This window comes from Streptomyces sp. NPDC058371 (assembly GCF_042723265.1).
GTDB lineage: Bacteria > Actinomycetota > Actinomycetes > Streptomycetales > Streptomycetaceae > Streptomyces.
The window spans coordinates 12,982-54,093 of record NZ_JBHXJC010000026.1; the positions used below are offsets into that span (position 1 = coordinate 12,982).

The window sequence follows — 41,112 nt, forward strand, 5'->3', positions numbered from 1 at the left end:
GCAGGGAAGGGAAAATCCGCCCTCGGGGAGGAAGAAGAAGAAAGCCGGGAGGCGAGAGAGATCTTGTTGTCGTCTCCCCAGGGGAGCCCCCCCCCCCCCGGCACCTCACTCGACGAACTCGAAGAACCGCCCGGCGCGGCGGCTCAGACCCTCAGGACGGAAGCCACTTCCGCCACGTCGACTCGTGGGACCGCACCCACTTCTTCGCCGCCTCCTGGGCCGACAGCTTGTCGTTGGCGATCATCAGGGAGACCTCGTTCTGGTCCTCGGTCGTCCACTTGAAGTTCTTCAGGAACCGGGCCGCCTTGCCGCCGCTCTTCGCGAAGTCCGTGTTGAGGTACTTCTGGAGCGGGGTGTGCGGATAGGCGCAGGAGACCTTCTCGGCGTCGGCGTCGCAGCCCTCCTTGTAGGCGGGGAGCTTCACCTCCGTCATGGGGACCTTCTCGAAGAGCCACTGGGGCGAGTACCAGTACGTGAGGAAGGGCTTCTTCTCCTTGGCGAACTGCTTGATCTGGGTGATCTGCGCGGCCTCCGAACCGGCGAACACCACCTGGTAGTTCAGCTTCAGGTTGTCGACGAGCGCCTTGTCGTTGGTGACGTAGGAGGGGGAGCCGTCGAGCAGCTGGCCCTTGCCGCCGCTCTCCGCCGTCCGCAGCTGGTCCGCGTACTTGTCGAGGTTGCGCCAGTCGGTGACGTCGGGGTGCTGCTTGGCGAAGTACGTCGGGACGTACCAGCCGATGTGGCCGGTGACGCCCAGCTCCCCGCCGGGGGTGATCGTCTTCTTGTCGTCGACGTACCGCTTCTCCTGCTCGGGGTGGCCCCAGTCCTCCAGGATCGCGTCGACGCGGCCCTGGCTGAGCGCGTCCCACGCGGGGACCTCGTCCACCTGGACGGTGTCCACGCGGTAGCCCAGTTCGTGCTCCAACAGGTACTGCGCCACGGCCTCGTTGGACTGTGCGCCGACCCAGGACTGGACGGACAGGGTCACGGTCCTGGCGCCCTGCGCGTTGGCGAAGGGCGAGGCCTGCTTGGTCATGTCGGCGGCACCGCAGCCGGTCGCCAGCACGAGTACCGCCAGGGCGGCCGTCATCCGGGCGCTCGTCACCGTACGGGACATGTCACGCTCCCTTCTTCGTGCGGCGTTCTGTCGGCTGGGTGACCCGGTCGAGCATCAGGCCGAGGCAGACGATCGCCGCGCCGGCGACCAGACCGGTGGCGAGGTCGCCCTGGGCGAGACCGAACACGACGTCGTAACCGAGCGCGCCACCGCCGACGAGACCGCCGATGATGACGACGGCGAGAACCAGGACGACGCCCTGGTTGACGGCGAGGAGCAGCGCCGGGCGGGCCAACGGGAGCTGGACCTGGCGCAGTTGCTGTCGGCCGGTGGCGCCGAGCGAGCGGGCCGCCTCCAGCGCGGCCGGGTCGACCGCGCGCAGGCCCTGGGTGGTGATGCGCACGACGGCGGGCAGCGCGTAGACGACGGCGGCGGCCACGGCGGGCGCGCGTCCGATGCCGAACAGCGCCACCACGGGGATCAGATACACGAACTGCGGCATCGTCTGGCAGACGTCGAGGACCGGGCGCAGCATGCGCTCGACGCGTTCGCTGCGGGCCGCCGCGACACCGGCCGCGAAGCCGAGGACGAGGGTCACGGCGACCGCCGCGAGCACCTGCGACAGGGTGTCGAGGGACGGCTTCCAGACACCGAGGACGCCGATCGCGGTCATCGCGAGGACGGCGGTGAGCGCCGTGCGCCAGGTGCCGATCAGCCAGGCCAGGGCCGCGACGATGAGCAGCACCGACCACCAGGGCAGGCCCTGCAGACCGTCCCGTACCGGGTTGAGGACCCAGGTGGTGAAGTGGCCGGCCCAGTCGGCGGTGCCACCGATGTACGGGACGCCGGAGTAGAGGTGGCCGGTCATCCAGTCGACGGCGTGGTTCACGGGCTCGGCGATGCCCACGACCCAGCCGCCGGGCCAGTCGAGGCGGCCGGCGAGCCGGGCGGCGACCGCCACGGCGACGACCGCGACGGCGGTGTACGCCCAGTGCGTGCCCTTCGGCTCCGCGTTCGCCCCGAGCCGCTCGCCCGCGGCTCCCGTCACCCGGTCGAGGACGATCGCGAGCAGCACGATCGGGACGCCCGCGGCGAGCGCGGCGCCCACGTCGACGGAGGCCAGGGCCTGGTAGACGCGGTCGCCGAGACCGCCCGCGCCGATCACGGACGCGATGACCGCCATGGACAGCGCCATCATGATCGTCTGGTTGAGGCCGAGCAGGAGTTCCTTGCGGGCCAGCGGGAGGCGAGCGGTCAGCAGCCGCTGGCGGGCCGTGGCGCCGAGCGAGGCGACGGCCTCCATCACTCCGGTGTCGGCGTCGCGCAGACCGAGCGCGGTGAGCCGGGCCATCGGCGGGGCCGCGTACACGACGGTGGCGAGCACGGCCGCGGGGACGCCGATGCCGAACACCAGGACGACGGGCAGGAGATAGGCGAACGCCGGCAGCACCTGCATGGTGTCGAGGACGGGACGCAGCGCCCGGTAGGTGCGGTCGGACAGGCCCGCCGCGAGACCGAGCAGGACGCCGAGTACGACGGACACCAGGACGGCGACCACCATGAGCGCCAGCGTCTGCATGGTCGGCACCCACATGCCGAGCAGCCCGCAGGCGAGGAACGCGGCGGCCGTGCCGAGGGCGAGCCGGAGCCCCGCGGTCCGCCAGGCGACGGCGGCGGCCACCGCGGTCACGCCGGCCCAGCCGGCCGCGAGCAGCACCAGATAGACGGCGCGCACGGAGAGGACTACGGCGTTGCTGACGTAGCCGAAGAAGTAGAGGAACAGCGGGTGGCTGTCGCGGTTGTCGATGATCCAGTCGCTGGTCCTGCCGAGCGGTTCGGTGAGGTCGACGGTCAGTGCGTGCGGCCAGCTGCCGCTCGCCCAGCGGGCGTCGAGCAGCGGGACGAGAACGGCGGCGACGACGGCGAGCAGCATGAGCTTGCCCACGGGACGGTAGGCGCCCAGGCCTCTGGCCCGGCCCACGATCCCGCTGGGGGAGACTGGCGCGGTGGCGGTAGCCATCAGGCCGCCCCCTCGCCGTCGGCGGACGTGTCCGTCCCTGCCACCACTCCGAGCAGCGCGTCGGAGTCGACGACTCCCAGGCAGCGCCCGGAGTCCACCACCCGCGCCGCGCAACCCGCGCGTGCCACCGCCTCGATGGCCTCCGAAACCGTCGCGTCGGGCTTGACCGCCGGGCCGCGGCCGGCCTCCTCCGGGGACGCCGCGCGCATCGCCCGGCGGACGGTCATGACCTGCTCGCGGGGCACGTCGCGGACGAACTCCCGCACGTAGTCGTCGGCCGGCGAGCCGACGATCTCCTCGGGCGTGCCCAGCTGGACGATCCGGCCGTCGCGCATCAGGGCGATGCGGTCGCCCAGCCGCAGGGCCTCGTTCAGGTCGTGGGTGATGAAGACCATCGTGCGGCCCTCCTCGCGGTGCAGCCGGATGACCTCCTCCTGCATGTCGCGCCGGATGAGCGGGTCGAGCGCGCTGAACGGCTCGTCGAACAGCAGGACTTTGGGGTCGACGGCGAGCGCCCGGGCGAGGCCGACGCGCTGCTGCTGACCGCCGGACAGCTGTCCGGGCCTGCGCTGCTCCAGGCCTTCGAGGCCGACCTTGACGACGACTTCGGCGGCCCGCTTCCGGCGTTCGGCGCGCGGGACGCCCTGGATCTCCAGGCCGTAGGCGACGTTGTCGAGGACGGAGCGGTGCGGCAGCAGACCGAAGTGCTGGAAGACCATCGCGGCCCGGTGGCGGCGCAGTTCGCGCAGCCGGCCACGATCCATCGCCAGGACGTCCTCGCCGTCGATCGCGAGGCTGCCGGAGGTCGGCTCGATGAGCCGCGTGAGGCAGCGGACGAGGGTGGACTTGCCGGAGCCGGACAGGCCCATGACGACGAAGACCTCGCCCTTGTGCACGTCGAAGCCGACGTCGCGGACGGCGGCCGTGCAGCCGGTGCGGGAGCGCAGCTCGGCCGGGGTGAGCGCGGCGAGTTCGGGGTCGGCGGGCACGCGGTCGGCCTTCGGGCCGAAGACCTTCCACAGGTTGCGCACGGAGAAGACGGGGGACGCGCTCACGGGCGTGCCGGGGGTCTCGGGCGTCTTCGGGCTCTCCAGGGTCGTACTCATCGGCCCTCACCTCCCAGCAGGTCGGCACACTTCTCGCCGACCATGAGCACCCCGATCATCGGGTTCACGGCGGGCATCGTCGGGAAGACGGAGGCGTCGGCGATCCGGATGCCGTCGAGGCCGCGGATGCGCAACTCGGGGTCGACGACGGCGAGTTCGTCCGTCGGGTCGCCCATCCGGCAGGTGCCGGCGGGGTGGTAGACGGTGTGCGCCACCTGACGCGCGTACGCGCTGAGCTCCTCGTCGTCCGTGACCTCGGGACCGGGGCACACCTCGCGCTTGAGCCAGCCGGCCAGTGGTTCGGCGCGGGCTATCTCGCGGGCGATCTTGATGCCGTCGACGAGCGTACGGCCGTCGTAGTCGTCCTCGTCGGTGAAGTAGCGGAAGTCGAGGGCGGGCTTGACGGCCGGGTCGGCGCTCTCCAGGTACAGCCGGCCGCGGCTCTTCGGCTTGGGGATGTTCGGGGTCATCGAGACGCCGTGCGCCGGGCGTTCGTAGCCGAGGCGCTCCGGGTTGTCGGTGAACGGGATCTGGTAGAAGTGGAACATCAGGTCGGGGCCCTGGTGTTCGGGGTCGCGGCGCACGAACAGGCCCGCGTCGGAGTCCATCGCGGAGTTCTCGGGGATGGGGCCGTTCGTCTCCCACACGATGACCGACTCGGGGTGGTCGAGCAGGTTCTCGCCGACGCCGGGCAGGTCGTGCGCGACCGGGATGCCGAGCCGCTCCAGGTCCTCCTTCGGCCCGATGCCGGAGTGCAGCAGCAGCCGCGGCGAGTCCACGGCACCGGCGCACAGCAGCACTTCGTTCCGGGCGTGTACGAGGGTCTCCGCGCCGTCCTTGCCGCGGACGTGGACGCCCGTGGCGCGGGTGCCGTCGAGTTCGAGCCGGTGGGCCCAGGTCTCCAGCAGGATCGTCAGGTTGGGCCGCTCGTCCATCACGGGGTGGAGATAGGCGACGGAGGCGCTGGAGCGCTTGTTGTTCTCCGGGTGGTACGCCAGGTCGAAGAAGCCGACGCCCTCGGTGAAGGGCTTCTTGTTGAAGCCCTCCACGCGCGGCACGTCGAGCGCGGTCTGTGCGGCGTCGACGAAGTCACGGGCGATGGCGTTCCGGTCCTTCTCGTCGACCGGGACGATGTTGTTGAGGAGCCGCGCGAAGTACGCCTCCATCGGGACCGCGCCCCAGCCGTGGGCGCCCGCCGCCTCCCACTCGTCCCAGTCGGACGGCAGCGGCTTGAACGCGATCAGGGTGTTGTGGGAGGAGCAGCCGCCGAGCACCCGGGCGCGGCTGTGCCGGATGTGCGAGTTGCCGCGCGGCTGCTCGGTGGTCGGGTAGTCGTAGTCCAGCTCGCCGCCGAGCAGGCCCATCCAACGGCGCAGGGTGAGGACGTCCTCGCGGTCGACGTCGCTGGGACCGCCCTCGATGACGGCGACGGTGACGTCCGGGTTCTCGGTCAGACGGGACGCGATGACTGACCCCGCGGTGCCGCCTCCGACGACGACGTAGTCGTACGTGTGATCGTGCTCGGGCATGAAGGGGTGCTCCTCTGGGCGGGCAAGGTGCTGCGCGTGATCGGTCGGGGGGTGCGCGGCGGGGCGGACGGTGGGGCGTGCCGGGGGCGGACGGTGGGGGCGGCCCGGCGGGCTCATGGGCCGGTGAGCCGAGGGGGCCAGGGGCTCATGGCCTGCGGCTCACGGGACCTGAGGCCGGGGGCTGACGGTGTCAGCCCGCGAACCAGCGCACCGGCTTCGGCGCGAGGTTCTGGTACACGTGCTTCGTCTCCCGGTACTCGGCGAGGCCCGCGGGACCGAGTTCGCGCCCCACACCGCTCTTGCCGAAGCCGCCCCACTCCGCCTGCGGGAGGTAGGGGTGGAAGTCGTTGATCCAGACGGTGCCGTGGCGCAGCCGTCCGGCGACCCGTCGGGCGCGCCCCGCGTCGGCGGTCCAGACGGCGCCGGCGAGCCCGTACTCGGTGTCGTTGGCGAGCGCGATCGCCTCGTCCTCGGTGCGGAAGGTCTCGACGGTGAGGACGGGGCCGAAGACCTCCTCGCGGACGACCTTCATCGTGCGGTGGCACCCGTCGAGGACGGTCGGCTCGTAGAAGTAGCCGGTGGCGGGCCGGACTTCGGACGGCTCGGGCCGCTTGCCGCCGGCGCGCAGCAGCGCGCCCTCCGCGAGGGCCGAGGCGACGTACGCCTCGGTCTTCTCCCGCTGCTGCTCGGAGACGAGGGGGCCGCACTCGACGCCGTCCTCGGTGCCGCGCCCGAGCCTGATCCGCTCGGCCCTGCGGGCGAGTTCGGCGACGAAGCGTTCGCGGACGGACTCCTCGACGATGAGGCGCGAGCCGGCCGAGCAGACCTGACCGCTGTGGATGAACGCGGCGTTGAGCGCCTGGTCGACGGCGGTGTCGAACCCCTCCTCCGTCGTGCAGGCGTCGGCGAAGACGACGTTCGGGTTCTTGCCGCCGAGTTCCAGGGCGACCTTCTTGACGCTCACGGCGGCGGCCTGCGCGACCTTCGTCCCGCTGACGAGGCCGCCGGTGAAGGAGATGAGGTCGACGTCGGGGTGCTCGGCCAGCCGGGCGCCGACGGTGTGGCCGGGGCCGGTGACGATGTTGGCGACCCCGTCGGGCAGACCGGCCTCGGCGAGCAGGCCGATCAGGGCGACGGTGGTCAGCGGGGTCACCTCGCTCGGCTTGATGACGAAGGTGTTGCCCGCGGCGAGAGCGGGGGCGACCTTCCAACTGGCCTGGAGGAGCGGGTAGTTCCAGGGGGTGATCATGGCGCAGACGCCGACGGGCTCGTGCACGACGACGCTGTGGATGTCGTCGGACCCGGCGTCGACGACCCGTCCGCCGCCCTCTCCCACGACGAGATCGGCGAAGTACCGGAACGCGTCGGCGACACAGTCGATGTCGACGCGCCCCTCCTCGACGGTCTTGCCCGCGTCGCGGCTCTCCAGCAGGCCGAGCTCTTCGCGGTCGCGTACGAGGAGTTCGGCGACGCGGCGCAGGAGCGCGGCGCGGTCGGCGACGGAGGTGCGGGGCCAGGGGCCTTCGTCGAAGGCGCGGCGGGCGGCCTCGACGGCGGCGTCCGCGTCCTTCTCGTCACCCTCCGCGACCACGGCGAACGGCTTGGCATCCGCAGGGTCGACGATCTCGCGCGTGCCACGGGAGGCGGCCTCCTGCCACCGCCCGCCCACGTGAATGGTCTGCTGCGCCTGTCGTTCGGTCTCTCGCGCCATGCTCGGCATTGCCTTCCGTTCCTGGTTCCTGCCCCGGCGTCACCCTGGGTCACCCTTGGGCCGTGAGCACCTGCCCTTCTGACCTCGTTGCATGCGCAACCAGTGACCGAAAGTGCCCGGCGTCACGAAAAAACAGGGGGAATTGCGGACAGAACAGCGTCCTCACCCATGGACGCCCCGGCATTCCTTTGACTAAAGTCAAAGGAATATGGAGCCGACTCGGGAGCCAGTGGCAGTGGACGACGTACGGGCGCTGCGGCGGTTCAACCGCTACTTCACCCGGCGGATCGGGGTGCTCGACGATCACTACCTCGGGCAGGACCGGCCGCTCGGTGAGGCGCGCCTGCTGTTCGAGGTCGGCGACGGGACATCGCTGCGGGAGCTGCGGAGCCGGCTGGGGCTGGACGCCGGGTATCTGAGCCGGATGGTCAAGGCGCTGGAGGCGCAGGGGCTGGTGCGGGTGCGGGTGCATCCCGGCGACAGCAGGCTGCGGGTCGCGGAGCTCACCCCCACCGGCCGCGCCGAGGTGACGGAGCAGAACCGGCGGGCCAACGGGCTCGCCGAGGGCCTGCTCAGCGGCCTCAGCCCCGCACAGCGCGGCGAACTCACGGCCGCCGTCACCGTCACCGAGCGGCTGCTGCGCCTCGCCGCGATCACCGTCGAGGTCGTCGACGGCGCCTCCCGCGACGCCCGGACCACGCTCGCCGCGTACGCGGCCGACATCGACGAACGGTTTCCGGAGGGCTTCGACCCCGCAGCCCTCGTGAGCCCGGGTGAGGTGTCGGGCAGGACGGGCGCCTTCCTCGTCGCGTACGAGGAGGGGCGTGCCGTGGGGTGCGGGGCGCTGCGGCGGCTCGCACCGCGCGTGGGCGAGATCCGCCATGTGTGGGTGCACCCCGGCGCGCGGCGGCTCGGCCTGGCCCGGCAGATCCTCGACGGGCTGGAGCGAGCGGCCGTCGAACGCGGCTACGGCACCGTCCGCCTCGACACCCACGCGGTGCTCACGGAGGCGCAGGCCATGTACCGGGCGTGCGGGTACACGGAGATTCCGTGCTACGACGAGAACGTGTACGCGGCCCACTGGTTCGAGAAGCGGGTCGCGCCGAGCCCCGGGTGACGACCTCGCCGGACAGCGGGAGCGGAGGAGCCGCCGCTCAACTGCTCGGGCAGGCCGTGCCCGTGGGGCAGAAGGAGCCCAGGGCCATCTGGAAGGGGGTCGTCACGTCCGTACCTTCGACACCGCTCGAACGGATCGCGTACGGCGTGCCGTCGGGGGCCGTGAACCGGTGGTCGACGACCTGCGTGGGTCCGTCCTGCTCGTCGTCGTAGCGATAGGTGAGTTCGGCCCAGTCGGCGCCGGTCCGCCGGTCGATGACCTCGTAACCCGCGAGCTTGGCGAGGAAGCCGAAGGACGGATCGTTCTCGGCCTGGTCCAGCGAGTCGGCCGGGGTGATCTCGATGATCTCGAACAGTTCGAGCTCCGCGCTGCCGCCCGGCGCGGAGTAGTGGACGACCGACGGTTTGCCGCTGCGCCGGTCCACCGAGCGCACCCAGCCGTCGGGCACGTCCACGGTGTAGCCGAGGGCATCCACCGCCCGGCTGTAGCCGGGGGACGGCGACGCGTACGCCGAGGCCGGGGGCGACTGCGGGTCGGCGAGAGTGCCCTCGCCCTCGGAGGCGTCGGCGCTCCCGGAAGCCGCGGAACCCTCGGCCGAGGGCGCGCCCGCCGTGGCCGTGACGGTGACCGAGGACCGCGCCCCGCCGGCGGCCCCGTTGCCCGAGGAGTCGTCCCGGGTCAGCGCCCAGACCCCGCCTCCGACCCCGCCGGCCAGGAGCGCCACGGCGACGACCACCATGAGCGGCCGGCGCGAGCCACCGGACCGGGTCGGCGGACTGCCACCCCGTCCCCCGGGCCAGGACGGCTGACCGTCACCCGGTCCCCCCGGCCAGGACGGCTGCCCCTCACCCGGGACCGGGGCCACCCGTGGCTGCTGTGTCCCAGGCGGGGGCGGTTGCGGTGGCCGCGGTCCCTGATGCAGCAGTCCTTCCGGCCGGAGCACCGCCGACTGCGTCTCCGCCGTCGACCATCTCTGCCGCTCGGGATCCGCCGGTACGCCACTCCCGCCGGCTGTTCCCCCGCCGGCGGCACCGGCCGCCGCACTCCCACCTGCGGTCCCCCGACCCACGGCATCCGGCGCCGCGCCTCCCCCGACCCGAACACCCGGCGCCGTACCCCCATCGACCCGAACACCCGGCGCCGTACCCCCGTCGGCCCGAGCGTCCGGCGGCCCGTCTCCCCCGGGCCCACCCGGCCCCTCGGGCGTGCCCGTCCCGTCGTCGTCGACCCAGCGCTGACGGTCCGCGTCCCACCGTTGTCGCATGTCGTCCCCTCCCCTCTGTTGCCCTGAGCCGGTCGTCCCGTCAGCCGGTGAGCTGTGCGATCACCTGCACCACGGCCGCCGTCGACGCCAGCCCGGCCACCGCCGCGGCGGCGGTCTCCAGCCGCTGCCGCAACCGGCCGAGCCGCGCCGGATCGGCCTGACCGGTCCGTTCGATCTCCCCTTGTACGACGGCGAGTTCACCGTCGAGGCCGCTCGCCGCGGCGGTCTCCGTGAGCAGTCGCAGATGCTCACGCAGGGTGCGTACGGCGTCGAGGAGTGCCTCGGTCGTCTCGTCGGCTCCGGCCGGGCGAGGCGCCTCGCGGTACTCGGCCCTGCCGTGGTCGCCGAAGCTCACCGCGCTCCCCGTGATCCGGCCGACCCGCGTACCACCGCCGCCCCCCGTTCCGTCCCCGCCCGGCCCCCGGCCCGTCCCGTCGTCTCCGCCGCTCATCCCGACTCCCCCTCGCCGTACGACGCGCCGCCGCTGCCTGTCGTGACGGCGCTTCTGCTGATCCGGCCCACCGTGGTACCGCCGCTCATCTGCCCGATGAACTGGCCGCCCGCCGCCACGTTGACGATGTGCTGCTCGAAGCTCCCCGTCTCGCAGCCGCTGCGCCGCAGCGCCTCGCGCACCCCGCTCGCGATGCGGTCCTCGACGGTCTTGATGTAGCGGCTGACGTCCATCTCCTGGAACAGCGACAGCTGGTCGGTACTGCCCAGCTCCCGCACGGACACCAACGGCGCGTCCGGCGGGGCCTGTTCGGGATGGGCGAGCCAGGTGCGCAGGCACTGCGCGACGGTGCGCACCGCGGAGAGCCCGGCCACGACGTTCGTCGCCGGCCCGGACAGCAGCGTCCGCAGCACCTCGCCCGCGTCGCCCTCCCCGCGGCCCGCGATGATGTCCACCCGCCGGTACTCCTCGATGATCGGCCCCAGCACGTGCGGCACCACCTCGAGGACCAGCATCCCGCCCTGCGTGTGCACCCGGACCAGCACCGACACGACCACCTGCTCGTCCCAGGCGCCGACTCTGACGCGCAGGAAGTGCCGACGCGCCTCGCCGCCCTCGTCGACCGACTCGTCGATGTGCAGCCGGGCCGACGACGGCTCGTACACGCCCTCGTTGCGCCCCACGCCCGACGGCAGATAGACGAACTCCTCGATCTCCAGGTCCTTGAGCCGGTCCCGGCTGGTGAGCGCGGCCGACTCGCGCAGTGCCTCCAGCTTCGGTCTGACGAGGTCGATGATCCGCCGGTTGGTCAACTGCACCGGGGTGCCCGGTCCGTCCGGCAGGCCGTTGCCCGACCCGTCGGGCGCGTCCCCGTTCAGGCCCGCCCGGGGCTTCTTGGCGGGCCTGATCTCCATCGCGAACGACCAGGGTTCGTACGGCTTTCCGGCTCCGACGAACGGCCGGTGTGCGTCGTAGAGCGCGACGTCGGCATGCTGCTCCCAGGTGATCGCCTCGGCCACGCGGAGCTGGCGTTCGCCGCCCGCCGGTTCCGGCGCCGGCGTCCGGGCGAAGACGTCCCGGGCGAGTTCCCGGCGCATCACCTCGGCGACTTGGGCGCGGTGCACTCCCGTGGTGAAGGTGATCGCCAGCGGGAACAGCAGCGCGAAGGGGTCGTCCAGGATCCGGGCGAGGGCGTACATCCAGTAGCCGAGCTCCAGGGCGCGGGCCACGAACGTGAACCCCCAGGCGGTCGCCTGCCGCGGCAGCCGAAGACGGGTCGTCTCCGTGCGGCTCACGGCGTACATGGTCGTGCCCCAGCCGGACGCCGCCCGCGCGCACCACAGAAGGGCGCAAACGATCGCGTAGAAGAGGACCGGGGAGGCGCTGAACAGCACCCCGAGATCGAGGAACCCGAGCACCAGCGCCCCGCCGGGCTCCGTCCACCCGTCCGCGAGGGCGACCTCCACGACGAAGAAGGCGATCCAGATCCCGCACAGGACGAACGCCGTCGCGGCCTCCTGACGCCTGGCCCGCATCGCATGGCCGAGCACGGAGACGACGTCGACCCCCAGGGACGGCGGCGCCGGACGCTCCTCGTGCCCGATGAGTTCGTCGATCACACCGGCCCGGAACACCGTGTCCAAGTGGGCCCCCGCGCACAGCAGCCGTGTCGCCTCACTGTGCGCGTACCGCCGATTCGATCCCGTCAAAGGGACCACCCCCGCCGTTTTCCCCGGGCTGACCACCCGTCACGACCATAGCGAGGTCTATGCCTCTGGCACTCCTTTTGTACCGACAAAGCGCATACGTTCGATACGTACTTTCCTTACGCACGCAAACAGGCCCCGCCCCGGAACGCGTTCCGGGGCGGGGCCTGTCGTGCGAGTGAGCCGGCTCAGATGAGGCCGAGACCGCGGACCGCCTCGCGCTCCTCCTCGAGCTCCTTGACGGAGGCGTCGATACGGGCGCGGGAGAACTCGTTGATGTCCAGGCCCTGGACGATCTCGTACTGCCCGTCCTTGGTGGTGACCGGGAAGGAGGAGATGAGGCCCTCGGGAACGCCGTAGGAACCGTCCGACGGGATGCCCATGGAGGTCCAGTCGCCGTCCGCGGTGCCGTTGACCCACGTGTACACGTGGTCGATGGCGGCGTTGGCGGCGGAGGCGGCCGACGACGCGCCGCGCGCCTCGATGATCGCGGCACCGCGCTTGGCGACGGTCGGGATGAACTCCTCGGCCAGCCACTTCTCGTCGTTCACGGTCTCGGCGGCGTTCTTGCCGGCGACCGTGGCGTGGAAGATGTCGGGGTACTGGGTGGCGGAGTGGTTGCCCCAGATGGTGAGGCGCTTGATGTCCGCGACCGTCGAACCCGTCTTCTTCGCGAGCTGGGTCAGCGCGCGGTTGTGGTCGAGGCGGGTCATCGCGGTGAAGCGCTCGGCCGGTACGTCCGGGGCGGCGGCCTGGGCGATCAGCGCGTTGGTGTTCGCCGGGTTGCCGACGACGAGGATCTTGACGTCGTCAGCGGCGTTGTCGTTGATCGCCTTGCCCTGCGGCTTGAAGATGCCACCGTTGGCGGACAGCAGGTCGCCGCGCTCCATGCCCTTGGTGCGGGGGCGGGCGCCGACGAGCAGACCGACGTTGGTGCCGTCGAAGGCGACGTTCGGGTCGTCCGTGATGTCGATGCCCTGGAGCAGCGGGAAGGCGGAGTCGTCGAGCTCCATCGCCGTGCCCTCGGCGGCCTTGAGCGCCGGGGTGATCTCCAGGAGACGCAGCTTGACCGGCACGTCCGCGCCGAGCAGCTGGCCGGAGGCGATGCGGAAGAGCAGTGCGTAACCGATCTGGCCGGCCGCGCCGGTGACGGTGACGTTCACGGGAGTGCGGGTCATGGCGTTCTCCGTATGACAGCTGGCGGTGGGGCGTCCCTGCCCCGGGTGCAGGATCCCCGCCGCCGACCGGGTGACCGGCGCCGACCGCCGCACTGATCGATCAGAGGTAGCGATGATCGATCTCTCGGCGTCAAGAGAGATCCGCCGTCAGGCTATCGCGCATCCGGGACCCCCGACGGCCGGGTCCCGTGTGGCCCGCCCCACAGCGGCCGTTCAGGCCACAAGAAGACGCGGCCGCCGGTCCGGGAGAGGGGGACACGGCGGCCGCGGTGGGTACCGGGGAGGCCCGAGAGGTGGTGTCTGGCTCCCGAACGCGTCCGGATCCCGTGGGGGTACCGTTCCGCCTGCCCCGTACCGGGACGAGCATTCCTCCATACGGGACTTTCCTTGCGCGTGCCGCCGCGACCCGGGGAGTCCGCCCTTCTGACGCCGGGATTCCGGCCCTCCGAGCCCGGGGGATCCGCCCTTCTGACGCCAGGGATCCGCGATCCACCCATCGGGCGCCGGGAGTTCCGGCCCTCCGATCCTGAGGAGCCCGCCTTCCCGGCCTCGGGGGCCGGCCGTACGACCTCGGGCTCCCACCTCCCCGCCCCGGGGGCCCGCCCGTACGACCTCGGGGATCCCGGCCCTCCGGCACCGTAGAGCCGGTCCCGGGGCCCGCGGCGGTGGGGACAAAGCCGCGCCCGCCGCGGGCCGGGCGTCCGCGCTATGCCGTGCAGCCCCGCTGTCCCGACTTCAGCGTCGCGCAGGCCTTCGCGTCGCCGGCGTCCTTCACGGCCACCATCGGGGTGTACGCGTCGGTGTCCGTGTCGACCGAGCCGGTCTGCTTGGCCGACGTGCCCGAGGACACCTCGACCCGGTCGCCCGCCGCCGCCCGGGTGATCCGGGCCCAGGCCGCACCGCAGGTCTTGCTGTAGCGGACCTCGACGAGTGTCGTGCCGACGGTGACGCTGGTGGTGGTCTTGGCCAGCTCACCGCCGCAGCCCATGTTCTCCGGGTCCTTGCCGGTGCAGTCCTGGCCGCTGCACTTCACTCCGGCCGGCAGGTCGGGCTCGGTACTCGCGGAGGCCGCGGGGGACTTGGGCTTCCCCGCGTCCTTCTTGTCACCGCCGCCGTCGGTGAGGAACACGGCGGCGGCGATCACGACGAGCGCGCCGACCACGCCGGCGAGGAACATCGTGAGCCGCCGCTTGCGGCGCGCCCCGTCAGGCGAACCGCCGTTCTGCGGCCGGGCGTCCTGCGGCGGACCCCCGCCAGGACCGGACGGCCGGGACGTGTCGGCAGGACCGAAGGAACCGGCGGACCCGGGGCCCCCGGCGAGACCCGCGGAGCCGGCGGCGCCCGAGGGCCCGGACGGGTCGGACGGCGTGGCGGTGACCCCCCAGCCACCGCGCGCGGACCCGCCGGAGCCCGGACTCCCGTACCCGACACCGCCGCGCGCGCCGCCGCCGTACGACGAGTCCTCCGCGTCCCGGGCCGTCGGCTGCGGCGGTACCGTCGGCACCACCCCCGCGGGCCCGGCGATCCCGGGGGTCGCCGTCGCGCTTCTGCCCTTGCGGGCCTGCTTGCCGCCCGAGCCGTTGGCCGGCGGCGCCCCGAACTCGCCCAGCGCGGCGCGCGCCTGGGAGATCCGTATCGCCTCCATGGTCATGTCGTGGCGCATCTCCGAGCGGCTCCAGGCACGCTCGGCGAGCTCCCACATGGTCGTCAGATGCATGGGATTGGTGCCCGTGACCTCGGCCAGCGCGACGATGGCGCCCTTGGGCGCGAGCAGCCGGCCGTTGAGGTAACGCTCCCAGGACGTCTTGCTGTAGCCCGTGCGGTCCGCCACCGCGGCGATGCTCAGTCCGCCGCGGTCGACGAGCCGGCGCAATTGGCTGGCGAACTCCCTGACCTGCGGATCGAGTTCGTCCGGCAAGGCCCTCCAACGAGGCATTGCTTCCCCCCTCTTCCCCCCGTACGTGCCTGACTTTCCGCGCACTTCCCCCCGTGCGTGGCGCCCTCTGCCGAGTCCCCGTTCTGGCTACCCACAGGGATGCGCCCGGTCGGGATCTCAGTTCCCGGGATGGGGGCGCACGGGAGCATTGGGGCCGAGGCGTGCACCGTCGCACGCCCTTCGGGCCGCGGTCCAGTGTCCCACCGGGACGCTGTATACGACCGGTTGAACGTCTGGAGACCGCGCAGGACGTCCCGGACCGCCCCGATTGGACACGTTAGCCACGGTGTGCAGGACCTTCGTGGCACATTCTCGAACTTGTCAATACATCGACACAACGGGAACACATGCGCGACCACTTGAGTCACGCGAGCGACCGGATCCCTCAGGGGCCACGACCGTGCCCGAGCACGCGTGCGAGTGCACCTGCGGGTGCCGCCGGGAACTCCTGCGGTCCGGTTCCCGTTGCGGGGCGCGGACACGGTGGCGGAACGGTCACTTCCGTGCCACAGCGAACTGCCGGCTGTTGAACAGGCTGTTCACCGTGCAGGAGTGTTGACCGCAGGCGGTCAACCGCCGGCGGCGCTCGTCCTCCCACGGGGGAGAGGACGGGCGCCGCTCCTTGTCCGGCCCCGGAAGCGGGCCGTCCGCCGCCCCCGCCCCAGGCGTCACATCCCGGCTCCCGTCCCGCGCCCGTCCCGTCCCGCGGTGTCCCGCGGCGCGGGGCAGGACTCCGCACGTCCACGACCGGGACGTCCCGGTTCGTCCCGCCTCCATCCATCCAGGGAGCCGGACCCGGTGGTGGCGGCGACTTCATGGCTGTTGGCACGAACAAGCCACGGGCCGCACCGGGGGATCAGTCGGATCAGCGGGGCACACGGCCCAGGGGAGGAAAGAAGACCATGCGCAAGCACATCCGCAAGGCAGCAGTCGCGACGGTTCTGGCGGCGGGGGCCGCTCTCGGGGGATTCGCGGCGACGGGCACCGCCCAGGCGTCCGAGGACAGCGGTTTCGTCGACGGCACCGGCGGCACCCACAACGACTGGAGCGACGAGGGCACGCTCCAGCGCGGCGACGAGAGCAACGCGGTCGCCCTGTGGCAGACCGTCCTGGTGGCCGACGGCGCCAAGTGGAAGACGTCCGGGGGCGCCCTGCGTGCCTTCACCGAGGACGACATCGACGGCGACTTCAACGGCCGTACGGCCTCGGCGACCAGGTTCTGGCAGCAGCAGAACGACGTCCGGGTGACCGGCAAGGCCGACCGCCGGTCCTTCTCGGTGGCGGACAACAACCTGGGCACCGTGGGCCGGCGGGGCACGGTCACCTACGACGGCAGCTTCGACGACGCGCGCTTCCGGCGCCTGACGGTCGGGGGCGTCGGCCCGCAGGTCTACTTCGTCTCCTTCGACGGCTCGGTGGTGGCGGCGAGTTACTGATCCACCGTCACGGCGCCGTCGTGCACCCGGTGTCCTCGCGGTCGAGGATCTCCAGGGACACGGCGGTGACCGCGAGCAGGGCCGCCAGGAGTACGGCGGACAGCAACCGCCAGCGACGCAGTCTCGTCGCCGGCGGGGCCGCGGGGGCGGCGGGCACGGGGAACTCCTCGTCCCGCCGCTCCCGCGGTGCCGTTGTGGTGTCCGGCCCGGGCACCGCGGTCGCCGGCGGCCCGCTCACCCCCGACGACGGCCGGAGTTCCGGCGTCGCGAGGGGAGCGCGACCGGCCCGCAGCACCGCCTCGCGCAGACCCAGCAGCCGCACCGGCTCGGCCCCGGCGGCCTCGGCCAGCGACCGCAGCGCCGAACGCGGCGGTATCTGGCGGCCGTTGAGGCACCGCTGCCAGGAAGACTTCGAGTAGTGGGTCCGCTCCGCGAGGGCGGCCAGGCTGAGCCCGCTGCGTTCCTTGAGAAGGCGGCAGTGCTCGGCCAGTGCGCGAGCCTCCCGCTCCAGCTCCGCAGGCAGCTCGGCCCACTCTCCCCGACCCCGTTCCGTCACGTTGCTCCCCCTTTGCCGTGCCCGACCATCGTCGGTGCAACGGCGGGGCTCGTGCCACGAACCAGGGATGTTCGATTCCGTAGGCATGCTCAACGACGCGGGCGGCTACAGCACAACCCGCAGACCGCGTACGCACAGTGACGCCGGGCCCGGACGGATCGCGTAGGCCACGCCATCTCTGTCCGCCCGGCGTCACCAGACCCGTCACCAGCCAGAGGGGCGGCCGGGTCGGCACCCGGACGTGCGGGAAGCAGCGCGCGGGCGTGATGTGTGGGCGACCCCCGCAACGGCGATGGCCCGCACTCCCGGGCGAAGTGCGGGCCACCGTCCGTGCGGTGAAGCGTGCGGCGGTCAGCGCACCGTGAAGTGCAGGGTGTCGTCCAGGAACGGGATCTCCAGCACCGGCTTGGGCTGCGCCATCAGCGCGAGCAGCACGATGGCCACGCCCAGCACGCCGTACGTGACCATGTCCGTGAAGCGGGAGCGGACCGCGAGCATGCCCACGTCGGGCAGCGTCCAGCGCAGGGCGGCGCCGGCCAGCAGCGCGACCCCGATCAGGATCGTGCCGAAGCGGAAGACGTCCAGCGCCGTCAGCAGCAGCCCGAGTCCGACGGCGGACAGCACGACGAGGATCGGCCACTGACGGGCGGGCGCCGGCGCACCCCGGGGCGCCGCGCGACCGCCGCCCTCGGGCCGTGCGGTGTCCCGGGTGAAGAGCGGGAAGCGGCGCGTGGTGCGGCGCGGCCGGCCCGCCGCGTCGGGCGCGCTGACGGCGTCCCGTACGGTCGGCTCCGCATTCGTGCCCTCTGCTACGCCTGCACTCGTGCCGTCCGCGACGCCCGTGCCGGTGCCTTCTGCCACGCCTGTGCCCTCCGCGACGCCCGTGTCCGTGCCCTCCGCGACGCCCGTGTCCGTGCTCTCCGGGAGGCCCGTGTCCGTGCTCTCCGCGGACTTCGCGCGGGTGCCCTCCGCGGACTCCGCGGGCGCGGTCTCGTCGGCGACGTCCTGGCCCGCGTCCCGCGCGTCCGGCGTCCCGGTGCCCTTGGACCTGCCGTCAGCCGACACTGCGCTCCGCCGCCTCGACCACGTTGACGAGCAGCTGGGCACGGGTCATCGGGCCGACGCCGCCGGGGTTCGGGGAGATCCACCCGGCGACCTCGGCGACGCCCGGGTGGACATCGCCCACGATCTTGCCCTCGGCGCTGCGCGAGACGCCGACGTCGAGCACGGCCGCGCCCGGCTTCACGTCCTCGGGCCGGATCAGATGCGCGGAGCCCGCCGCGGCGACGATGATGTCGGCGCGCTTGAGATGCGACGACAGATCACGGGTGCCGGTGTGGCACTGGGTCACCGTCGCGTTCTCGGAGCGCCGGGTGAGCAGCAGCGGCATCGAGCGCCCGATGGTCACCCCGCGGCCGACGACCACCACTTCGGCGCCCTTGATCTCGACGCCGTACCGGCGGAGCAGGGTGAGCACGCCGTTCGGCGTGCAGGGCAGCGGCGCCGGCTCGTTCAGCACCAGGCGCCCGAGGTTCATCGGGTGCAGTCCGTCCGCGTCCTTGTCCGGGTCCATCAGTTCCAGGATGCGGTTCTCGTCGATGCCCTTGGGGAGCGGGAGCTGGACGATGTATCCCGTGCAGGCGGGGTCCTCGTTCAGCTCGGTGACCACCGCCTCGATCTCCTCCTGCGTCGCCGTCGCGGGCAGTTCGCGCTGGATGGAGGCGATGCCGACCTGGGCGCAGTCGCGGTGCTTGCCCGCGACGTACTTCTGGCTGCCGGGGTCCTCGCCGACCAGGACGGTCCCCAGGCCGGGCGTGACACCCTTCTCCTTCAGGGCCGCCACGCGGGCGGTCAGATCGGACTTGATCGCGGCTGCGGTGGCCTTGCCATCGAGAATCTGGGCGGTCATGGTCCCATCCTCGCGGATGACCCGGTCCCGGTTCCAATCCGGGCGCCTCCCGGTGATCCGCCCGTGACCCGGCGGTCCCGCTCCCCCCGCACGACGCCCATGATCAGCGATGTTGCACTTGCACAACACATGCCAACAGCCGCTGGACAAACAAGCCGAGCCTTTAGAACGATGACGGCACAGTGCCGCGGGCAGTACCGGGGGGACGAACCGCATTCTGTAGAACATTCCTCCGAACCGTGCCGCGTCGTCCCCGCGCTCGCAACAAACGGAGGAAAGACCGCCATGAGTTTTGGCGACCCGAACAATCCCTACGGTCAGCCGCCGCAGCAGCAGCCTGCCCCGGGCTACGGCTACCCGCAGCAGACCCCGCCCCAGCAGGGGTACGGCTACCCCGCCGCCCCGCCGGTCCAGCAGTCGTACGGTGACTACCCGGGCGGTTATCCCGGTGGCGCTCCCGCCGAGATGCCCGGCATCACCCGTGCCGCGCGGATCATGCTGGCGGTCCTGGCCGTGGTGCACGTGATCCTCGCGGGCTTCTACGGCTATGCGCTGTCCCAGTGGGACCAGACCATGGCCGACGCCGGCATATCCAACGACTCGGAGACCCAGCAGTTCGCCGACCTGGGCAAGGGCGTCATCGTCTTCATGCTGGGCCTCGCCGCCGTCTTCGCCGTCCTCGGGCTCGTGCTGCTGCTGCAGTACGCCAAGGGCGGCAACGGCATCCGGGTCTGCTCGATCGTCTACGGCTCGTTCGCGATCGTCACCGGCATCTTTACGATCGCGGCGTACGGCCTCGGCCTCATCGTCCTCGCCGTCGCGATCCTGCTGATCGTGTTCGCCGCCAAGCGCCCGACCGCCGAATGGTTCCGGCGCCCGCGCTACTGACCAGACGGGCGTCCGCGCCGGCCGAATGGTTCCGGCGCCTTCGCCACTGACCAGACGGGCGTCCGCGCCGAGGGAACCGGCGGGCCTCCGCGCTGCTGAACGGCGGGCGTCCCGCGCGCCCGTAACGCCAAGGGCCGTGTCTCACCCTGAACAAGGGGGGACACGGCCCTGGCGCGTTCTACAGGTGCCGACTGTCAGTCGGGTCCGACCGTCAGCGGGTCCAACGGTCAGCGGGTCCGACCGTCAGTGGAAGAAGTGACGCGTCCCCGTGAAGTACATCGTGACGCCCGCCTTCTTCGCGGCCTCGACGACCAGCTCGTCGCGGACCGAACCGCCGGGCTGGACCACGGCCTTGACGCCGGCCGCGGTGAGGATCTCCAGGCCGTCGGGGAACGGGAAGAACGCGTCCGAGGCGGCGTACGAGCCGGCGGCCCGCTCGGCGCCGGCCCGCTCCACCGCCAGCTTCGCGGAGTCGACGCGGTTGACCTGGCCCATGCCGACACCGACCGAGGCGCCGTCCTTGGCGAGCAGGATCGCGTTGGACTTCACCGCGCGGCACGCCTTCCAGGCGAAGGCCAGCTCGGCGAGCTCGTCCCCGCTCAGGGCGTCGCCGGTCGCGAGAGTCCAGTTGGCCGGGTTGTCACCGTCGGCCTGCAGCCGGTCGGTGATCTGGAGCAGCGCGCCGCCGTCGATCGGCTTCACGTCGACCGGGTGGCCGGGGCCGCCGGGTACGCGGAGCACCCGGATGTTCTTCTTCTTGGCGAGAGCCTCCAGCGCGCCGTCCTCGTAGTCGGGCGCGACGATGACCTCGGTGAAGATCTCGGCGACCTGCTCGGCCATCTCCTTGGAGACCGGGCGGTTGACCGCGATCACTCCACCGAAGGCCGACAGCGGGTCACAGGCGTGGGCCTTGCGGTGCGCCTCGGCGACGTCCGCGCCGACGGCGATACCGCACGGGTTGGCGTGCTTGATGATCGCGACGCACGGCTCGTCGTGGTCGTACGCGGCACGGCGCGCGGCGTCCGTGTCCGTGAAGTTGTTGAACGACATCTCCTTGCCGTGCAGCTGCTCGGCCTCCGCCAGGCCGCCCGTGCCCGCGGTGTAGAGCGCGGCGGGCTGGTGCGGGTTCTCGCCGTAGCGCAGGGTGTGCGCGCGCTCCAGGCTGGTGGCGAGGAACTCGGGGAACGGCGAGTCGTCGGCCGGGGCGTAGGCGGAGGCGAACCAGGAGGAGACCGCGATGTCGTACTCGGCCGTGTGCCGGAAGGCCTCCGCGGCGAGCCGCTTGCGGGTGGTGAGGTCGAAGCCGCCGCCCTTGACCGCGGCGAGGACGTCGCCGTACCGGGCGGGGCTGGTGACCACGGCCACCGACGGATGGTTCTTGGCCGCCGCGCGGACCATGGAGGGGCCACCGATGTCGATCTGCTCGACGCACTCGTCGGGCGTCGCGCCCGAGGCGACGGTCTCGCGGAACGGGTAGAGGTTCACGACGACGAGGTCGAACGGCTCGACGCCCAGTTCCTCCAGCTGCCGCCGGTGGTCGGGCAGCCGCAGGTCGGCGAGGATGCCCGCGTGGACCTTGGGGTGCAGGGTCTTGACCCGGCCGTCCAGGCACTCGGGGAAGCCGGTGAGCTCCTCGACCTTGGTGACCGGGACGCCCGCGGCGGCGATCTTCGCGGCGGTCGAGCCGGTGGACACCAGCTCGACACCGGCCTCGTGCAGGCCTCGCGCGAGCTCTTCCAGCCCGGTCTTGTCATAGACGCTGACGAGCGCGCGGCGGATGGCTCGCTTGCCGTCCTGCTCCTGCGAACCGTTCGTACCGTTCGTACCTTCGGCGGTCACGGGATAACTACCTTTCGTCCCTCGATGCGATAGCCGTTGCGGGCGAGCCGCCCTACGACCTCGACGAGCAGCCTTCGTTCGACTTCCTTGATGCGCTCATGGAGAGCGGCGCCACTGTCCTCATGGTCCTCGTCCCGGACCTCGACCACGCCCTGAGCGATGATCGGGCCGGTGTCGACACCGTCGTCGACGAAGTGGACCGTGCATCCGGTGACCTTCGCGCCGTACGCGAGCGCGTCGCGCACGCCGTGGGCTCCCGGGAAACTGGGCAGCAGAGCGGGGTGCGTGTTGACGAACCGCCCGCCGAACCGGGCGAGGAATTCCTTCCCCACGATCTTCATGAACCCGGCCGACACGACGAGGTCGGGGTCATGGGCGGCGACGGCCTCGGCGAGCGCCTGGTCCCACTCCTCGCGGGTGCCGTAGTCCTTGACCCGCCGGACGAAGGTCGCCACTCCCGCGTGCTCGGCACGCTCGAGCCCGGCGATGCCGTCCCGGTCCGCGCCCACGGCCACGATCTCGGCGCCGTAGGCCTCGGTGCCCTGCGTGGCGATGGCATCCAGCAGTGCCTGCAGATTCGTGCCTGATCCGGAGACCAGCACGACGAGGCGCTTGGCCTTGGCCACGACGGGGCCCTTTCTCGGGGAAGCGTTTGTACGGTCATACGAATGCTTCGCGCCCCGGGATACGGGGAAGTCTACGAAGCGGCCGACCGCCAGCAACGATACCGGCACTCCGGACAGCCCCCACGGGACGGGGGCGCGGCCGGAAGGTAGCGTCAGGGCAGGACCCGCCCGGGGCCACCGCCCCACCGCGGGGAACGCCTTGCACACGCGGGACGTTGACCAGGCACAAGCACGAAAGCTCGGGGCGCGGGCCCTGGAACCCGACGTCCGGGGCATGATCTTTGATGTGAACACCGGGGTCGGTCCTGGGCGACTGGGGTGCGAGTCCCGGGTGCCGGGTGACTGGGGCGCGAGTCCCGGGTGCCGGGTGACTGGGGCGCGAGTCCCGGGTGCCGGGTGACTGGGGCGCGAGTCCCGGGTGCCGGGTGACTGGGCTGATCCCGGAGGCTGGGCGGCTGGGGTGCGAGTCCCGGGTGCTGGGTGACTGGGCTGATCCCGGAGGCTGGGCAGCTGGGGTACGAGCCCGGGTGCCGGGTGACCGGGGCGCGGGTCCTGGAGCGCGGCGGCTGGGGCGTGAGTCCGGGTGCCGGGCGGCCGGGGCGCGAGCCCTGGAGCGCGGAGTTCGGGGCGCGAGCTTCGGATTGATTGGCCGGGGTGCGAGTCCCGGAGCGAGGAATCGGGGCGTGGGTCACGGGCAACAGTTCGGTGACACGCGCCCGCCAGAACCACCAAGGGGAAGACGCACACCTGATGCCGGACCGCAGTCTCCGACTCCCTCCGCTGCTGCTGCGCGAGCGGCGCTCTTCGCCTACCCCGCCGCAGGAGAGCGGGGGCGCACCCGGCGCCGGGCACGGCTCCGCCGGCGGGCGTGACTCGTCGGACGGACACGACGGCTCGGGCGAACGTGACTCCTCGGGTGGGCACGGCTCCGGCGGCTCGGGCTCGGGCGGACACGGCCCGGGTGGGCGCGGCCCGGACGGACACGGCTCGGACGGACACGGCGGCGCCGGTGGACACGGCTCGGGTGGGCGCGACGGCTCCGGTGGACACGACGGCTCGGACGGCGGCGGCCCCAGCGGGCACGACGGCTCCGGTGGAAGTGGCTCCTCTGGTGGGCTGAATCCGGAGGGCCCCTCGGACGACAACCCGTTCGCGGCGCCCCCGGAAGGGACGCCGGACCGGCCGTGGCAGCCGCGCCGGCCCGCCAACGGCGGCGACGGAGAGGGCACGGAGCAGGGCTCGGAACAGGGCGAGCCCGGCGGCCGCTCCCCCTGGGGCAGCCAGTGGAGCGACCGCCAGCCCGGCCCCTCACAGGGCGGCGGATTCGGCGACCGCCCCGGCGCCCCCGGAGGACAGGGCGGCCCGGAGGGAGGCCCGGGCGGCGGACCCGGCGCGGGGATGCGCTGGGACCCGACGGACCCGGCGCAGCGCCGCGCGCGCTTCGCGCTGCTGTCCGGAATGTGGGCGTTCTTCTTCGCCCTCTTCAGCTGGCCCTACGTGGCCCTGCTGCTGGGCTCACTGGCTCTGTACTGGGGCATCAGCGCCGTACGCGCCAAGCCCCGCACCCCGGACCCGAACAGCCCGGCCCCCGATCCGAACGTCCGGCCGCAGACCACCGCCGCCGTGAGCGGCCTGGTCACCGCGTCCCTGGCGATCATCATGGTGGCCGCGACCTTCACCGCCCAGCTCGTCTACAGCGACTACTACACGTGCACGAACGACGCCCTCACCAACGCGTCCAAGCAGTCCTGCAACGACCTTCTCCCCAAGGAACTACGGGGCATTCTGGGCACCCGCTGACGCACCCCAGCGGCTGCCAACGCCACCGCTGACCGCCGCAGCCGTCACGGTTCCGGCTGCTCCGGCGGTTCCTGCGGAGACCCCGGCTTCTTCGGCTCCGTCGGAGTGGACGCCTCCTTGAGGGCCGCCCAGCGGGCCTGACGGGACTCGTCGTCGTGCCAGCCCACGGCGTCCGACGGCAGGAAGTCGTACAGCTGTTCAAGACCGGCGTCGGCGACCGACGTGGCGGGCGCCGCAGCCGGCACCGGAGCGGGCGTCGAAGCAACCGCCGGCCCGGGCGCGGGAGTCGGCACAGGCGGCGGCACACCCCGGTCCCGACGGGACAACTTCGCCCACGAGAACCAGGAAGCGACGGAACCCGCCGACGCCGGACCCATCCGGAACCGGAACCGGCGCCCACCCGAGACCGACGCGGCGGACGCCTCGTCCGGTCCGGCCGACCTGCCCGTCCCCGACTCCGGCACCTCCGCCCCCCGTACCGGAGTCTCCCGCTCCGCAGGCTCCGGCTCCGGGGCCCCTCGTAGCCACCACGCCCGCAGCCCCACCGCCACCGGCACCGCCAGCACGGCGACCCACCCCGCGGCCGCGCCGCCCGTCTCCCACCACACCGGCCCGAACCGGGCCAGCGCCGCACTGCCCAGCGGGCCGCCCGCCAGCCCGGCGAGCAGCCCGAACGCGAGCCCGCACAGCCCGGCGGCAAGGACCACCGAGCCGGCCGTCCGCCGCCAGGACCAGGCCGTCGCCCGCTCCCTCGTCGCCGCCCGCGCGACACACCACGCCACCGTCGCCCCGCCGGCCACCGGCACCACTCCCACCAGCCAGCTCAGCGGCGTACCGCCGGCCCCCGGCACGGCCGCCAGGAGCGGAAACGCCGGCAGCAGCGGAGGCGGAGCGGCAGCGGACAGCGGGGCCGCGACCTGGCCCGCGCCCAGCACGAAGCCGGGTCCGAGCCCGTACGCCGCCGCCCACACCGCCGCGTTCGGCACCAGCGCCAGACACAGCAGCAGCACCGCGAAGCGGCCCGACCACACCTCCGTGAGCTGCACGAAGGAGCCCCGCGCCGCTCCCCCGTGCCACACCAGCGAGGCCGCGACGAGCAGCGAGCCCGCCCCCACGAGCGCCGCCGCGCCGGCCCCGGCCGCCCGTACCGCGGCCAGGACCCGGCGCCTGGCCTCCGGCGCCAGGACGGAATCGGTGACGAAGCGGCGTACACCCCCGGGAAGTGCGGCGAGACCACGGCGCCCCCACGGCGGCATGGGCCCGTGCGGGCATCCGTACGCCGCCCACACCCCCGCACCCGCCGCGCCCCCGGCCAGCACGGGCAGACAGAGGGCGGTCCACACCCACGAAGGGCGCAACTCCCCGCCGGACGCGTACAGCGCGGCCGCCGTGCCGACGGCGAGGTATCCCCCGACGGCCCCCGTCCACGCCGTACGCGGCATGATCACGCCGTCGACGGCGTCCCGCGCCGCCCGGTACAGCAGCCACACGGGCAGCGCGACCAGGAGCAACGGGGTGAGTCCCACGGGCGCGGGGACACCGGACAAGGTCTCGGTGCGGACGAGTTCGACGCCGTGCGCGAGGAGCCAGAGGGACGCCGCCATGTGCAGCGCTCCCTCGGGGCCGCTGTCGGGGTACGGCGAGCTGACCCACAGCACCATCACGAGCACGGCGAAGGAGGCGAGCCCGAGCCCCGCCGCGACGGCGCCACCCAGGAGGGCGGCGCCCAGTCCGGGGGATCGGCCGTGCATCCGGGTGAGCAGGGGCGGCAACGACGGGCGGCGGTCGGTCAGATGGGTCACGCCCGCCATGCTCCCAACGACACGCGCTTTCTCGTCGTAACAGGCAAACCCCCGATGTGTCGCTCAATATACGCTTATGTACTTTTTCGTACGAAGGGGCGTCCTGTGACGCAGAGCCCTGCCACCCCGCTGCCGTCCCCCAAGGAACGTCGGCGCCTGCGCGAGGCGAAGTCGCTGAGCCAGGCCGACGTCGCCGCCAAGGTGGGCGTCAGCCGCGAGACCGTGCGCTCATGGGAGAGCGGTCGCACGACACCGCGCGGCCGCAAACGGGAGGCGTACGCGAGACTGCTGGCGACACCGAAGCCCAGACCGGCGGCCCCGCCGGCGCCGACACCCGCTTCCGGTACCACGCCTGATGCCGCGTCACCGCACGGCGCAGACGCGGGCGCAGACGCCCGTACCGGCGCCGGCGCCAAGGCCGCGCTGGAGCCCGCCCAGGGTCCGACAACCGAGGCCGCCGCGGGCCCGACGCCCGATCCGGACTCTGACGCGACGCCCGGACCCGACTCTGATGCGACGCCCGGACCGGACTCTGACGTTGCGTCCGGGCCGGCGCCCGTGGCCGTGCCCGAACGCGTGCCCGAACATGCCTACGCCGGTGCCGAGATGGCCGTATCCCGCGAGCATCCCGCGCCCGCAGCGGACGGCGAGGCACCCGCAGCCCCGCCCCCGGACGCCACGGGAACCCCGGCACCCCCGGTGCGGACCACCGCGGTGGAGCCGCCGAGGATCCCGGGCGAGCCCAAACTCGTCCTCCTGCCCCGCCCCCTGACGCCCACTCAGGCCTTCGACGCGCTCTACGCGTTCTGCTCCCCCTCCCTCGTACGGCAGACGTTTCTGCTCACCGGGCGGCGCGAGCTGGCGCGCGAGGCCGTGGAGCGGGCCTTCCAACTCGCATGGCAGCGCTGGCCCGAGGTGGCCGTCGACCGGGACCCGGCGGGATGGGTGCGGGCCGCCGCGTACGAGTGCGCGCTCTCCCCCTGGCACCGGCTGCGCCCCCGTCACCGGCACCCGGAGGCACCCCCCGCCGACGCGACGGACCGCGCGCTGCTCACCGAACTCCTGAGACTGCCGCCCGCCCACCGGCGCACCCTGCTGCTGTACGACGGTGTCGGGCTCGGTCTGCCCGAGACCGCGGCCGAGACGGAGGCGAGCACGCCCGCCACCGCGAACCGGCTGCTGCGTGCCCGCGAAGCCGTCGCCGCCCGCATCCCGGAACTGGCGGATCCGGGGAAACTGCACCGCCGTCTCGCCGCACTGGCGGGCGCGGAGCGGCTGCGCGCGGCCCGGCCGACGACCGTGCGCACCGGCGGCGAGCGGCGTGCCCGGCAGTGGACCCGGGCGGCCATCGCCTTCACCACGCTGCTCGTCGGTGCCACCTCGATGGCGCTGAGAACGGCGCCGGACCACTACGAACCGCCCCTGGCCCCGCCCGCGGCCGTCCGGGGCGTACCGGCGAAGGCCGCGCCGGGCACGCTCTCCCAGGAGGAACTCGACCTGCGCACCAAGCTCCGCTCGGAGACGGCGAACGGGCCGGGCAGGCTGGTCCCCCAGACCAGATGAGGCCGGCCCGGCAGCCCGCGGCCCGCAGGCCGGACGAGGCCGGTCCGGCAGACCGGACGAGGTCGGTCCGGCAGATCGGACGAGGTCGGTCCGGCAGATCGGACGAGGTCGGTCCGGCAGATCGGGTGACGCAGCGGTGGCGGCTGAAGCGCCGATCCGGGAAACGCGAGTGGGCCCGTACCCCTGTCCGGGGGTACGGGCCCACTCGACGCTAGCTGAAAGCTCAGCCCGCGAGGATCTCGCGCGCCAGCTTCGCCGTCTCGGTCGGCGTCTTGCCGACCTTGACGCCGGCGGCCTCGAGGGCCTCCTTCTTCGCGGCGGCCGTGCCGGAGGAGCCGGAGACGATGGCGCCGGCGTGGCCCATGGTCTTGCCCTCGGGCGCGGTGAAGCCCGCGACGTAACCGACGACCGGCTTCGTCACGTTCTTCGCGATGAAGTCCGCGGCACGCTCCTCGGCGTCGCCGCCGATCTCACCGATCATCACGATCAGGTCGGTGTCGGGGTCGGCCTCAAAGGCCGCCAGAGCGTCGATGTGGGTGGTGCCGATGACGGGGTCGCCACCGATGCCCACCGCCGACGAGAAGCCGATGTCACGGAGCTCGTACATCATCTGGTACGTCAGCGTGCCGGACTTCGAGACCAGGCCGATGCGGCCCGGCTTCGTGATGTCGCCCGGGATGATGCCGGCGTTCGACTGGCCCGGGGTGATGAGACCGGGGCAGTTCGGGCCGATGATGCGTGTCTTGTTGCCCTTCGACTTCGCGTACGCCCAGAAGGCGGCGGAGTCGTGGACGGCGATGCCCTCGGTGATGACGACCGCGAGGGGGATCTCCGCGTCGATCGCCTCGACGACGGCGGCCTTGGCGAACGCCGGCGGCACGAAGAGGACGGAGACGTTGGCACCCGTCTTCTCGATCGCCTCGGCGACCGTGCCGAAGACCGGGATCTCGGTGCCGTCGATGTCGACGGACGTGCCCGCCTTGCGCGGGTTGACACCGCCGACGACGTTCGTGCCGTCGGCCAGCATGAGCTTGGTGTGCTTCATGCCCGTGGCACCGGTCATGCCCTGGACGATGACCTTGCTGTCCTTGTTGAGGAAGATAGCCATGGCGGTTGTTTCCCTCGTCCCTTACTTCGCAGCCGCGAGCTCGGCGGCCTTGTCGGCCGCGCCGTCCATGGTGTCCACGCGCTGCACGAGCGGGTGGTTGGCGTCCGACAGGATCTTGCGACCCAGCTCGGCGTTGTTGCCGTCGAGGCGCACGACCAGGGGCTTGGTGACTTCCTCGCCCTTGTCCTTGAGCAGCTGGAGCGCCTGGACGATGCCGTTGGCGACCTCGTCACAGGCGGTGATGCCACCGAAGACGTTGACGAACACGGACTTGACGTCCGGGTCGCCGAGGATGATCTCCAGGCCGTTCGCCATGACCGCGGCGGAGGCGCCGCCGCCGATGTCGAGGAAGTTGGCCGGCTTCACGCCGCCGTGGTTCTCACCGGCGTACGCGACGACGTCGAGGGTGCTCATGACGAGACCCGCGCCGTTGCCGATGATGCCGACCTCACCGTCGAGCTTGACGTAGTTGAGGTTCTTCTCCTTGGCGGCGGCCTCGAGCGGGTTGGCCGCCGCGTGGTCGACGAGCGCCTCGTGCTCCGGCTGGCGGAAGTCGGCGTTCTCGTCCAGCGACACCTTGCCGTCGAGGGCGATGACCTTGCCGGAGGCGACCTTGGCGAGCGGGTTGACCTCGACGAGGAGAGCGTCCTCCTTGATGAAGGTGTCCCACAGCGTCACCAGGATCTCGGCGACCTGCTCCGCGACCTCGGCCGGGAACTTCGCCTGGGCGACGATCTCGCGGGCCTTCTCGATCGACACGCCTTCGTTGGCGTCGACCGGGACCTTCGCGAGGGCCTCGGGGTTCTCCTCCGCGACGACCTCGATCTCCACGCCGCCCTGGACGGACGCCATGGCGAGGAAGGTGCGGTTGGTGCGGTCGAGGAGGTACGAGACGTAGTACTCCTCGACGATCTCGGGCGCGGTCTCGGCGATCATCACCTTGTGGACCGTGTGGCCCTTGATGTCCATACCGAGGATGTCCGTCGCCCGGGCGACGGCCTCGTCCGGGGTGGCGGCGAGCTTGACGCCGCCGGCCTTGCCTCGGCCACCGACCTTCACCTGTGCCTTGATGACGGACTTGCCGCCAAGACGCTCGGTCGCCTCGCGGGCTGCCTCAGGCGTGTCGATGACTTCACCGGCCAGCACCGGTACACCGTGCTTGGCGAAGAGGTCCCTCGCCTGGTACTCGAACAGGTCCACGCGCGTCCGTCCCTATCAGTGATCTCGCCGCTCTGCGGTCTGCTGTCTGCATGGGCGTGCCGCGAAGGGCAACGTGACGTCCGCTGTCACAAGGGTGGCGCACACGGTGTCCGAGCGCGCGGCATGTCCGTCTCGCAGGTTATCGCCGCAGGCCGTGGGTCCCTAAATCGGAGGTCACACCTGAGCGGTGATACCTGTCACAGGAGCGAACCCGGACGCGGCACACGCCGCCTCCGGCTCGCCCCCACCATGGCCCACGACCTGCACGGACGTCCCCCGTCTGGGCACTGGAGCGGGGTCTCACCGGGTCGGGGTTTGCCCGGTGAGACCCCTGAGCGAGCCTTCAACGGCTTTGAAGGCTCCGGCCCCTCAATGGCTTTGAAGGGCCCGGGCCGGGCGGTCCCCACCCCAATGGGGGCCGCCCGGCCCTGCCCGCGGGCTCACGGCAGGACGGACCGATGGCATTCGGCCGTCCGTGGCCGCGCGATCCCCACGGAGTCGATGGGATCCCCCGCGGGACGGCCTGCGGCCGTCTTGGGGGATCGGTGTACAGGGCGCTCGTGTACGGGGGTCCGTGTACGGGGGCGTCCGTGTACGGGGGTGTCTGCGGACGGAGGCGTCTGTGGACGGGGGTGCCCGTGCGGCGCCCGGGGTACGGGGCGGGGGCACCCGGGTACGCGGGGGCGCCCGGAGTACGGGGCAGGCGTACGGGGTGTCCGCCTGTCGTTTCCTGTGTCCGGTTCCTGACCGGTGTCCGGGCGGCGGGCAGACGTGCTCCGCCTCCGCGCACGTCGTCGCGGAGGGGCTGGGCCCGACCTAACCGGGGAACTCCCGAATGTCCCGGTGTCTGTCCCGGGTCTCACCCACGGCGACGACCACGGGAACGCCGGGCACGAGCCGCAACGGCGCCCGGTGGATCAAGGTGACGGCATGCGGGTCGCCGTGCCTGGACGTACCGCTGTCGACCGCCGACTGGCTGCGCAGGACACCGCCCGGATCGCGGGGCGCCTGATGCGGGGGCGCCTTCACGGTCCGCACTCCGTGGGCGTACGGGGTCCGTACGCCCAGGGCGGCACCGTGCGCACCGCGGGCGGGCGCTGCGGTCCCGCCGAAGCTCGGCCCGCGCACCACGATCGCCTCTGCGCTCACGCCCCCACCCGCGTCCCGCCCGTCCGCGCCCGACCGCACCACGTCGCCGCCCGGCTGCTGCGGGGAGATGGGGGCCGGTTGCGGCGAGGTGGGGGCCGGGGCCGGCAGAGTCTGGCCCGTGGCCGGGGGGTCAGGCGCACCCGGTACCTCGGGCAGGTCAGGGAGGCCCGGGGGATCGGGAAGCGAGGGCAGCGACGGCAGGGAGGGCAAGGGGGGCAGGGCGGGCGGGGAGGGCAGCGACGGCAGCGACGGCAGGGCGGGCGGGGAGGGATGCTCCGGCCCTGCCGGGAAGCCAGAACGGCCGTCGGTCAGCCCCTCAGCGGCCGTCCCCACGACCGCCCCGACGAGATCACCGACTGGCCCAACCACTTCGGCGACCGGACTCAGGTGCCGACCAGCACCGGGACCCATCTGCCGGTCGCTGTCCGAGCGCAGCGGCTGATCACCGGCCGGACGTACAGGCCGGTCGGCGACCGGGCGCACAGGCCGGTCGGTGTCCGGGCGAACGGGCCGGTCGGTGTCCGGACGTACAGGCCGGTCGGTGTCCGGACGTACGGCTTCAGGGCCCGGAGGGGCTGAAGGGGCCGGAAGGACTGAAGGGGCTGAGCGGGCTGCAGGCGTCCTGGTCTTCTCCTGGGGTGCCGTCACAACCCGCGCGGCGCGCCGGGCCGAGTTCCTGACGGTGCGCTCGGCCCGGTTTCTGACGTCATGCCCCGCCGAGTTCCTGACGGCGTGCTCGGCCGAGCCCTTGACGGCCCGGATGACATCCGCCGGCGCCGACGGCCTCACGTCCGCCGCACGGGCCTGCTCTCCGCAGAGGAGGCACAGGGCGAACAACCCGCCCACCAACAACCCCAGTTGCAGCCCGCGCCACCCCGCCGCCGTGCGCATCACGCGCAGAGCGGCACCGGCGAAGGGCAGTGCGACCGGCGGGACCAAGACGGCGAGAGCCTCCCATGCGGCGGAACGAGACGGAATTCCGGCGGCGCGGGGAGCAACGCGGCCCACTGCACACCACTGGAATTCGAAGGGGCTCTCGATCCTCGCACGGGACTCCTGAGGTTGTGCAAGTCTCCCGTTACCAGTGGTAATTCATGGCCGGTTCCTGTCCGGCTCCACTTCCGGCCGCACTTCTGACTCCACTTCCGGTTTCATGTGCGGCTTCTCGGCTCTCCTCACGCTCGGCATCCGGCAGGTCGCCGCTGTCCCCAGCGACAGATCACGTGTGGTCCGGTATCGGCAATGGCCGCTTCTCGATCGCCGCTGCCATCACGTCGGGGAACAGATCGGGCGTGCAGGCGAACGCCGGTGCGTCGAGTGCCGCGAGCGCCGCCGCGTGCTCGCGGTCGTACGCGGGCGTCCCTTCGTCGGACAGCGCGAGCAACGTCACGAACTGCACCCCCGACGCCTTCATCGCCGCCACCCGCTTCAGCATCTCGTTCCGTATGCCCCCCTCGTACAGGTCGCTGATGAGCACGACGACGGTCTCCGCGGGCCGGGTGATCTGCGACTGGCAGTACGCGAGCGCCCTGTTGATGTCCGTACCGCCGCCGAGCTGTGTGCCGAAGAGGACGTCGACCGGGTCGTCGAGCTGGTCGGTGAGGTCGACGACGGCCGTGTCGAATACGACGAGCCGGGTCGTGATGGACCGCATCGACGCGAGTACGGCGCCGAACACGGAGGCATAGACGACGGACGCCGCCATCGACCCCGACTGATCGATGCAGAGGATGACCTCCTTCTTCACGGACTGGGATGCGCGCCCGTAGCCGATCAGCCGCTCGGGCACGATCGTGCGGTACTCCGGCAGGTAGTGCTTGAGGTTCGCCGCGATAGTGCGGTTCCAGTCGATATCGTGATGCCGGGGGCGGTTGATACGCGCGCTGCGGTCCAGGGCACCGGTGAGTGTGGCCCGCGTGCGGGTGGCGAGCCGCTTCTCCAGGTCCTCGACGACCTTGCGTACGACGGCCCGTGCCGTTTCCTTCGTCGTCTCGGGCATGGCCTTGTTGAGGGAGAGCAGGGTGCCAACGAGGTGGACGTCGGCCTCCACCGCCTCCAGCATCTCCGGCTCCAGGAGCAGCGTGGACAGCCCGAGCCGGTCGATGGCGTCCCGCTGCATGACCTGTACGACGGAGGAGGGGAAGTACGTCCGGATGTCCCCGAGCCACCGCGCGACGGACGGCGCCGACGCCCCCAGCCCGGCCGAACGGTCCCGCCCCGACCGCGCCTTGTCCCCCTTCCCGTACAGCGCGGCGAGCGCGCCGTCCATCCCGACGTCCTGCCCGGCGAGTACGCATCCGGTGCCGTCCGCCGCGTCTCCCCCGAGCACGAGCCGCCACCGCCTGAGCCGCTCGTCCGCCCCGGACGCGTCCTCCCGCCGGCCTCCGGGCCCGGCTTCCGTCCCAGGACCGACATCGATCCCGGCACCGGCAAGGGCACGGGCGCCGGCACCGGCACCGGCGCCGAGACCCGCACTCGCACTCGCACCCGCACCCGCACCGGCTCGGGATGCGGTCCCGCCCCCGGTGTCGTGGCGGTCGTCCAGCGACGCGCCGTTCGTCGTAGCCGCCTCCGCTGCCGCTTCCGTTGACGCTGCCCCTGCCCCTGCCATCAGGCCACCCCCACCTGGTTGTTGCCTGCGCCATCACGGACGACGTCGGTATCGCCGCCCCCGGCCGTGTCGTCGCTGCCCCCGAAACCGCCGTCGAACTCGGTGAGTCCGAGCAGCAGTCCCAGCACCGGCACCACGGAGTCCGCGCGCTCGATGTCGAGTTCAGCCGCGAACCCGGGGGCGCCGGAGGTGCTCACGGAGACACGCGCTCCGGCCCCAGGACCCCGCCGCACCAGCTCACCCAACGTCCTGCGCACCCCCGTCTCGTACGCCGAGAACGTGCGTCGCAGCAGGGGCAGCACATCGGTGAACGCCTCCGCCGGCACCCCGGTCAGCCATGCGTCCACCAGCCCGAGCAACCGCTCGTCGTGCACGAGCAGCATCCCGCCGCCGGAGCCACCCCCGACGAACCCCTCGATCCATGCGGCCGCGTCCCCCGGCGCCGTCCCCGGCGACAGCACGAGCCCCATGAGCCGGGCTGCCTCGTCATGAGCCAACTCCCCGTTGTCCAACAGCAGTCGTACGGCGCGCCCGCGGATGACCCCCGGCACCGTGTCGCGCAGGGACAGCACCCGGAGCACGGAATGCCAACGGTCCCGGACGGCTCCCCCGCCTCTCGCCTGCCCCGGCTCGGAACCCGCGTCCGCCCGGGCCTCCCCCAACAGACCCACCGCGCCCTGCACGGCGTCCACATGGCCTCGCATCTCCTCGGCGGCCTCGGCGTCCAGCGCCGCGCAGGCCGGCGGGAGTCCGACGAAGATGCGCTCGGCGAGACCCGCCGCGACCTCGGTGAGGGCGTGGGTGTCCGTGCCGCGCACATCGCCGTAACGCAGGGAGCGGACGAGGGCGGGGAGCGCTTGGGCGAGGTGACCGACGTCCGCGTCGAGGGCGGCTCGGTCCGCGAGGACGCGCATCACCACGGGCAGTGCGTCCGGCAGTTCGGCGAGCAGGCAGCGCTCGGCGAGCGCCGTGACGTCGGCCAGGGAACGCGCGGTGACCGCGTCCGTCTCGGCCTTCGCGGTAGCCGCGGACAGTACGGTCGTGCCCCACACGCCGGCCTCGGCGACCCGCACGGCCAGCTCCGGCTCCCAGCGCAGCCGCCAGGTCTCCCGGAACGTACCCGTACTGCCTCGCGACGCGCTGGGCTCTCCCCAGTCGACGCCGAGGAGCCGCAACCGGTGCAGCAGCCGACTGCGCCCGGCGTCGATCTCCCTGCGCAGGTCGAGCTCCAACTCCCGCTCCACCGGCTCCGGTTTGCACCGCAGTCGGCGCTGGAGGCGTGCGAGGTCCCGCTGCAACGGCACCGCGGGCGCGGAATCCGGCACCTCGCCCAGCACGTCCCCGACGACGAGCCGGTCGTGCACCAGCGCGAGCGGCACGTCCGAGCCCTCGCACATCACGGCGCGCACCGCATCGGTGGTCTCGGACAGTCCCGGCAGCGGGCGGCCCCGCATCGCGGCAAGCGTGTCCGCCAGCCGCACCGCCTCGATGACGTGCGCGGACGACACGAGCCTGTCCTCGTCACGCAGCAGTCCGGCCACCTTCGTCATCCAGCGCTCGATCGGCCGGTCCCGGACGCTGAACAGATGGCCGTACCAGCCGGGCGAGTCGATGCCCGCGCCGTAACCGCTCGCCCGGGACAGCCGGCGATGCGTCCACGGCACCCAGGTCATGTCGGCCTTGACCTTGGGCAGCCCCTTCAGCAGCGCCCGGTCTGCGGCGACCGGACGCCTCTCGCGCAGCGCGGGCACATGCCAGGCCCCGCACACCACGGCCACGTCGTCCCCGAACTCACGCTGGGCGTCCCGCACCTGGAGTCGCATGTGCGCCTCACGCACCAGGTCCCGGTCGTGCCCGCCGGTCCCGTACGTCTCCCGCAGCGCCGCCATGGCCTCGCCGAGCGCCGCGAAGGGTGCGAAGACGTCGGCGCCCGCTCCGCCCCGGTGCTCGACCACGTCCTCCCACCACCGCTCGGGATCGTCGTAGCCGGCGGTTTCCGCGAGGACGGCGAGAGGGTCGATTCGCACGGCCTCGTCGATGGCGGCAGTGCCCGACTCCCCGGACGGCCCGTCTTGATCCGCTTCCCCCGCCGGGTCCGTCTCCCGTTCCCCGACCCGGCCCGGCTCCCCTTCCCCGGCCTGGTCCGTCTCCCCTTCCCCTGCCTGGTCGTCCTGTGCCGCCCCGTCCGGCTCCCTGCTCGGGTCCATCGCCGAACCGGGGGTCGAGTCGGGCGTCGGGTCGGGCGTCAGGCCGGACATCGGGTCGGGCGTCGGTTCGTTGGGGGTGCCCTGGTTCAGGTCCCCCGGGTGAGGTGGGGCGCTTCCGTCCTGCGTCGCCTCCTCCCTCCCCCACGCCAGCGTGTGCGTGGCCGGAAGATCGATGAAGCGCGCCGGCACCTCGTGTTCCACGGCCCAGCGAATCGCCACCCACTCCGGCGAGAACTCGGCGAGCGGCCAGAACGCCGACCGCCCGGGCTCGTCCACAGCGTGGGCCAACAGCGCGACAGGCGGCCGCATGTCCGAGTCGGCGGCGAGCGGAATGAGCGCATCCGCCTCGGGGGGACCCTCGATCAGCACCACCCGGGGCCGCGCCTGCTCCAGAGCGGCCCGCACCGCCCTCGCCGACCCCGGCCCGTGATGCCGTACCCCCAACAGCAACGGCCCGTCCCCCCGCACCCCGGCCCCTGCGTCCCGCACGCCGGGACCCGCCCCCCGCTCGGGCTCCGCCGCCTCCTGAGACTCGTTCGCCGGGCCGCTCATGCGCTCACCTCCCGGCAGGCTCGGTAGAAGTCCTTCCAGCCGTCCCGCTCGCGGACGACCGCCTCCAGGTACTCCTGCCAGATGACCCGGTCGGCGGCCGGATCGCGGACCACGGCACCGAGGATGCCGGCGGCGACATCACCCGCGCGCAGGACGCCGTCGCCGAAGTGGGTGGCCAGCGCCAGGCCGTTGGTGACGACGGAGATCGCCTCGGCGGTGGACAGCGTGCCGCTGGGTGACTTGAGCTTCGTCCGTCCGTCGGCGGTGATCCCGTCGCGCAGCTCACGGAAGACCGTGACGACGCGGCGGATCTCGTCGATGCCGTCGGGCGCGGTGGGCAGGTCGAGGGAGCGGCCGATCTGGTCGACTCGGCGCGAGACGATGTCGACCTCCGCGTCGGCGCTCTCCGGCAGCGGCAGGACCACCGTGTTGAATCGGCGGCGCAGCGCGCTGGACAGCTCGTTGACCCCCCGGTCGCGGTTGTTCGCCGTCGCGATCAGGTTGAAGCCGCGGACGGCCTGCACCTCCTGCCCCAACTCCGGTATCGGCAGGGTCTTTTCCGACAGGATCGTGATCAGCGTGTCCTGTACGTCGGCCGGGATGCGGGTCAGCTCTTCGACTCGGGCGGTCATTCCCTCGGCCATGGCCCGCATGACGGGGCTCGGCACGAGCGCGTCCCGGCTGGGTCCGTGGGCCAGCAGCTCCGCGTAGTTCCAGCCGTAGCGGATCGCCTCCTCCGGCGTGCCCGCCGTGCCCTGCACGAGCAGCGTCGAGTCGCCGCTGACGGCCGCGGCCAGATGCTCGGACACCCAGGTCTTCGCCGTGCCGGGCACGCCGAGCAGGAGCAGGGCGCGGTCGGTGGCGAGCGTGGTGACGGCGACCTCGACGAGGCGGCGCGGACCCACGTACTTGGGTGTGATCACCGTGCCGTCCGGCAGGGTGCCGCCCAGCAGATACGTCGCGACGGCCCAGGGCGACAGCCGCCAGCGGGCCGGCCGGGGCCGGTCGTCCTGCGCGGCCAGCGCGGCGAGTTCGGCGGCGAAGGCCAGCTCGGCATGCGGCCGCAGCACCCCGCCGGTCTCCTCGCCGGACTTCTCCGCGGCAGGCCCTGCAGCCTGCCCCGCGGACGGATTGACGGACGTCGGTTCTACGGACACGGTCATGGCTCGGTCCCCCTCCAGCTCGGCCGGTTCGATCTGGCTCCACCGTGCACCACGCCACTGACAATGCGTTCTGACCTGCGGAAATGCCCTCGCGACGGTCGATTGTCAGTGGCGGGATCTACCTTCGATGACATGACTCAGCAGGGGGTGCGCTGGACGGCGGATCAGGTGCTGGCACTGGCGCCTGACGCCGCGTCACGCACAGCGGGCAGCAGGCTCGGCGCGGCGGGACCGTGGTCGGAAGCGGGTAGTTCGGGCGAGGGGGCGGTATGGGGACTGTGCAAGGGCAGTGGCAGCAAGCCGTATCGGACGGTCATCGACATCGCGGACTCCGGCGGGCCCGCGTACAAGTGCAGTTGTCCCAGCCGGAAGTTCCCGTGCAAGCACGCGCTCGGGCTGCTGCTGCTCTGGGCGGGCGAGGGCGGGGCGGTGTCGCGGGGGCCGGCGCCGGACTGGGCTGAGGAGTGGATAGCGGGAAGGAGGCAGCGTGCGGACGAGAAACGGACGGCAGCATCGGCCGGTTCCCCGTCCACCGGTGATCCGGAGGCGGCAAGGCGCAGGGCGGAGCGCCGGGCCGAGCGGATCACGGCGGGGACGGTGGAGCTGGAGCAGCGGCTGACCGATCTGCTGCGCGGGGGCCTCGCGGCGGCCGAACAGGCGGGGTACGGGCTGTGGGAGGAGTCGGCGGCTCGCATGGTCGACGCGCAGGCACCCGGACTGGCCGCGCGGGTGAGGGAGTTGGGTGCGATCCCGTCGTCGGGGCCGGGCTGGCCGGTGCGTCTGCTGGCGGAGTGTGCCCTGCTCCATCTCCTCGTCCAGGGCTGGCTGCGCCGCGAGCGCCTGCCGGACGGCCTGGCCGCGACGGTCCGTTCGCGGATCGGACTGTCCGGGCCGACCGACGGCCCGCCGACGCGCGATCACTGGCTGGTCCTAGCCCAGTACGACACGTCCGACAGCCACCTCACCACGCGCCGCATCTGGCTGCACGGCGCCGCGTCGGCACGCACCGCGCTGCTCCTCTCCTACGGAGCCGCCGGCCGCGCACCCGAACTGGCCCTGCCGGTGGGACTCGCCTTCGAGGCGGACCTTTCGGCGTACGCGGGCGCCGGTCAGCTGCGGGTGGCGCTGGCCGAGCAGGTGACACCACCGGCTCCCACGGCGGTACGCCCGCCGGGCATGACCACGGTGGAGGCGGCGGTGCGCTACGGCGAGGCGCTGCGGTCCGACCCCTGGCTCGACTCCTACCCGGTGACCCTGGGCCGGGTCATACCGACCCCGGCCGGGGATGCCTGGCAACTCGCGGACGCGGACGGCGACCTGGCGCTGCCCGTCACCGCGTCCGCTGCCTCCCGCCCCGGCCTGTGGCGCCTCGCCGCCCTCTCCGGAGGCGCGCCCGTCACAGTCTTCGGCGAGTGCGGCCATCGCGGTTTCACCCCGCTCACCGCTTGGCCGGAGGGGCGGGGAGAGGCGGTGTCCCTGTGCTGACCCACCCAGCGGCTCCGTCCGACGGCAACTCCGGCTCCGGCCCCACTAGGAAAGGACACCCATGAACAGGACGCCGACTCCCCAGGACGTGCCCGTCGGTGACTCCTGGGAGGACCTCGTCACCACGGCGCTGCTCGGAACCGACCGGCGTACGCCTTCGGGTTCGGCGCCGGGCCGGGAGGCGCCCGTGGCACTGCTGGACGCGGCAGCCGTGGAGACCGTACGGCGAAGGGCCGGGCTGCGGCCCGCACGGGCGGCGGCTCCGCCCGAACCGGCGGCGGAGGATCCCCGCCCGCCGCTGCCGCCGGCCGCGGCGAGCAGGCTCTCGATGCTGCTGGCCGACCGGTCCGGCTGGGCCGCCGGCGGCCGGCGAGGGGCCGCACCCGACCTCACGGAGCTGCTGCCCCAGTGGCTCGCGCTGGCGAACGCGCGCGGGTTCGCCCCGCCGGCGGACGTGCTGCCCGCGCTGCTGGACGCGGCCCGGGGCCGTACCGACCTGCGGCCGGCGGCCCTTGCCTTCGCCGGGCCCCGGGCCCTGTGGCTGGGTCGGCTCAACACGGACTGGCGGTTCGCCCTGCGTGCCGCGCCGGGCGGCGGCGCGTCGCTGCCGGGGCCCGGGGAGCCGGAGCGCATACGGGAGTTGTGGCAGGAGGGCCTGTTCGCCGAGCGGGTCGCACTCCTCTCGGCGATACGGGCCCAGGAGCCGGCGACCGCGCGCGAGCTGCTCGCCACGACGTGGGCTACGGAGCGGGCGGAGGACCGTCTGATGTTCCTCGACTCGCTGCGGACGGGGCTGGAGGCGACGGACGAGCCGTTCCTGGAGCAGGCGTTGTCCGACCGCAGCCGCAATGTGCGGTCCACGGCGGCGGAGTTGTTGTCCACGCTGCCCGGCTCGGCGCTGGCCGCCCGGATGGGGACCCGGTCCGGTTCGTGCGTTGCCGTCGACCGCACGCGGCCCGTGCCGACGATCGTGGTCGAGGCACCGCACCAGTGCGACGCGGAGATGGAGCGCGACGGGGTGGTGCCCAAGGCCCCGGCCGGGCGGGGCGAACGGTCCTGGTGGCTGGGCCAGTTGGTGGAGGCGGCACCGCTCGGGGAGTGGCCACGGCGGCTCGGGGGCCGTACGCCGGAGGAGATCGTGGCGCTGCCCGTGGCGGACGACTGGCAGCCGGAACTGCATGCCGCGTGGTGCCGGGCCGCGGTCCGGCAGCGGGACGCCGACTGGTCCCGGGCGCTTCTCGGGGCGCCTTCCGCCCCGGAGGCGGGCGGGCCGGGAGCGGTGTCGCTCGCGGAGCGGTCGAAGCTGCTGGCGACGCTGGGCTCCACCGAGCGGGCCGACTGGGTGGCCCGCTTCATCGCGACGCATGGGCTGTCCGAGGCGTTTCAGTTGCTCGGGGTGTGCGCGGTGCCCTGGAGCGGGCCGCTCGGGCGGGCTGTCGTCGACGCCCTCAACATCGCGCGGGACGCGGGGAGTTACCCGTGGAGCTTCAGTGGGGTGATGGGGCTGGCCGAGCGGTGCCTGGATCCTGCGGAGGCCGGGCGGCTCGATGGGCTCACGGCGGTGCCAGATGAGCCTGAGGGGGCCTCGCCCGGGGCGGGGGGTTACTGGGCCGAGGCGTTCCAACGCCTCACCACGACCTTGCGCCTCCGCGCCACCATGTCAACAGAGCTGACGCCTCCGCCGAGTTCATAACCCCGGGCGCCGTCCCGGTAACCGGACTCCCGTCCCCCGTGGGCACCGGACGCCTACGGGGTGCCGCCCGGGTGGGCACGCTCCCCTTTCCTGCACGGGCACAGCGCACCGGCGTGGAGTGGGCCGGCGAGCCCGGCGCCTACAGGGTGCCGCTGCGCCCACTCTCGGCTCCGCTCGAACGGGGGGGACCCCCATCACCCCCAGCGACACGCATGCCCGCAGCTACGACCGTCCGGCCCCACCACGTGCCCGCTGCCCCGCAGCGAAGACAGCTGCCCCAGCCCGCAACCCAAAACGGCGACGGCGTCCCGCCCCAGCCCACAACCCCCACGCACCCGCAGTCGCCCACGCACCGAAGGGGCCGTGCCGGTACATCAAATGCCCGTCGCCATGCGTGAGGACGGACAAGCGAGCGCCCCCAGAAGACAGCACAGCCGGTAGGGCGACGGG

29 protein-coding genes are annotated in these 41,112 nt (G+C 72.7%); 7 read left to right on the top strand and 22 right to left on the bottom strand.

Translation table 11 applies throughout. The features are described from left to right. Positions 1-151 precede the first annotated feature (151 nt). From ACFWM2_RS39700 to ACFWM2_RS39720, 5 genes are all read right to left on the bottom strand, one after another. Entirely contained in the window at positions 152-1,117 is a 966-nt protein-coding gene (locus tag ACFWM2_RS39700; protein WP_383291114.1) for an ABC transporter substrate-binding protein, read from the bottom strand. A gap of 1 nt (position 1,118) precedes the next feature. Next, the gene (locus ACFWM2_RS39705) at positions 1,119-3,077 is read right to left on the bottom strand and encodes an ABC transporter permease (RefSeq protein ID WP_383291116.1); all 1,959 of its coding nucleotides are present in this window, start codon (positions 3,075-3,077) and stop codon (positions 1,119-1,121) included. Next, positions 3,077-4,183: a glycine betaine/L-proline ABC transporter ATP-binding protein gene (locus tag ACFWM2_RS39710; RefSeq protein ID WP_383291118.1), complete on the bottom strand. Its 1,107-nt coding sequence runs from the start codon at positions 4,181-4,183 to the stop codon at positions 3,077-3,079. Before ACFWM2_RS39710 ends, ACFWM2_RS39705 begins: the two co-directional genes overlap by 1 nt. Beyond that, positions 4,180-5,712, bottom strand: coding sequence for a GMC family oxidoreductase (locus ACFWM2_RS39715; RefSeq protein WP_383291120.1), 1,533 nt, complete (start codon positions 5,710-5,712; stop codon positions 4,180-4,182). Before ACFWM2_RS39715 ends, ACFWM2_RS39710 begins: the two co-directional genes overlap by 4 nt. Positions 5,713-5,902: 190 nt before the next feature. After that, positions 5,903-7,423, bottom strand: a complete 1,521-nt coding sequence (locus ACFWM2_RS39720; protein ID WP_383291122.1) for an aldehyde dehydrogenase family protein — start codon at positions 7,421-7,423, stop codon at positions 5,903-5,905. Positions 7,424-7,631: 208 nt separating this feature from the next. Here ACFWM2_RS39720 and ACFWM2_RS39725 point away from each other — a divergent pair, with 208 nt between their 5' ends. Continuing rightward, the gene (locus ACFWM2_RS39725) at positions 7,632-8,540 is read left to right on the top strand and encodes a GNAT family N-acetyltransferase (RefSeq protein ID WP_383291124.1); all 909 of its coding nucleotides are present in this window, start codon (positions 7,632-7,634) and stop codon (positions 8,538-8,540) included. A gap of 37 nt (positions 8,541-8,577) precedes the next feature. On the opposite strand, the gene ACFWM2_RS39730 is transcribed toward ACFWM2_RS39725, so the two are convergent. The 5 genes from ACFWM2_RS39730 to ACFWM2_RS39750 all read right to left on the bottom strand — a co-directional run bounded on the left by ACFWM2_RS39730 (position 8,578) and on the right by ACFWM2_RS39750 (position 15,075). Beyond that, positions 8,578-9,264, bottom strand: coding sequence for a hypothetical protein (locus tag ACFWM2_RS39730; protein ID WP_383291126.1), 687 nt, complete (start codon positions 9,262-9,264; stop codon positions 8,578-8,580). Positions 9,265-9,844: 580 nt separating this feature from the next. Next, complete coding sequence (locus ACFWM2_RS39735) at positions 9,845-10,255, bottom strand: hypothetical protein (protein WP_383291128.1); 411 nt, start codon at positions 10,253-10,255, stop codon at positions 9,845-9,847. Further along, entirely contained in the window at positions 10,252-11,964 is a 1,713-nt protein-coding gene (locus ACFWM2_RS39740; protein WP_383291130.1) for a hypothetical protein, read from the bottom strand. Before ACFWM2_RS39740 ends, ACFWM2_RS39735 begins: the two co-directional genes overlap by 4 nt. Before the next feature lie 185 nt (positions 11,965-12,149). After that, a complete protein-coding gene (locus ACFWM2_RS39745; protein WP_383291132.1) occupies positions 12,150-13,139 on the bottom strand; it encodes a malate dehydrogenase in 990 nt (329 codons plus the stop codon). A 706-nt stretch (positions 13,140-13,845) separates the two neighbouring features. Next, positions 13,846-15,075, bottom strand: a complete 1,230-nt coding sequence (locus ACFWM2_RS39750; RefSeq protein ID WP_383291134.1) for a DUF2690 domain-containing protein — start codon at positions 15,073-15,075, stop codon at positions 13,846-13,848. Between the two features lie 902 nt (positions 15,076-15,977). Between ACFWM2_RS39750 and ACFWM2_RS39755 the strand changes: the two genes are divergently transcribed. Continuing rightward, positions 15,978-16,511 carry a peptidoglycan-binding protein gene (locus tag ACFWM2_RS39755; RefSeq protein WP_383291136.1) on the top strand — a complete coding sequence of 178 codons (534 nt, stop codon included), beginning with the start codon at positions 15,978-15,980 and terminating at the stop codon, positions 16,509-16,511. Between the two features lie 7 nt (positions 16,512-16,518). Here ACFWM2_RS39755 and ACFWM2_RS39760 read toward each other — a convergent pair whose 3' ends face one another. The 3 genes from ACFWM2_RS39760 to ACFWM2_RS39770 all read right to left on the bottom strand — a co-directional run bounded on the left by ACFWM2_RS39760 (position 16,519) and on the right by ACFWM2_RS39770 (position 18,976). Further along, entirely contained in the window at positions 16,519-17,067 is a 549-nt protein-coding gene (locus tag ACFWM2_RS39760) for a helix-turn-helix domain-containing protein (protein ID WP_383291138.1), read from the bottom strand. A gap of 351 nt (positions 17,068-17,418) precedes the next feature. Beyond that, positions 17,419-17,928 carry a DUF3017 domain-containing protein gene (locus ACFWM2_RS39765; RefSeq protein ID WP_383291173.1) on the bottom strand — a complete coding sequence of 170 codons (510 nt, stop codon included), beginning with the start codon at positions 17,926-17,928 and terminating at the stop codon, positions 17,419-17,421. Positions 17,929-18,121: 193 nt separating this feature from the next. Next, positions 18,122-18,976: a bifunctional methylenetetrahydrofolate dehydrogenase/methenyltetrahydrofolate cyclohydrolase gene (locus tag ACFWM2_RS39770; protein WP_383291140.1), complete on the bottom strand. Its 855-nt coding sequence runs from the start codon at positions 18,974-18,976 to the stop codon at positions 18,122-18,124. Between the two features lie 285 nt (positions 18,977-19,261). Here ACFWM2_RS39770 and ACFWM2_RS39775 point away from each other — a divergent pair, with 285 nt between their 5' ends. After that, complete coding sequence (locus ACFWM2_RS39775) at positions 19,262-19,864, top strand: hypothetical protein (protein ID WP_383291142.1); 603 nt, start codon at positions 19,262-19,264, stop codon at positions 19,862-19,864. Between the two features lie 243 nt (positions 19,865-20,107). Here the strand turns inward: ACFWM2_RS39775 and purH are convergent, their stop codons facing one another. Beyond that, complete coding sequence (gene purH, locus ACFWM2_RS39780; RefSeq protein WP_383291144.1) at positions 20,108-21,703, bottom strand: bifunctional phosphoribosylaminoimidazolecarboxamide formyltransferase/IMP cyclohydrolase; 1,596 nt, start codon at positions 21,701-21,703, stop codon at positions 20,108-20,110. Then, a complete protein-coding gene (gene purN, locus ACFWM2_RS39785; protein WP_383291146.1) occupies positions 21,700-22,329 on the bottom strand; it encodes a phosphoribosylglycinamide formyltransferase in 630 nt (209 codons plus the stop codon). The genes purH and purN overlap by 4 nt, the downstream gene beginning before the upstream one ends. 750 nt (positions 22,330-23,079) lie before the next feature. Here purN and ACFWM2_RS39790 point away from each other — a divergent pair. Next, complete coding sequence (locus ACFWM2_RS39790; RefSeq protein ID WP_383291148.1) at positions 23,080-24,129, top strand: hypothetical protein; 1,050 nt, start codon at positions 23,080-23,082, stop codon at positions 24,127-24,129. Positions 24,130-24,173: 44 nt separating this feature from the next. Here ACFWM2_RS39790 and ACFWM2_RS39795 read toward each other — a convergent pair whose 3' ends face one another. After that, positions 24,174-25,940, bottom strand: coding sequence for a DUF6350 family protein (locus tag ACFWM2_RS39795; protein WP_383291150.1), 1,767 nt, complete (start codon positions 25,938-25,940; stop codon positions 24,174-24,176). 96 nt (positions 25,941-26,036) lie between these two features. On the opposite strand from ACFWM2_RS39795, the gene ACFWM2_RS39800 reads away from it, so the two are divergent. Further along, positions 26,037-27,494 (top strand): helix-turn-helix domain-containing protein, encoded by a 1,458-nt coding sequence (locus tag ACFWM2_RS39800; RefSeq protein ID WP_383291151.1) that lies wholly within the window; start codon positions 26,037-26,039, stop codon positions 27,492-27,494. A gap of 223 nt (positions 27,495-27,717) precedes the next feature. Here the strand turns inward: ACFWM2_RS39800 and sucD are convergent, their stop codons facing one another. The 6 genes from sucD to ACFWM2_RS39830 form a co-directional block, all read right to left on the bottom strand. Then, positions 27,718-28,602: a succinate--CoA ligase subunit alpha gene (gene sucD, locus ACFWM2_RS39805; protein WP_383291153.1), complete on the bottom strand. Its 885-nt coding sequence runs from the start codon at positions 28,600-28,602 to the stop codon at positions 27,718-27,720. A 21-nt stretch (positions 28,603-28,623) separates the two neighbouring features. After that, positions 28,624-29,802, bottom strand: coding sequence for an ADP-forming succinate--CoA ligase subunit beta (gene sucC, locus ACFWM2_RS39810; protein WP_383291155.1), 1,179 nt, complete (start codon positions 29,800-29,802; stop codon positions 28,624-28,626). An 816-nt stretch (positions 29,803-30,618) separates the two neighbouring features. Beyond that, positions 30,619-30,951 (bottom strand): hypothetical protein, encoded by a 333-nt coding sequence (locus ACFWM2_RS39815; RefSeq protein ID WP_383291157.1) that lies wholly within the window; start codon positions 30,949-30,951, stop codon positions 30,619-30,621. Between the two features lie 1,219 nt (positions 30,952-32,170). Next, positions 32,171-33,280 (bottom strand): vWA domain-containing protein, encoded by a 1,110-nt coding sequence (locus tag ACFWM2_RS39820; protein WP_383291159.1) that lies wholly within the window; start codon positions 33,278-33,280, stop codon positions 32,171-32,173. A gap of 281 nt (positions 33,281-33,561) precedes the next feature. Beyond that, entirely contained in the window at positions 33,562-36,321 is a 2,760-nt protein-coding gene (locus tag ACFWM2_RS39825) for a DUF5682 family protein (protein ID WP_383291161.1), read from the bottom strand. Beyond that, positions 36,318-37,484: an AAA family ATPase gene (locus ACFWM2_RS39830; protein ID WP_383291163.1), complete on the bottom strand. Its 1,167-nt coding sequence runs from the start codon at positions 37,482-37,484 to the stop codon at positions 36,318-36,320. Before ACFWM2_RS39830 ends, ACFWM2_RS39825 begins: the two co-directional genes overlap by 4 nt. Before the next feature lie 132 nt (positions 37,485-37,616). Between ACFWM2_RS39830 and ACFWM2_RS39835 the strand changes: the two genes are divergently transcribed. Both ACFWM2_RS39835 and ACFWM2_RS39840 read left to right on the top strand, forming a co-directional pair. Next, positions 37,617-38,969, top strand: coding sequence for an SWIM zinc finger family protein (locus ACFWM2_RS39835; RefSeq protein ID WP_383291165.1), 1,353 nt, complete (start codon positions 37,617-37,619; stop codon positions 38,967-38,969). Between the two features lie 61 nt (positions 38,970-39,030). After that, on the top strand, positions 39,031-40,662 hold the full coding sequence (locus ACFWM2_RS39840; protein ID WP_383291167.1) for a DUF5691 domain-containing protein: 1,632 nt from the start codon (positions 39,031-39,033) through the stop codon (positions 40,660-40,662). Positions 40,663-41,112: the final 450 nt, after the last annotated feature.

Coding starts and splice junctions, on each gene's coding strand:
- ACFWM2_RS39725 (WP_383291124.1), top strand. CDS start 7,632: ATGGAGCCGACTCGGGAGCCAGTGGCAGTGGACGACGTACGGGCGCTG.
- sucD (WP_383291153.1), bottom strand. CDS start 28,602: ATGGCTATCTTCCTCAACAAGGACAGCAAGGTCATCGTCCAGGGCATG.
- ACFWM2_RS39735 (WP_383291128.1), bottom strand. CDS start 10,255: ATGAGCGGCGGAGACGACGGGACGGGCCGGGGGCCGGGCGGGGACGGA.
- ACFWM2_RS39710 (WP_383291118.1), bottom strand. CDS start 4,183: ATGAGTACGACCCTGGAGAGCCCGAAGACGCCCGAGACCCCCGGCACG.
- ACFWM2_RS39795 (WP_383291150.1), bottom strand. CDS start 25,940: ATGGCGGGCGTGACCCATCTGACCGACCGCCGCCCGTCGTTGCCGCCC.
- ACFWM2_RS39835 (WP_383291165.1), top strand. CDS start 37,617: ATGACTCAGCAGGGGGTGCGCTGGACGGCGGATCAGGTGCTGGCACTG.
- ACFWM2_RS39705 (WP_383291116.1), bottom strand. CDS start 3,077: ATGGCTACCGCCACCGCGCCAGTCTCCCCCAGCGGGATCGTGGGCCGG.
- ACFWM2_RS39830 (WP_383291163.1), bottom strand. CDS start 37,484: ATGACCGTGTCCGTAGAACCGACGTCCGTCAATCCGTCCGCGGGGCAG.
- ACFWM2_RS39755 (WP_383291136.1), top strand. CDS start 15,978: ATGCGCAAGCACATCCGCAAGGCAGCAGTCGCGACGGTTCTGGCGGCG.
- ACFWM2_RS39790 (WP_383291148.1), top strand. CDS start 23,080: ATGCCGGACCGCAGTCTCCGACTCCCTCCGCTGCTGCTGCGCGAGCGG.
- ACFWM2_RS39715 (WP_383291120.1), bottom strand. CDS start 5,712: ATGCCCGAGCACGATCACACGTACGACTACGTCGTCGTCGGAGGCGGC.
- ACFWM2_RS39825 (WP_383291161.1), bottom strand. CDS start 36,321: ATGAGCGGCCCGGCGAACGAGTCTCAGGAGGCGGCGGAGCCCGAGCGG.
- ACFWM2_RS39750 (WP_383291134.1), bottom strand. CDS start 15,075: ATGCCTCGTTGGAGGGCCTTGCCGGACGAACTCGATCCGCAGGTCAGG.
- ACFWM2_RS39840 (WP_383291167.1), top strand. CDS start 39,031: ATGAACAGGACGCCGACTCCCCAGGACGTGCCCGTCGGTGACTCCTGG.
- ACFWM2_RS39770 (WP_383291140.1), bottom strand. CDS start 18,976: ATGACCGCCCAGATTCTCGATGGCAAGGCCACCGCAGCCGCGATCAAG.
- ACFWM2_RS39745 (WP_383291132.1), bottom strand. CDS start 13,139: ATGACCCGCACTCCCGTGAACGTCACCGTCACCGGCGCGGCCGGCCAG.
- ACFWM2_RS39775 (WP_383291142.1), top strand. CDS start 19,262: ATGAGTTTTGGCGACCCGAACAATCCCTACGGTCAGCCGCCGCAGCAG.
- ACFWM2_RS39720 (WP_383291122.1), bottom strand. CDS start 7,423: ATGGCGCGAGAGACCGAACGACAGGCGCAGCAGACCATTCACGTGGGC.
- ACFWM2_RS39700 (WP_383291114.1), bottom strand. CDS start 1,117: ATGTCCCGTACGGTGACGAGCGCCCGGATGACGGCCGCCCTGGCGGTA.